Here is a 57,671-nt window from a genome sequence, read left to right as displayed (position 1 = left end):
TCAAGATTAAAACATTTTGTATCAGCAGAAGTTTTCTATTTAAATCAAACAGGAAAAGACATTTCAGGAAAATATTATGATGAAAATGATGTTTACTATTCTTTTAGTTCAGCAGATTATAAAAGAACCAAATATGGATTAAATATTAATTACAGTATTTTGCTTCATAAAGAGTCTTCATGGTTTGGCTTTATGCCTAAAATTGGTTTTGGCATCAGACAGAGGAATATTTCTTATACCAATATGACTGGAAAAGAAGAGGCAGATGCTCCTAGAGACGGTCTTCCTTTTGACTATCATTTAAATCAGCAGGGCTCTAATCTGCGTTTCAATTTTAATGTTGATATGAAATTCATTTTCAAATTTTAAAATATCCTTAAACTTTATGATTCTAAGCTAAAGATTTTAGATTAAATTCTCTTTTTTTACGAAATAAACTATCTTTGCAAACAAATTTTTAGGATGCTGTATACCATCATCAAAGCGCTGCACATTATTTTTATGGTAAGTTATTTTGCGGGAATTTTCTATCTCGTAAGAATCTTCGTTTACTATAAAGATACCGATGAGTTTTCGGAAGAAAAGAAGAAAATTTTGAGGGAACAATATACATTCATGGCAAGAAGGCTGTGGAATATTATCACCGTTCCAGCCGGTGTTATCATGGCAGTTTGCGGGCTGGTCATGATCATTTTAAATTCGGGATTGATGAAAATGGGTTGGTTTCATTTAAAACTAACTTTCCTGATCGGGCTTGCTATTTATCATTACTGGTGCTGGAAGAAAGTCCTGCAATTAAAGGCTTTGAATGGAAATACCTTGGGAATTGCCAATATAAAACTGAGACAGGCAAACGAAATTGCTACTTTCATTTTATTTCTGGTAGTCTTTACCGTGATACTGAAATCTATGGTAATTGATTACTGGTGGCAATTAATTTCAGGATTTTTCGTTCTTGTATTTCTGATCATGATGACTGTAAAACTTGTTAATAAGAATAAAAAAAAGAAATAATTGTAGAAGAGCAGAAAAAACTCTTTATACATCTTACTAAAAAACTATGATTGCAATTTTAAAGAAAGAACTTTGGAGTTACTTTGGAAACTGGAGTGCATGGGTAATTATTGCCGCTTTCAGTTTGATAGGAACTCTTTTCCTGTTCTTTTTCGACAACGATTCTAATATTTTTGAGATCGGGGCAGCATCGCTGCAAAGCTATTTTGTATTGGTTCCATGGCTGTTGATGTTTATCATTCCGGCTCTTTCCATGAAAACTTTTGCTGAAGAACAACAAACAGGTACGCTGAACTGGCTTTTTTCACAGCCGTTAAAAGTTTCTGAATTAGTAGCAGGAAAATTCCTTTCCGTATGGATCGTAGGTGTTTTATGCCTTATCCCATCACTTATTTACCTTTATACCGTATATGTTTTAGGAGTTCCGGCTGGCAATATCGATTTGGGAATGACTTTCGGAAGTTACATCGGGCTGATTATCTTAATCGCAGCGTTTTCAGGAGTGGGGATTTTAGCGTCTTCACTATCTCAGAACCAGATTATGGCTTATTTGTTAGGTGTTTTCATGTGCTTTATCATGTATTTCGGAATCGAGCAGCTGGCAAGCTATAAATTGTTGGGAGGCGCAGATTTTATCCTTCAGAATATTGGTTTCTATCAGCATTTCCTTGGCTTTACAAGAGGTCTTGTAGATCTGAAAGACGTTGCTTACTTTATTCTGGTAATCGGTGCTTCATTAGTATTGTCTAATCATTTTATTAACAAAAAGAAGTAGAATTATGAAGAAGATCAATGCTAAATCTCCACTTGGGATTTTCTTATTTGCTATCATTCCTTTAGTCATTATTCTTACCTATTCAGGGATTAGACTAGATTTAACAAAGGAAAAAAGATATACCCTTTCAGACAGTACTATTAAAGTATTGGAATCTGTTAAAAAACCTTTAACCGTAGAGGTTTACCTTGAAGGAGACTTTCCGGCAAGCTTTAAACAGCTTCAGGGAGAAACGAAGTTTATGCTGGAAGAATTCCGAAAAGTGAATCCAAAGATTGATTTTAAATTTATCGATCCGCTAAAGTCTAAAATATCCAATGATAGCCTGGCTGCAATGGGAATGCAACCTTCATACCTTCCGGATTCTAAAGATGGAAAGTTTACGCAGATTACCATTTTCCCATATGCGGTTATTAAATATGATAAAGCAGGAGTTTCTATTCCGTTAATTGTACAGCAGGCAGGTATTGATGCTGATCAGCAGCTTACAAGATCCATTGAAGGATTGGAATACAGTCTGGTTTCAAATATTAAAAATATTGCGGCAGATAAAAGAAAGAAAGTAGGAATTCTGGTAAATCAGGATGAATTGAGCCCGGATGAATTTCAGGGTTTTGTACAGCTGGCAATGGAAAACTACGATGCAGGTCCCGTTATTCCTAAAAATCAAACTGAGCTTACCCTTGAAGACCTTCCTTTATTGAAGCAGATGAGTGCTTTGGTCATTGCAAAACCGCGAAAAGCTTTTACCGATAATGAAAAAGTAATTCTTGATCAATATATCATGAATGGTGGGAAAACGCTTTGGATGATTGATGCCGTAAATTCCGAAATGGATACACTGACAAGGTCTAAAAAGGTAATGCCTTTCCCGATTGATATTAATATGACAGACTTTTTCTTCAATTATGGTTTAAGAATCAATACTGCTTTGGTAAAAGATGTAAAGAAATTTGCATTACTGAAGCTCGTAACGGGAGAGGTGAGCGGAAACCCGCAGTTTACAAGCCTTCCTTGGCCATATTATCCGCTGGGAATTGCTGAAGACAATAATCCGATTACAAAAAATATCAATCCTGTAAAATTTGAATTTCCTACTTCAATTGATACATTGGGAGGAAGAAAGAATATCAAAACAAAAGTTCTTTTTGAATCCAGTGAAAGAACATTATTGAAGCAGGTCCCAAATTATGTAGATCTTAAAGAAATTGCAAGTGTAGACAGCCTTGGACAAATGGAAAAACCAAGTACACCGAAGATCTTTGCCGTAGCATTGGAAGGGAAATTCAATTCTGCATATGCTTCAAGAATTGAAAGAAAATCTTACCCTGGCTTTAAAGCATCAAGCCCTGAAAATAAAATGATCGTTATTGCAGACGGAGACGTTGGAAGAAATAAAGTGATCAAAGGAAAACCACTTCCGCTGGGAGTTGATATGCTGACAAACGAGCAGTTCGGAAACGAGCAATTCCTTAGAAACGCACTGGATTATTTGTTGGACGACAGTAATCTGATGGAATTAAGAAACAGAAACATCGAAGAAAGACTTCTCGACAGACATAGAATAGAAGAAGAAAGAACAAATTGGCAATGGCTGAATTTATTACTGCCATTAGTATTAATTGGTCTTATCGGAGGACTGTTCTTCTGGTTGAGAAAGAAGAAATTTGGTTAAAATAAAAAAGCCCGGAAGATTTTTCTTCCGGGCTTTTTTATAGTTTATCAATCGTTAAAAGAATCAGTATTCTATTTACTTTTCAATTTCTTATTCTCTTCTTTCAATGTTACAATCTGCTCTTCCAAAACTTTAATGTAGCTTTGTAAATTCTCTACAATAGAATTGGGAATATTATAATATTGATTAAAATTATTATTTGCAGATTGATCGTTAAAAGTTAAATTATCATTATTAACCACACGTCCTGGTCTTTCCTCTTTGATCTCTTCTACAGGCACATTAAGCGCTTTTGCTAATTTTTCCCATTCATCATCAAAAATTCTTACTTCATCATTCTCTTTTCGGGAATAGTTTGAAACATCTGTTGAGATGATATTAGACATATATTCTTGTGTGTAGCCTCTTTGCTTTCTTAGATTTCTTAGCTTTTCCATAATGACCTATTTATTTGTGTCTTTATACAAATATAAAAAAAATGATAGAGAACTTTAAAATCTATTTATTGAATACATTTTATATTTCTCAATATATTCTAAAAGCATCAATTTCTGTCAAGATGAAAACTGAAGCTTAAGTGCTCTCATCAACAGTATAAATAATAACTTATATTGGACTTAAGTGTTATAAAAATTTTATGGTTATATAAAAAAAAGAGAAACCTTACAGCTTCTCTTTTATTACTTTATTCTTCTAATTATTTTTCAGTTTTATTGATTCTCCAGCACAGGGATAATATGCTCCCAGTTCAGTTGTTTCGCATAATCCAATGCTGTTTTTCCTGCTTTAGACTGAACACTTTTATCTGCTCCGGCTTCCAGGGCAACTTTTACAATCGTTAAGTTTCCTGCAATGGTTTCTCTGTGAAGCAAAGTAAGCCCATTCTCGTCACTATGTTTTAATTCATCAGGATTTTGTTGTAAAAACTCAAGGAATTTTTCCTTCATATTTACGCTCATCGGATGCTCAACGAGGTTTTCAGGTTCTTCAGACTGCTTGTTTACAATTTGAATATCATTGAAATCGCCAAAATCCAGCTGCCATGCATTATCATGATCTTTTCTTTCTGAAGCTGTCATATCTGAACGCATTTTCTGAATGGTAAATCCACCATAAGTTCTGGGAAGCGGTTCAGATGACGAAGAAAATAATTTTGAAAGCCCTTTAGGTTTTTGAACACTTGGAGTAATCGCAAAAAGCCAGTCGCTGATATTCGTAAGGGGAATTTCAATATAGTCTCCCATCTGTACATTTTTCAATGTATTGGGCTCGTTGATCAGGTAGCCTTTGATACTGTCTCCATCAAAAAAAACGTCATTGATCCACATATGCTCAACATCTAATTTTCCAGCTTCATTTTTCTCTGAAAAAGCTACTTTCACGCATGATACATTAAGCCCTGGGATAATTCTTCTGTATTCCCATGATTGTTCACGCCAAAAATATTTAAAAGTTTCCTGAGCTTTTTTAAATGCATTGATCATTTCCGGATCATTTCCATCAGCAAAAAAAATTGAGTTTTCTTCCATATAATAAATAAGTTTGATTGATGTAAGTCTTTACGACTCGTGGTCCTGATAAGCTTCCTTTGGTAGTAATACTGCCGTTTTATAATAGCTTATATCTACAGGGCATTGTTCCTGAAGTTCCTGAAAAGTTTCATACTCATAATGTGCCCAGTTTTGCTCATTATCAGGATCTGCAGTTTTAGCAATGGCAAGTTCCAGTTTTCCGTCCTCCTGGTAACTGCATTCTATGGCGGCATATTTTTCACCATTTTCATCAGTCGTATACCAGCACTTTACAGTTTTTTCAAGCTGTGGCTCTTGGGTTTCATTATCTATTACCTGTGAACAGATGAAATTTTCAGGATCATCAGTTTTAAAAACTGTTTTTGATATTAAAGGCAGTTCGTCAACAGATAATGAATAAAGTTTATTAGTGGAAATAATAAATCCATCGATGGATTCTCTTTTTTCAATATCAAAAAAATCGGATTTTTCCTTCAGATAATTAAGAATTTCTTCCTCATTATCGCCTTCACTTAAGAAGTAGTTGATGTTGTATATACTGTCATCATTGATGAATTCAATTTCTTTCAGTATATCAGAATCACTTTCATAATAATACAGATGATACTCATCTAATTTTACAGCATTGCTTTTGGAGATAACTTCTCCAAAAATGTTTTTGTACACTTTTCTCATTTTTAATCATGTTATTTAGTTTCATCTATTAGTTTAAGTGGTTAAGGCAAAGATAGTCTTTCTTTTTTATCTTAACCTAAAGTGTAAAACGGTATTTATTTCGTAAATATTTTATATGTCCTTTATAAAATCCTCATATTCATAATAAAATCTTTCAAAACCGTCCATCTTGTCCACAAAGAATTCAAAAATTTCCTGCCAGGTATTTTTGTTAAAAACTGAAACATTATGTTTTTCTACCCAAATACGGCTGATTATCTTACCATTTTCAAGGGTAAAGTACTCTTCCTTATGAAAATCACCAATAGAATCCTTTAAAATATCTTCCAGGGACCAGATCTTTTCATAATAAGCATTACGGAAAATTTCATCTTTCATTTCGATGTCTAGAGAAACTTCTGCTTTTTTGTTGTCTGCAGAGAATTTAAATGCCATATCCTTTACTTTGGTATCGTACAGGAGCCATTTTCTTGGAAACGATTTTCCAAAAGCTGTCCAAAATTCTTTTTTTAATTGCTGCGCTTCTTGTTTACTGAACATAGGGGCAAACATAATCATTTAATAGGAAAAAGGCAAAATTGTGGTAGATCAAAAAGTAAAAATGAATAGTGGTGAACAGGCAAATCTGCAATTTTACCTTTTACTTTAAACATATTAAACAATTTTCTTATTTTTGTCGTAATGCTTTCAAAAAAATCTCAATATGCGTTTAAGGCACTTTCATATCTTGTAGAAAAAAGAAATGAAGGTCCGGTTCTTATTTCCGAAATTGCGGAACATAAAAAAATACCTTTAAAGTTTTTAGAAAATATTCTGCTTGAACTGAAAAAAGCAGAGATCCTTGACAGTAAAAAAGGAAAGGGTGGAGGATATTTCCTCAGAGAGAATCCTGAAAATGTAAAACTTGCAAAAATTATCAGACTTGTGAATGGTCCCATTGCGATGCTTCCATGTGTAAGTCTTAATTTTTATGAAAAATGTGATGACTGCAATGAAGACCATTGTGGATTACACGATGTACTCATCGAAGTTCGGGATGCATCACTCAATATTTTGGAGAAGAAAACTTTAATGGATCTGGTCGACTGACCTGGTCCTTTTTTTTGAATTAATAGTCTACTTTTTTGGTAGGATAATATTTTTATTGGATATTTGTAAGATATCAAATGCCTAGACTATGATTTCAAAAGAAGATACATTGATAGCAAATCAAACTGCTGTAGGGAAGAGATGGAGACTTTCTGCTGTTCTTAATACTCATAAAAATAATATCCAAATTGTTCAATTGATAATTCTATAATATGGTTATTACACGAAAGGTTCAAATAAGGCTTAATGTATTTTTTGTTACACTCGGATTGCTTTTGCTTACATTTTTTTCGATGTATGAGTTGGGATATCTGGATGAGCTTTTGAATATTCTTGCGAAAGATAATTATATATTTTATTGGATGCTTTTGGTAGGCGTTTTTGCCGAGATTGTAGCCGGATCTATGGGAATGGGGTATGGTGTAATCTGTACAACTACACTTATGTTTCTTAATATCCCGCCGCATATTGTAAGTGCAAGTATTCATTCTGCAGAAAGCTTTACAACGGCAGCAGGAAGTGTAAGTCATATTAAGCTTAAGAATGTAAGCAAAAGTCTGGTAAAGAAACTTGCTGTTCCGGCTGTTATTGGTGCCATTATCGGTGCTGTGAGTCTTACTTATCTTGGAGAATATTATGCAAAGATTACCAAAACCATTATTGCTTTTTATACTTTATATCTCGGATTTCAGATACTTTCCAATGCTTTTAAGGAGAAACAAAGTAAGGCATTGAAGAGAAAAACCAATCTTACAAGGCTGGGAGTGATCGGAGGTTTTATAGACTCTTTTGCAGGAGGAGGCTGGGGACCGTTAGTAACCGGAACCTTGATTAAAAATGCTTTTACTCCAAGATTTGCTGTCGGAAGTTCTACAGTCGCAAAATTTATTCTGACGATTACAGCTGCGGTTACCTTCTTCTTTACCTTAGGAATCCAGCACTGGAATATCATTCTAGGGCTTCTGATCGGAGGTATTATTACAGCTCCGTTTTCAGCAATGCTTACCGCCAGACTTCCGGTGAAAAAAATGTTTCTGGTAATTGGAATTCTGGTGATTGTAATGAGTTCTATAACTATTTATAAATCAGTATTAAGTTAAAAATATATTGCATTATTGAAAAATAAACGGATCAAAAATATATTTGGTTTTGAAAATATTTTACTTTTACATCACTAAATATTAGAACATGAATTTACATATCATTGCACTTTTTAAGTTTAATGAAAACTATTTGATGGAAGCGGTAGAGCTTTTTCAAAACCTGGTAAAGGAAACGAGAAAAGAAGAAGGTTGTCTGCAATATGATCTTATTGAAGATAAAGATAACAAAGGCACTTTTTTTCTGATTGAACTTTGGGAAAGCGTTGATCATCATAACAGGCACAACGGACAGGACCATTTATTGGATTTCCGTAAAGATGCTTCTAAGATGATGGAAAGTACTGTGGAAGTATATAAAGGATTTAAGATCTACTAAAATAAAAAAGGCGGCTTCAGTGTTCTGAAGACCGCCTTTTATTAGAAAAAATAGAAAGTATTTAGAGTAAATATTATTTTACAATAAGTTTTTTCGTTTCTGTACTTCCGCCATAGGTAATTTTTACCATATAGTTTCCTGAAGGAAGGTGAGAAAGATTCATATCCTGTCTGTAAAATCCAGTTTGATTTGTTAATTCAGCAGTATGTACTTTTTTTCCGGTAAGATCATAGACCTCTACATTTCCTTTATTGCTTGCTTTTTCTTTAACATCGAATAAAATGGTTACCTTTTTATCAGCTGCCGTAGGGTTCGGATAAATTCCGAAAGAAGCTTTTTTACTTACTTCAGTGATTCCCAGAGATCCGGAAAGTTTTTTATATTTGAAGTACATATTTCCTGTCTGAGTGCCTTCATTGGAAACGAAATACATTCTGTAGTAGTCTGATCCTTGCTTAATATAATAAACTGCATCAGCATGTACACCGGAAGTAGGCTTCCATGAGTGCCCGATTGTTGTAATATTACTTGAGAATGTAGCCGGTATATTACCCGTTGCTATTGCCTGAGCTTCCGGTCTTACTTTGGCTACCGTGATATTTGGAGCTTGAATCACCCCAGACATTCTGTATTTCATGGTTTGCGGATTGCCCTGCTGATCAACATAAGGATAATCTGTAAAATATCTCGTAAACATTAAGTTCCAGGAATTCTTTGAAGGCTCCATGTTAGGAACTTTTTCTCCTGTATCAAATGAAAAATAATTGAAGAAAGAATCATCTGCGCCGTTTGGTAAGGTTCTGGTTTCCGTAGGTCCCCATGCTGTTCCGTTCCATTTAGAATATTTGAACGTATATCCTGCGAATGCATCTTCAATGGCAAATTTCACATAAGCACCAGACGCATATTTTAAAACGAAAATCGTCTTTCCGGTAATGTGATGGTTGACAGGGTTGTAAACTCCCCATCCTGTAGAAGGAATATTCGGATTAGATCCTGTAATAGGTCCCTGTTCAAGTGCTCCCTGACTCCAGTCAGTAGTTTGGTCAGGATTATAAAGAGGCTCACCCCATGAATCTTCATTGCTGATATTGATGTTATCCCATTCAGCTAAACTTGTAGCAGCTGTATAAACTTCAATATTTTTAGCATCATTGATTCTTGTTCCAACTGAATAAATAGAATTTCTGTAGAAAGCAATGTCCCATGTATTTGCAGGTTGAGAAATTATATTTCCGTCTGCAAAATTAAAGAATACACGATTCTGATATCCGTTCCCCATTGTCAAGTTTGCCTGTGTGTATCCTAGTGCATCTGTCTGTGCTAAAACCGTCTGCTGAACAGTAAAAGCCAATATAGAAGCCAATAATAGTTTTGTTTTCATAACTTATTTTTTAATTCATTATTTAGAATGATTCTACAAAAGTATATATTTATTTTTAATGATTCTAAATAAAAACATGATTTTTATCGTGTTTTACACTTAATAGTAAAAATGTATTGTAAAATAAAAGCCGGAAGAAATACATCTTCCGACTCTATAAATGTGAATAATAGTCTAATAAACCTTATTTTTTAATGAATTTTGATTGAATGGTTTTTCCATCAGCAGTTTCTATCACAATAAAATAAACACCAGTCTTCAGATTGCTGATATTGAATTTTTGTCCGTTTGGTTTACCTTCTATGATTTTCTGACCAGATGAAGCGTAGATTTTGACGTTTTTAAGATCTTTTTTCGATACAAATTCCAGAGAAGTATTATCTGAATTGACAACGAATTTAACCTCTTCTTTTGAAAATTTCTTATCATTTACTCCTAATGAAGCAGCTGTATCGTACACTACATCATCAATCTGGATGGCAGTATGAACAGAAGTAGGTGTAAATTTAAATACAATGTAAGAGGAAGAAGAAGCCGGAATGTTTACACTTATACTTTTAATCGCTCCAATAGTGGTTACAGTAGCTGGATCACCTACCGGCACAAATGTACCCATATCCGCAGGGTTAGAGGCAAGACCTACCTGAATAGTTCCCGTACCGGGAGATGGATCTACCAAAGTTGCATTGAATGTAACGGTCTTATCTCCCGATGGAGCCTGTATCTGAGGAGAGATTAAATATGATGACCCCGTAGGATTAGTCCCTGAATAAGACTGAACAGCTCTGTTGGCAGTTCCCGCCACTATCATTCTTGGCGGAACGGGTGGTGGTCCTGGTATCGTTACCATAGGAGCTGTTATTGCAGACCAGCCAAACTGTGGGAACGTAGTGTTTCCAATCGTAAAGTTATCAAAGTTTTCATGGATGGTAGGCACCTGAGCCTTAGCTGTAAAAGCGGTAAACATCAGAGTTCCTAAAAGTAATTTTAATTTCATAAGTCAATCTTTATTTAGAATTATTATACAAAAGTATATATTTATTTTTAATGATTCTAAATAAAAGTTTTATATTTGTCGAAATTTTTACCCTTATGAAGAAGAAAGTGCTTTCCATTCTTACATTATCCATTGCTTTTTGGATGAATGCACAAGAAAAGGATTCTCTTAATCAAAAGAAAATTGAAGAAGTTGTCATCACGGGGCAATACATGCAGCGATCCATCAACAAATCCATATATAAGGTTGAAGTAATAGATGCTGAACAGATCAAAAACATGGCGGCTACCAATGTGGCTGATGTTTTAAATCAAAGTCTTAACATTCAAATCACTCCGGATACACGTTCAGGAAACTCTACTGCCAATATGATGGGGCTGGATGGAAGCTATGTAAAAATCCTTATTGATAATATTCCCGTTGTAGGAGATACAGGTTTAGGAAGTAATATTGACCTTACCAAGTTATCCCTGAACAACATTGAAAGAATCGAGATTGTGAAGGGAAGCATGGGGGTAGAATATGGAAACGGTGCACTTGCCGGAGTTATCAATATTATTACCAAAAAGAGCAGTTCAAAAAAGATCAGTATCAGGGCTTCTTCTCAGGAAGAAACGGTGAGAAATAATTACGATATTAAAAAGAAAGGAAACGGAAGACATATCCAGAATGTTAACTTAGATTATAATATTGACAATAACTGGTTTGCGAATATCAACTTTAACCATAATCAGTTTATGGGCTATGAAGGAGATAAAAAAGGCTATAAATATTTTGAAAACGATCTGAAAAGAGGATACGAATGGAATCCTAAAGATCAATACGATGCCTCTGCCCTGATCCGATATACAAAGAACAAAACTTCTTTATACTATAAACTTTCTTACCTGAATGAGAAATTTAATTTCTATAATCCGGAAGTGAATGTAGATCCTCTGAATGATGGAAATGGCGGCGCTTTATACAGAAGTTATGACCGAGAATATAATACGAGCAGATGGATTCATCAGTTTAATATTCAGACCCATCTGGGGCATATCCAGTATATGGGAGATTTTTCTTACCAGACTCAGGATAGAAAGTTTCAGGATTATAATTATGATATTCCTAACAGATCGGTCTTAGATAAAGAAGAGGAGCGTTCTTACTATAAAACGAATGTCTTCTATTCAAGAGGGATGTTCAGTAATTTCCTTGATAGTAAAACCTTTGATTTTCAATTGGGATATGAATTAGATTATACGGATGGTTTTGCTTCATTAATTGCCGGAAAGTTTTTTGAGAAAGCCATCAACAGAACGTTATTTACCTACTCAAACTTTATTTCAGGAGAATGGAATATTTCTGATAAATTCTCAGTAAGACCCGGAGCCAGACTTTCAGTGAGTGAAAAATTCAATAATCAGTTTAATTATTCACTTTCTGCAAGATATAAAACGTCTGAAAATTCAAATTTAAGACTCGTTGCAGGTACCGCAAATCGTTTTCCTACTTACGAAGAGCTTTATACATTTTTTGTAAATCTAAATCATGACATTCAGGGAAATCCTGATCTGACCCCAGAGAAAGGTTTTTCTACAGGAGCATTCTGGGATCAGAGTTTCGTAACGGGTAATGATTGGAAGATCGCATATAGCGTAAGTGGTTTATACCTTGATGTGTGTGACAAAATTGAGATGATGCTTATAAAAGAGCCTTCTACTTACCAGTTCAGGAATATGGATAAATATAGAAATATGTTGTTCTCAGCCAATGTAGATTTTAAAAAAGATCAGTTTGGACTTTCCTTAAGAAGTGCTTTAGGAGGAACTTCTGTAGCCATGAAATCAATGTATCATACTTCACCTACCGATTATCAGTTCCAGTTTCAGGCAGGAGCAGCAGCCAACTATAAACTGAAAAATCCGGGAACTTCATTTGCCCTTTACTATAAATATACAGGACCAGGAAGGTTGTATGTTTTTGAAAATGAACAAAATGGATTTAAGCTTGGGAAAACAGACGGTTTCCATATGATGGATTTTATTGTAAGCCAGCCTTTCTGGAAAGATCATCTGGAACTTTCAGCCGGAGTTAAAAATATCTTTGATGTTACCAGTATCAATTCTACGGCTATGAAGGCAGATGCTCATGCTACTACTGCTCCTACAGGTGTCGTGAATTTATATTATGGCAGAAGTTACTTTGCCAGATTAACCTTTCAATTTTAAATAATAAATTACTATGAAGTATTTAAAAATATTCTCTATCCTTTCCGTAATGCTAGCTGCACAGTCTTGTGTTTCTGCTGACGAGGATAAAGTTCCGGCACCGCCTATCGCAGGTTCTTCAGTGGATGTTCCGGTAGGAGGAGCTACTGAACCGAATCAGGTCTGGATTGATCTGAGTGATATGGCGAAAGGTGAAAAGGAACCCAGAAAAACAGTTAATAGACGAACAGACTGGAGTCTTGGATTCTATACCGGTGAAGATTTCAGGGTAATCATCAACGGGTCTCTTGCCATGACAGTAATCAAAATACCTAATGCTACCGATATCAGTAAAGTAAAAGAATCCGATATTACCAATCTAAAGGAAATTGCCCAGGTAGGAACATTTGATGCTGAAAACATGAAGTATGTGGACAATCCGAATGGTAATTTCTTAACACAGACCACAGGAATTGATCCTATTAAAGAAAACGATGCGGATAATCCTGTGTATCTTGTCAATTTAGGAAGAGAAATTCCGGCTGTCTCCAATATCGGTCCAGGTTCAGTTTCCTTATCCGGAGATTTGATAGGATGGAAAAAAGTTCAGATTCTTAGGGCTGCCAACGGATACAAAATTCGTTATGGTGATGTAAAAAACGGAAGCAAAATTGAAGAATATATCATTGCCAAAGATCCAGAATATAATTTTGCCTTTTTCAATCTTAAAACAGGAATGCCTGCAAAGATCCATCCTAAGAAAAAAAGCTGGGATATTGGATTTACAACCTTTACCAATGAAGTATTTATGGGACCGGGAAATAGTGCAGGAAGTTATTTTTATGCAGATTTCGTAACCATTAATACGCTTGAAGGAGTAGGAGCATATCAGGTAAATGTTACCGGAAATCTTGAGCAGGCATATGCAGCATTTAAATTAAAGGATGTTGACCCAAACAAATTTATTTTCAATGATCACAGAGCTATCGGAGATAAATGGAGAACGACTACCGGAACGTCAGATAACCCTGTTCCGTTTGTATACTCAGATCGTTTCTTTATTCTGAAAGATACCAATGGCTTTTATTTTAAAGTGAAATTCCGTTCCATGAAAAGCAAAGCAGGAGAACGTGGTTTCACAAGCTTTGACTTCGATCCATTATAATAAATCAAATAATAGTATATCATGAAGAAATTTATCCTTGCAGCTTCTGTTCTTGTAGCAGTATACTCTTGCAAAAAAGAAGAAGGTGCGAAAAAAGAAAATACAACGGAAGCTACTTCTGATGCTCCGAAAACCAACAATAAAATAGTTTCCCTTAGTGGTGGAATTACTGAAATCGTAAGTGCTTTAGGTCACGAAAAAGAAATCGTGGGAACGGATGTTACCAGTACTTATCCTGAAAGCTTAAAATCAACAGCTAAAGATTTGGGACATGTAAGGTCTATGACTATTGAGCCGATTATGGCTGTAAGTCCCACCCTGATCCTTGCTTCAGATAAAGATATCAATCCTGAATTATTAGGGAAAATTAAAACCTCAGGGATTAAAGCAGAAATTTTCAAGCAGGAATATACCGTTGAAGGAACTAAAAAGCTGATTGAAGACGTTGCAAAAGCAGTAGGGAATACAGATTATCAAAAATTAAACGATAAAATAGACGCAGATCTTAAACAAGTACAGCCACTTGCTAAAAAACCGAAAGTATTGTTCATCTACGCAAGAGGAAATATGCTGATGGTTGCCGGTAAAAACACACCGATGGCTTCATTAATCAACCTTGCTGGAGGTGAAAATGCAGTGAATGATTTTGAAGATTTTAAACCATTGACTCCGGAAGCCGTTGTAAAAGCTAACCCAGATGTACTCTTTTTCTTTGAAACAGGATTACAGGGAGCAGGAGGAAACGAAGGCGCACTTAAAATGCCGGGTGTTTCCCAAACCAATGCCGGAAAAAATAAGAAGATCATCGCGATGGATGGAGGATTAGTGTCAGGTTTTGGACCGAGACTAGGAGAAGCAGCAGTAGGATTAAACAAACTTTTAATTGAAAACACAAAGTAAACTATACTTTTATCTTACCATAAGTGCCATATTGCTGGTTATTCTGGCTGTTGTGGCACTTTATATCGGCGTTTACGATTTTAATGGTGTCTCACCATTTACCGTATTAAGCCAATTTATAAAAGGTGACCCGAATTTATCGTTGAGTGACAAATATGTAATCTGGGACGTAAGAACCTCCAGAATTATCATGGCAATCCTGATAGGAAGTATGCTGGCTGTTTCAGGAACTACCTTACAAGGTTTATTTAAAAATCCTTTGGCAACGGGTGAAGCAATTGGGCTAACGTCGGGAGCTACACTTCTGGCAGCTTTTGCTATCGTTTTGGGAGGACACTTTAAGCAATATCTTCCCGAAATCGTGCAGTTTTCCTTAGTAGGAATCTCAGCTTTCATCGGAGCTTTACTTGCCATGATGCTGGTGTACAGAATTTCTACAAGCGCAGGAAAAACAAACGTTGTCATGATGCTGTTAAGCGGAGTAGCAATTACTTCCATAGGTTTCTCAATTACGGGATTCCTGATCTATATTTCAAAAGATGAGCAGTTGAGAGATCTGTCATTCTGGAATATGGGAAGCCTTGCAGCGGCAACCTGGACCAAGAATATTGTTTTGGTAGTGGTAATGATCATTTCTTACCTCGTTTTATTACCAAAAGGAAAAGCTTTGAATGCAATGATGCTAGGAGAAAGAGACGCACAGCACTTAGGAATCAATGTAGAAAGACTGAAAAAACAGATTGTGATTATCACTTCTCTGATGATAGGAACCTGTGTGGCATTTTCTGGGACTATAGGTTTTGTAGGGCTTATTGTACCTTACATTTTAAGACTTTTATTTAAGTCAAACTATGTTTTTATTTTGCCATTGTCTGCTATTTTAGGAAGCATTTTGCTTTTAATTGCAGATACCATCAGCAGGAGTATTGTAGCACCATCCGAACTGCCGATTGGTATTTTAACCTCACTGATCGGAGGACCTATTTTTATTGCTATTTTAATTAAATTTAAAAAATCTCTCTAATGATAAAAGCACATCAGATCAATTATCTTCACAGGAATTTTAAAATTCTTGACAGTGTAGATGTATCATTAGGCTATGGAGAATTTTTAGCAATTGTTGGTCCTAACGGAGCAGGAAAGTCCAGCCTTTTAAGTGTTCTTGCCAATGAAGTAAAAGAAGGAAAAACCAATATTTTATTTAAAGAAAAACCTATTGCAGATTGGGATGTAAAAGAATTGTCTCAGCACAAATCCAAATTTTCCCAACATAATTCTAATGAGATCCCTTTACAGGTAAAAGATGTAGTGATGATGGGAAGGTATCCTTATTTTGATGCTCAGCCGGGAAAGGAAGATTTTGAAGCCATGAATAATATGATGTATGAAACAGACGTTTTTCATTTGAAAGACAGAGATTATAACACATTATCAGGTGGAGAAAAGCAACGTGTTCATCTCTCAAGAGTAATGGCTCAGCTGCAAAATAATATTACGCATAAGCTGGTATTTTTGGATGAGCCATTAAACAATTTGGATGTAAAACACCAATATAAAGCATTGGAAATTATTAAAAATTTTACCCAAAAAGCCAATAGTGCGATTGTAGTTTTACATGATCTGAACCTTGCTGCTCAGTTTGCAGATAAGATACTCTTAATGAAATCAGGAAAGGTATCTGCCTATGGAACACCGGAAGAAGTTTTTACAGCCGAAACGATAAGTAAAGCCTACAATTTTCCATGTACCATTTGCGGACACCCTATTACCAATAACCCAATGATCATTTTTGGATAACCATGGAAAAAGAAGAACTAAAAATCCTTGCACAAAATCTTGCCAATCCCCAGGGAGAAAAAGGTATAGAAATCGGTGAAATGATGAATGCCACTAATATCGGCATGACATTAGAAAGTATCAGAACCCTTTTGGTAGAAGACGATGAAAAGATCCTTGAAATAGGACATGGAAATGCAGGACACGTACAGAATATTCTGAATCTTGCCCAAGGTCTGAAGTACACAGGAATCGATATTTCCGAAACCATGCATAAAGAAGCCAAAAAACTCAATAAAAAATTCGGAGATAATGCTGGCTTTGTACTGTATGAAGGGAAAAAGCTCCCGTTTGAGGATGAGACTTTTGATAAAATATTCACTGTAAATACGGTTTACTTCTGGGAAAATCCTGTAGAATTTTTAAATGAAATCTATAGAGTTTTAAAAGATAGCGGGACGTTCGTTCTTACTTTCGGGCAAAAAGATTTCATGGAGAAACTTCCGTTTACAGCCTATAATTTTACCCTGTACAACAATGATGAAATGGAACAACTTATTTCCCAAAGCTATTTTAAAAGAATGAAGGCTTCTGAAAAAGAAGAACAGATAAAAAGCAAAACAGGAAACGAAACAATACAAAGAATTTATACAATTTTAACCATAAAAAAATAAGATAATGAGCACATTAGTTAATGATTTAAAGGAGAAATGGGAAGCTCTGAAAGCAGAAAATCCACACATAAGAATAAGAAATGCTGCCGCACAATTAGGAGTAAGTGAAGCCGAATTATTAGTGACAAGCATAGGAGAAGAGGTAGTGGTTTTGAACCCTGATTTTCCCGGAATTCTTACTGAAGCAGAACAATTGGGAAAAGTAATGGCGCTTACCCGCAATGATGAATGTGTTCATGAAAGAAAAGGAATCTATCAGAACGGCGATTTCAGCAGCCCTCATGCTCAGCTTTTCGTTGGAGAAGATATTGATCTTAGAATCTTCCTTAACCACTGGAAATTCGCATTTGCAGTAATAGAAGGAGACAAAAAAAGTCTTCAGTTCTTCGGTAAAGACGGGTTGGCTTTGCATAAGATCTATTTAACAAAGAATAGTAACGACGATGCTTTCAGTGCAATTGTTGAGAAATTCAGAGCGGAAGATCAGAGTGAGGCTTTTACTTTTGAAGCTGTAGCTCCGAAGCAGGCTGAAAAACCAGATGCTGAAATAGATGTAGAAGGATTCAAAAAAGCATGGACTGAGTTAAAAGATACTCACGATTTCTTCATGATGACCAGAAAATTCGGTGTAAGCAGAACACAGTCTTTAAGATTGGCACCAGAAGGATTTACCAAGAAAATTGATAATTCCAAAGTGGTGAATATCCTTGAAGATGCTTCTGAAAAGAACACTCCGATCATGATTTTCGTCGGAAACAGAGGAATTATCCAGATTCATACTGGAAATGTAAAGAAAACACTTTGGCACCAGCAGTGGTTCAATGTAATGGATCCGGATTTCAACCTTCATCTGGATGTAACGAAAATTGCTGAAGCATGGATCGTTAAAAAACCAACAGAAGATGGAGAAGTTACAGCCGTTGAGGTATTCAACAAAGAAGGAGACTTTATTGTTCAGTTTTTCGGAAAAAGAAAGCCGGGAATTCCTGAACTTCAAGAATGGAAAGATCTTGTGGCAACACTTGATAATTAATAATTAGATGATTTGAATAAGACCGTTTTGTTTGTAAATTCAAAGCGGTCTTTTTTATGGAAAAAAGAGAAATGGTTATTGATGCCAGATATTTATGTAATTTGTGGTTAAATTAAATTGTAAGATATAAAATGAAGAATATTTTCATCGCGATATTGCTTGCAGGCTTCTGTTCTTTAAGTGCTCAGGACTTTAAAGCATATCAATTTTATGACAAAAAAGGAAAGGAAATAAAAACTGATAAATTAGTGAAGGAATTAGCGGACTACGACGTTGTTTTCTTCGGAGAAAATCATAACAGCTCTATCAATCACTGGCTTCAGCTTAAAATTACCGAAGCTTTATATGAAAAGAAAAACGGACAGCTTATTCTGGGAGCAGAAATGTTTGAAAGAGATAATCAGTCTCAGCTAAACCAATATTTAAGCGGAAAATTTGATGCAAAAACATTAAAAGATTCAGCCCGTTTATGGAATAATTATGCAACCGATTATAAACCTTTAGTAGATTTTGCTAAAAACAAAAAAATAAGCTTTATTGCAACCAATATTCCCAGAAGATATGCATCCCAGACAGCAAAAGAAGGTCTGGAATCTCTAAACAGATTAACTGAAAAGGAGAAAACCTATATTGCTAAGTTGCCCATCAAAGTAAGTCTGGATACTCCCGGATATAGAGAAATGAAAGCCATGATGGGAGATCATGCCGAAGGAACAAAAGTGATGAATTTCATCTCCGCACAAGCAACAAAAGATGCTACAATGGCAGAATCTATCCTGAAAAATATTCAACAGGGTAAAACTTTCATTCATTATAACGGAAACTATCACAGTAAAGAATTTGGCGGAACTTATTGGTACATCAAACAGAAAAATCCGAACCTGAAAATGGCTGTCATTTCTGTTTTTGAATCAGAAGATCCGGAACTGAAAGTACCTTTAAAAGATTATATTCCAACAGAATTTAATCTCATTATTCCGGCAGATATGACGAAGACTTTTTAATCATTATTATTTCTCACCAGATCATGTGAATTTCGCAGGATTTTTAATAGAATTTTTGTCATGCCGTAGAAATCCAGCCAAGCTGTTTTTATCCGGCTATGATCAGACTTTTGCAAAATAAATATTATCAAAATAATATAGAATTCGATATAAGCGGGCTTTAGCCCGCTTTTTATATTCAAAAAAGGAAACGGATTTAGCTAAAACTAAAAAAACGACATAATTCTCCATCTTTCTTCCACAATTTCTACCTTTGTACTACATTCAATCCAAATGAAAAAATTATCCATTCTATTTATACTTGTTGTTGGTTTATTTAATGCCCAAAAACTAACCTCCGGTGAATTATCAATCATTAATCAGGGTGATGTAAACACTGCGTTACCTATTTATCAGACTACAGATGATCATCAGCATAAAACATTGCTGAATCTTTCTTCAGAAATTAATCCTATAGATCCTCATACGGCAGTGCTGGTAAAAAGAATGAAAGAATCGCTTCTTTCCACAGATGGGGGAGTAGGAATAGCGGCGCCACAGGTGGGAATCAATAGAAAAGTAATCTGGGTACAGCGTTTTGATAAAGAAGGAACGCCTTTGGAATACTTTATTAATCCGGTGATTGTATGGAGATCTGATATACAGAATCTTGGTCCGGAAGGCGATCTTTCCATTCCGGATTTCAGAGACCAGTTTTACAGAAGTAAAGTCATTCAGCTGGAATATGTAGATTTAAAGGGTCAGAAGTACTCAGAAATTGTAGAGGGCTTCACAGCGGTTATTTTCCAGCACGAAATTGATCACCTTTTCGGAATTCTGATTTCCGATAAAAAACAAAAAGAGAAAAATGATTCTTATAAAAAAATAGATGCTTATCAAAAAAATGACTTGAATAAAAGATAAGCACTAGTCTCTTAAAACAAGATATTGTAGAAATTTGCGTTTTAGAAAACATTATAAAATACAAAATGATCTGTTTCGAATCCGAAACAGATCATTTCATAAATATGATTAAAAAAATTGGATTAACCGTTGTTTGTTACTGAAAGTTTTACTTCAATATTATTTCTTGTTGCATTAGAGTAAGGGCAGATCTGGTGAGCTTTCTCCGTTAAACTTTGTGCTTCTTCAAGAGAAACTCCCGGAATATTCACATCAAGCTCTACAGCTAATCCAAAGCCTCCGTTTTCAATTTGTCCAATGCTTACCTGAGCAGCAACTGTTGTTTCACCAGTTTGTACTTTTCCTAAACTGATTACTCTGTTCAATGCGCTGTCAAAACATGCAGAATATCCTGCAGCAAAAAGCATTTCCGGATTCGTGAATTCATCATTCGCTCCACCTAATGCTTTAGGCATTTTTACTTCAAGGTCCAAAACTCCGTTTTCACTTTTTACATGACCGTTTCTTCCTCCTGTAGCAGTAACTTTTGTTGTATATAAGATTTTCATTTATTTTTCGATTTTATTTAATATTTTAAGGACTGTTTCCTTTAATTCTAACAATTCCTCCGGTTGTATGCCTATTTTTTCCTGAATTTTCCCCGGAATTGCACATGCCTTTTTCTGCAGCTCCTTTCCGGCATCAGCTAGAAATACTTCAACCACTCTTTCGTCCTCTTTTTTACGTTTTCTTACTATAAAACCTTTGGTTTCAAGTCTTTTAAGAAGTGGAGTTAATGTTCCGCTATCCAGGAATAATTTTTCCCCGATGTGGCTTACCGTAAGTCCGTCACCATTCCATAATACCATCATTACAAGGTATTGAGGATAGGTAATGTCAAGCTCATCAAGAAAAGGACGGTAAAGCCCTGTGATTTCCTTGGCAATTACATATAATGGGAAACAGATTTGGTTTTCTAATTTTGGGGTATTTGAATTTTCCATAAGTTGAGGTACGAAAGATTCGTGAAGGTATTACTTTTTAATGATAAACTCGTCCATTGGAATACGAACTTTTTTCATAGAAGACAGCCAGTCATTAGCTTCATCACGATATCCAAGGTATAAAAGACTTACACTTTTTAATCCTAATTCTTTTAATCCAAGTACCTCGTCTACTACCGCATTACTGAAGCCTTCTGCCGGTGTGCTGTCAATTTTAAGTTCAGCTGCCTGTGCAAGGGCAATCCCTAAAGCTATATAAGTTTGACGTGCTGTATGAGCAAAATGTTCCTCAGGTGTTTGTGCTCCGTATATTTCTTTGATTTTATCAGTATAGCTGCTGAAACGCCCTCTTGGAAGATCTCTTACGTCAGTGTGATAATCATAAACTTTGTCTATTTTCTCATTAGAATAGCTATCCCAGGCTGCAAAAACCAAAACATGGGAAGAATCTCTCATCACTTCAGGATTTAGAGCTCCGGCAACCATTTTTTCTTTTAGCTCCTGATTTTCCACTACAATAACGCGGAAAGGCTGTAATCCTGATGAGGTAGGAGCAAGTCTTGTTGCTTCAAGGATCTTATTTAAATCTTCTGTTGATACTTTTTTTGTAGGATCATATGCTTTTACGGCATGTCTCCAGTTTAAGTTTTCTATTAATGACATTTTCTTTTTGGTTTTTAAATTAAACTATTTCCGTCATTTTTCTTGAATTTGATAATGCATAATAAAAATGACATTGCAAATATACATAAATTTATATTGTGTACAATTTAATTTTGAGAAATTTTATTTCCAGCAATTTTATTTTTCCTAAAAAAAGATGGGAAAAATTGTGAAAAAAATTAGCATTGATACCAAAAAATATCTGTAATATTGTTTTACAAAAAAATACAAACGATGCAAAAATTTAAAAACAAAACTGCCTTGATCACTGGCGGAACCAACGGAATGGGGTTTGCCACAGCCCAACGATTTATTGAAGAAGGCGGAACTGCAATTATTACGGGAAGAAGTGAAGAAACAGTGAATAAAGCCTTACAACAGCTAGGAGACAGAGCGTATGGCATAGTATCAGATTCAGGAAATATTAAAGATCTCATGAATCTACAACAAGAAGTTAAGAACTATACGGAAGAGATAGATTTGCTTTTTGCCAATGCAGGATACGCAAAATTTACCTCTATCGAAGAAGTTAAAGAAGATGAGTTTGATGAACTTTTTAATGTATTGGTGAAAGGACCTTTTTTTACTGTTCAACAAATATTGCCGTTAATGAAACGAGGAAGTTCAGTTATTTTCACTACCTCTGTGGTTACAGAATTTGCCAAACAGAATTTTTCGATATATTCTGCGGCAAAATCTGCTGTACAATCTTTCATTAAAACATTTGCATTAGAACTTACAGAAAAAGGCATCCGTGTAAATGCAGTAAGCCCCGGCGCTATTAAAACAAATACTTTTAGCAATACAGGCTTAACTACGGAACAAATTGAAAGTGCTGTTCAGGATATGATCCCGACAATACCTTTTAAAAGACAGGGTGAACCTATTGAAATTGCTAATGTTGTATTATTCCTGGCATCAGATGAAGCTTCTTATATTCACGGAGCGGAAATCAAAGTAGACGCAGGAATATCGGTGATAAGATAAGACGTTGATAGAAATTACTTCACCTCATTGATCTCTTTGATCATATTAGTCTTACTTTCAACCCCTATATTATAGGTTTTACCTTTCTTGAAGCTTAGATTTACCTTTTCCATCATGGTTTTATAATCCGGAGATTTTTTTGAAAGATAAAATACCTGTGCACTTATTCCAATAGCTACCCGTACCACTTCTTTCGGTTGATCAGGATCTTCAAGGATATTGTTGATGGTGGCATTATTATACCAGATGAGTTTCTGAGACTCAGAATGGGATGAACAGGATGTGATCATGGTAAACAGTATTAATAAATAAATCCAGGCTTTCATAATAGTAAATTATTAAGTAAAAAGCTCCTGCAATATATGAATAAATGCAGGAGCTATATAAAAAGTTAGTTAGAATCCACAATGTGCAGTACTAGGTACCGGCGCTGAACAGCCTGAAAGTGCTGAGAATGCCGTTAATGTACAGTTGGTATTTACCAGATTGTTATCATATAATAAAGATCCTGATGTACTTCTGTAATATACGTTTCCAGGTGTATTAGCATATGAAGAAACAGAAGTAGAACCGCAAGTAGAGTTGGTACATGCCGCTCTCCATGCTGTATCTGTGATGGGACCAGTAGAATTTAATGAAGGATCTATAATTCTTTTTTCCACAACTCCGGAAGCATTTTTAAAGCTTACCAGAATAGCAACGTGATAAACCCATGATACACAGCACGTACCGGTAGAAGCTCTTAAATTACCATATACGAATTGCTTTTCACATTCATATCCGGCATTGTTCAGGATTTGTCTCATTTTGTGCGCTCTTGCATAGCATCCGTCTACAGGATATCTGAAAGTGATGCAAGGCGAAGATGCTGTAGTAGTTCCACAAGATTGATTTTTAATTTGAGTGAATAAACTGTTTAAAGTTGCCAGATCAGGAATTACACTTGCCAGTCTGTTGGCAGCTCCTTTTTCAGTTTTTACCTCTTTTGTAAAGGTAGACTTAAAGAAACGAACATCTTCCATGGTAGGGCTTTCCACTTTTGCAATCTCATTGGAATTACCTTTAAGGGAAATACGAACAGGAGATTCATTTTTCACAGCCTCGCTGATCATGAAAATGTAGACTTCATTTTCCTTGGTATCTTTAATCATATAAGGCTGCGCTGAAAGAATAAATGAGACTTTAAACTTATCACCTTCTTTATCAATCCCTACCGGAACAGTTCTTCCAAAGTCTTTCATTACAATTTCCTTGGATTCGGAATTTACGACTTCCTGATTGGCGCTTGATTCTGAACAGGAATTAATAGATAGTACTGATACAAATACCATCAGGGATAGCAAAATTTTTTTCATAGTTTTTAATATTTTGGTGGTTAAAAATGTACACTAAATAACAAATTCTTATTCACTATTTAGTGATATTAAAATTATGAAAAAATAAAACATATGCAAGAAATTTTTACAAAAAAATATTAAACTGAATAAAATTGTGAAGTTTTATTTCAAATAAAAGGATATGATAGCTTTACAATACAGTAGCTTCAAACTATTATATATTTTTTATTCTGCCCCTTAATGAGTTATAATAATGCGATAAACCTAGTTTCCTAATATAAGTTTATCCTTGTACCTGTTGTACTTTGTATGGATTATGGATAAAAAAATGTCCCTATGCATCATTATTTCAGATCCATAGGGAAAGTATGTTTTGTTGGGGGTTATTTGTAGATCAGTTCAGCCTGGAAAACATCAGCAAAATGCTTTCTGATTTTAGCTTTTATATCTTCCATTTCTTCAGGAGTCAATTCTCTTTCAAGTTCTCTTTTTAAAGAAGTTACCTGCTTATCTTTGATCCCACATGGAATAATATATTCAAAATAACGCATATCGGTATTGATATTTAAAGCAAATCCGTGCAAAGTAACCCATCGGGAAGCTTTTACCCCCATTGCACAGATCTTTCTGGCATAAGGTTTACCTACATCCAGCCATACTCCTGTTTCACCCGGGGAACGTTCTCCTTTAAGACCATATTCACCAATTGTTCTGATGATAACCTCTTCCAGATTTCTCATATATAAATGAATGTCTGTAAAGAAATTTTCAAGATCAAGAACGGGATATCCTACGATCTGCCCAAAGCCGTGATAAGTAATATCTCCGCCGCGATTGGTTTTTACATAGGTAGCTTCAAGTTCTTTTAACTTATCAATCCCGGCAAGCATATTCTCTTCATGACCACTTTTTCCAAGAGTGTACACATGGGGGTGTTCTACAAAAAGAAGGTGGTTGGGAGTCGTAATATGCTCTTCTGCAGGTAAGTCTCTGTTTTTTATTTTGGTGTCAATAATATCCTTCATCAGTTTTTCCTGATAATCCCAAGCGGGCTGATATTCTTTGATTCCTAAATCTTCAAATTCTACTGCTTTATTTTGATTTGTATTCATTTCAATTTTTGATATACAAATTTAGTGAATTTTACCCTTTTATGGAATGGATAAAATCTATGGCATTTTTTTTCCAATCTTTATCCTGCAGAAGAACGTTCACAAAAGCAGTTCCAATGATTCCGCCGTCTGCTTTTTCAGTTACATTATCAAAATCATTCTTTGATTTGATCCCGAATCCTATCATGACAGGGTTTTTAAGAGGAAGATCTGCTAATCTGGACAGATAATTTTCGTTTTTTAAAACTGTATTTTCATTTCCGGTAGTAGAAGAGGAGCTTACTGCATAAAGGAAACCTGAGCTTAAAGAATCCAGATATTGTACCCTCTCATCCGAAGTTTCCGGAGTCACTAAAAATGTGAAATTAAGATGGTATTGTTTCAGGATATGCTGATAATTTTTCTTAAATTCAATAGGTGGAAGGTCAGGAAGAATTAAACCCGAAACACCACTTTCCGAACATTCTTTGCAGAATTTTTCAAATCCAAAACTCAATACCGGATTGATATATCCCATCAGGATAATAGGAATATTGATTTTATCCTTAATTGTTTTCAACTGTGAGAAAAGTTTTTCGATGGTCATTCCGTTCTGTAATGCCAGTTCGTGTGCTTTTTGAATCACAGGACCGTCTGCTACGGGATCAGAATAAGGCATTCCGATCTCAATCATATCTGCTCCGGACTCCTGAATCAGTTGTATAATGTCTGCAGTATCTTCCAGTTGTGGAATTCCTGCGGTGAAATATATGTTTAGTTTTTTCATTTTGTATTAAATTGATGATGCTAAAAATCGTTTATTGATACTTTTATAAATTTTTCAGGTAAGTTTCCATATCCTTGTCTCCACGACCACTCAAACAGATAACTACCACATCATTTTCATTGAATGTTTTTTTATCTAAAACAGCAAGTGCATGTGAACTTTCCAATGCAGGAATGATTCCTTCCAGTTTCGTTAATTCAAAAGCACATTTTAAAGCTTCATCATCATTAATACTGAAAAACTCAGCTCTTTTTTCCTGAAATAAATGAGCATGAAAAGGTCCGATTCCCGGGTAATCAAGTCCGGCAGAAATGGAATGGGGTTCAATGACCTGTCCGTCTTCAGTCTGCATCACAAGGCTTTTACTTCCGTGAAGAACACCTAATGTTCCTAAGAAGGTAGTAGCAGCAGACTTTCCTGAATCTACTCCTAAACCACCGGCTTCCGCAGCAATGATTTTTACATCTTTTTCTTCTACAAAATGATAAAATGTTCCGGCAGCATTGCTTCCTCCACCTACACAGGCAATTACATAATCAGGGTTTTCTCTCCCGATTTTCTCATTCAATTGCTCCTTGATTTCTTTTGAAATGACACTTTGAAATCGCGCCACAAGATCCGGGAATGGATGAGGTCCTACCACACTTCCAATCACATAATGAGTAGTAACCGGATTATTGATCCAATCTCTTAAAGCTTCATTCACCGCATCTTTTAATGTTTTTGAACCTGATGTAGCGGCAATGACTTGTGCCCCAAGCATTTTCATTCTTGCTACATTGGGAGCTTGCCTTTGGATATCAATTTCACCCATATAAACGATGCACTCAAGACCAAGTAAGGCGCATGCCGTCGCAGTGGCAACTCCATGCTGTCCGGCTCCGGTCTCAGCAATGATTCTTGTTTTCCCAAGACGTTTTGCCAGAAGAACCTGTCCCAAAGCATTATTGATTTTGTGAGCTCCGGTATGGTTCAGGTCTTCACGTTTTAAGTAGATCTGAGTATTGTATTTTTTACTTAGATTTTTAGCAAAATAGAGTGGAGTAGCTCTTCCTACATAGTTTTTCAGTAGATCCTGATATTCATTCTGAAAGTCTTCAGATTCTATAATTTCAAGATAGTTCTTTTGTAATTCTTCTACATTCGGATAAAGCATTTCGGGGATAAAAGCACCTCCAAATTCTCCATAATATCCGTGTTCATCAGGGTTTTTATAATTCATTTCTTTATTCTTTAGTAATTAAATAAGCGTTATTGTCTGTACTCAGCGTACTTAGTTGTTCTTTTTTCTCCTGAGAGATATGAAATAGTAAAATATCATCGTCTTCAGAATTGATCCATTCGGAGCCTGCATTTTCTTTGATAGACTTTGCCTTATCATATAATATTTCAATAGCACATTTCTCATAGAAAGGACGAAGGTCTTCATGACAAAAACCAATTGTTTCCATCTTTCGCTGAGTAACATTTTCTTTAAAATACTCTACCAGCTGAGCTCCAAATCCTTTTTTCTTCTGCGCAGCCAACAAACCTACAGCTTCTGCAAATGCATATTGTTTCCCCGAAATTTCCAGCGTAAAGTCAAAATTAAGACGAATAACAGCAAGAATTTTTTCATGAGCATCCACCAGAAAATGAAATTCGGAATCTTTGAAAAATGTTCGAAAAAAGGCAGTTTTCATCGTATTCCATGCAGAAATATCCCAAAGCTGAAGGATATGTTCTATTTCCTGTTCTGTTAATTCATTGGTTTGTTTTATCTGATATTTCATGATTTGTTATATAATAATCAAAGTTAGTAAAGAGTCCCAAAGGGACGATTTAATCTACAGGAAAGGATGGAATCCTTTTTTTCAATGTCATCAATGTCATCAATTTATCCATATATCAACGTATCAATAACGTATCAATAAATTCCATAATATCAATCCCATAAAAATTTTTCATCATAATCCATTTGATGTTTTTCCAGCATTCCAACAAATTCATTTTTAAAATCCTGTTTTTGATGATGTTGGCGTTGATTTTTAATATATTTTGTTACAATATAAACATCCTTTTCACCCACAGAAAACGCACCATAACCATCCTGCCAAAAGAAATTCTCATATTTCTTACCTTTCGTTTTGATCCATTTTGAAGAATGCGCCTTTATTTCCTGAACCAATTTCATTAATGCAATCTTCCTGGACAATCTGCAAAGAATATGAATATGATTGTCTGTTCCTCCGACCTGTAATGCATAGCTTTCAAAATCTTTACATAATGTGGCGATGTAGGCATACAATTCTTTTTCTATGTTTTCATCGATAAAATCATTCCTGTATTTTGTACTGAATACGATGTGGACGTAATTTTTGACTAATGATTGCGGCATGTTTTTGTGTTTTTTGGTGGTTTGTATTTATATTGTCACGAATGGTTTATCATTAATATTAATTGGAATGTTTCCAATTCTGGGTTAAATCGTCCCGTTGGGAATCATAGGGATGATTGTTTTGAATGTTTTTATTTTATCTATATTTTTATTGCCTGGATTTATTTCAAATTTTGAATTGATATCTAACACGAAAGGTTTTTGGCGTAATGATTCAATATTTTTAATGTTTTCTTCTGAAATGCCGCCACTCAGGAAATAGGGTAAAGGAATTTCAAATTCATTCAATACATCCCAGTTAAACTGTTGTCCAGTTCCGCCAAATGACTTGCTGTCTGTGTCAAATAAATAATAGTCAGTGGGTTGTGTGTTGTAGGTTGTTGTTTGGCTGAAAATCTGTTCTATTTTCTTTCTGTTTTCAATCATGTCATTCCCGATTCTGATAACCTTTATGATTTTAATATCAGAAGGTAATTTTTCTCTTAGATTATTCATGACGTTCTTATCTTCATCACCATGTAACTGAATAAAATTAAGGCTTGCTTTTGTAGCTATTTCTACAATTTTATCTACCGTTTCATTGACAAAAACTCCCACTTTTCCCTGATGGTCAATTCTTGAAATATCGTTAAGACTCAAATGGTTCAAAACATATCTCGGCGATTTTTCATAGAAGATAAAACCTAAAAAATCTACTTTCATGGAAATCAATTCCTGAATTTGTTCCGGATTTGTCAATCCACAGACTTTGAGTTGAGGAAAAGTACTGTTTGCTCGCTGTTGATTCATAGCTGTTGATTTTTAATAATTTCAGAGATCAATTTATTTTCAGATTGAGAAAGAAAACTCTTCAAACGCTTTTGCCGGGTTAGGATTTTTCATGAAATATTCTCCCATCAGGAAGCCGTCAAATCCTTTTTCTTTTAAAAAATTAAAGTCTTCAAGAGCATAAATTCCACTTTCTGCCACGGATAAAGTATCTTTTGGAAGCTGATCTTTCAATTGAACAGAATGCTGTAAATCAACTTTAAAATCTTTCAGGTTTCTATTATTTATTCCTACTAGATCAATTTCTGAATTATAATGTTTCAATTCTTCTTCCGTATGAATTTCCAATAAAACTTCCATATTCAGCTGATGGGCAAGTTCTGTAAATTCCTGAACCTGACTCGGAGAAAGGCAAGCTGCGATCAATAAAATAACATCAGCACCTATACTTTTAGCTTCATAAAACTGGTATTCATCAATCATAAAATCTTTTCTCAGAATCGGAATATTAATATGATTTCTTACCTTTAAAATATCTTCAAAACTTCCTCCGAAGAAATCTTTATCTGTCAGAATAGAAATTCCGCTGGCACCAAAACTTTCATAAGCTGATACGATTTCCAAAGGCTGTACCTTATTATTAATGATCCCTTTTGACGGAGATTGTCTCTTGAATTCCGCAATGATCCCGCTTCTATTCTTAATGGATTCCTTTAATGAATAGTTTTTCCTTCCAAAGAACTCGGAACTTTTCAATTGTTCAATAGAAGTATGAGACTTTGAAACCGCAATTTCTTCTCTTTTTCTTTCAATAATTTTATCTAGTATAGTCATTTTGTGTTGAGAATAATTAGATTACTGATTAATTAAAAGTTCAAAACTCATTAATGCTTTTCCGCTTTCAAGGCTTTCCTGAGCAAGAAGAAGGCAATTATCATAAGTCCCGAATTTATGGGTGTGATAAAGCGCAACAGCTGCATTGGCTAATACCACAGAATTCTGTTGTTCAGTTCCATTCCCTTTCAGAATATTCATAAAAATCTTTGCTGTTTCCTGAATGGTATCTCCGGCTTTAATATCTTCCAATCTCACCGGATTAAACCCAAGATCTTCCGCAGAGTGGATCTCTTCACCATTTTTCGTAATGATTTTACTGTCATGTGTTAAGCTAATTTCGTCATAACCATCCAGTCCGTGTACTAAGATAAATTCCTTTTCCTCTTTTTGAAGAAGGTACTGATAGATTCTGGCAATTTCAAGGTTATAAACTCCAATCATGGAATATTGAGGCTTTGCCGGGTTTACTAAGGGACCTAAAAGATTAAAGAACGTTCTTAATCCCAGTGATTTTCTCAATAATCCAACAGATTGAAGGGCAGGGTGGAAGTAGGGAGCATGGAGAAAGCAGATATTAGCTCTCTCAAGGTCCTCATTTAGTTCTTCTGAACTGTTCTTGAACTGATATCCAAGTTCTTCCAGCACATTGGATGAGCCAGTGGTCGTTGAAGCCCCGTAATTTCCATGTTTTGTCACCTTCTGCCCAGCTCCGGCAACCACAAAGCTTGCCAATGTTGATATATTGATTGTGTTTTTTCCATCTCCTCCCGTTCCTACGATATCAATAGCATCATTTGCATCAATATGTACAGGAACAGCCATTTGTAATAAGGCTTCTCTGAAACCTTCAAGTTCCTTCAAAGTAATATTTCGCATCAGAAAAACACTGATGAATGCCGTTACTTCCGCAGCATTGAATTTGTTCTGTGCAATTTCAATCATCATAGCCTTTGCTTCAGCCTTTGATAAAGTATTATGATTGAACAGATATTGCAGTATTTCTTTCATTTGGAACGGTTTTAATGATTTAAAAAATTTCGGATAATTACTTCTCCATCGGGAGTTAAGATACTTTCAGGATGAAACTGTACTCCGTGTACATCATATGTCTTGTGCTGTAAAGCCATGATCATTCCGTCTTTATCTACAGCCGTGATTTCCAGCTCTTCCGGGAAATTTTCCGGATTCACCGCCCAGCTGTGGTATCTTCCGACTTCTAATCCTGAAGCTAAGTTTTTGAAAAGTTTAGTATCTTCTTTTACTAAATCCGTTGTGGTTGCCACTCCATGAAATATTTCAGAAAGATTGATCAGATTTCCTCCGAATGCTTCTGCAATAGCCTGTTGCCCTAAACACACTCCTAAAATACTTTTGGTAGGAGCGTATTCTTTAATTAATTCTAATAAAATACCTGCTTCTTCAGGAATTCCAGGACCTGGTGAAAGAATAATTTTATCATATTGATCAACTTCTTCCAGCGTGATTTGATCATTTCTTATCACATCCACTTTTTGATTCAGTATTTTTTCAATAATCTGGACAAGATTATAGGTAAAGCTGTCATAGTTATCAAAAACCAGAACTTTAAGCTGCGATTGTTGAGAGGTTGTATTGTTAGTCATTTTTTTCTTTTTGTAAGTTTAATTTTGTGGCTGTTTTCTAATTTTCAACGATTTTCTCTGCTTTTTCAACTGCTTTTTTCAGAGCATTTAATTTATTGTTGACCTCTTGCAGCTCGTTTTCAGGAACCGATTTTGCAACAAGCCCGGCTCCAGCCTGATAATAAAGAGTATTATTTTTACTCAGGAATGTTCTGATCATAATTGCCTGGTTACACGTACCGTTTAATCCGACAATACCAATACAGCCGCCATAATATCCACGGGAGTCTTTTTCGTATTGATTGATCAGTTGAAGGGCTTTATGTTTAGGAGCTCCGCTTAAAGTTCCCTGCGGAAAAGTAGCAGAAATCATATCAAGAGGATTGATTTGTTCCGGAAGATCAGCGGTTACTTCACTTACCATGTGAATCACGTGAGAGAAAAGCTGTATTTCTTTAAGTTTGGTAACAGTAACGTTTTTTCCAAGTTTTCCAAGATCATTGCGGGCAAGGTCTACCAGCATGGTGTGCTCAGCATTTTCTTTCGGATCATTTTTTAAAACCTCAATAGCCTGAAGATCAGCTTCAAAATTTCCGGTTCTTTTGGAAGTTCCGGCAATAGGATGAATGATTGCCTTGTGATCTTTAATAATTAATTGACTTTCAGGGCTGGAACCGAATAATTTATAATTTCCATAATCAAAATAAAACAGATAAGGAGAAGGATTGATATTTCTCAACGCACGGTAAACATTAAATTCATCTCCTTTGAATTTCTGTTCAAATCTTCTACTCAATACAAGCTGAAATACATCACCCCTCATGCAGTGTTTCTGCGCTGTTTTTACCAGTTCAAGATAATCTTCATTGGTGATATTAGAAGTCTCTTCACCATTTTTTTCAAAAGGATAAACAGGCGTGTTTTGATTTTTGATGAGGTTTTCCAAAAGATTGACTTCGGATTTTATACCGCTCATTTGATTTTCAATAATGTACATCTCATCATTAAAATGATTGATCGCAATTACATATTGATATAATCTGTATCGAAGAATAGGAATTTCTACCTCAGGACTTTGTGCTTTTAAATTGACGTTCTCAAAAAACTGTACCGCTTCAAAGCTTGTATATCCGAAAAGACTTTGTGCCGTCTGTTCAATGGGATCATCAGTTTTTTCACAGTCGAAAATAGTACGGAAATCTTCAAAAATATCATTGATATTACGGTCTGTGATGAATTGTTTTACCGGTGCGGAATCCGGAAGTTTAATTTCATATTCTTTTAAGTTTTTTACCTCAATTCCTGCAACGGCATTAATGGCGATAAAGGAAAAGTTATTATCAATACTTTTTGAGTCTGAGCTTTCCAAAAGAATAGTGTCTCTGAACTTGTCTCTGATTTTCAGGTAAATATTCATCGGAGTATGAAGATCTCCAAGAGTTTTTTTCGAAACGGTTTTTATTTTGATTTTTTGAGTAAACATCTGCTGTTGTATTTTTTTGTAAGATTTTAGGAATAAAAAAAGGCTTCAACGGAATCCGTCAAAGCCTTGTATATTGTTTTGTTTATATCTGCTGTTGGTTTAATAACATGACAATAACTTCAGACCCGACGAAGAGTTTGAAAGCCACCACCAAATATTGTTGCTATTATTAAACATGGGACAAATGTAGAGATTTTTTTAATACGAAAAACAAAAAATTCAAAAAAATAAAAAATTAATATTGAGATAAATCACTTTAGCTGTTTCAGTTCTTGCTTGAGTTCTTCAATTTTTATTTTGGAATCTTTATCGTCATAGGAGTTGGTATAATCTTCTAAGGCTGAGATATATTCTTCGATAAATTCTTTGTTCGTTTTATCTGCTTCATATTTAATTCTAGCCGAATTTACAGGTGCTAGCTTTGAATATTGAAGTACTGCTTTCCCTTCATCAGATTGGTTATAAAGAATTACAATGTTTTTTTCATACCCGGGAATATATTTAACAGGAAAGGTCTGTTCCAACCGCGGAATTCTGATGGCGTTTTCAATAGGGTAGATAGAAGCCGTTGTAGTAGAGAAAAATGTTGAAATGTATTTTCCATCCTGCTTTTTGACGATAGCTTCATAATCATGGATGTACATTTCATTTAATGTAGAATTGGTTTCTACATCTGAGGTGATCACTGCGGTGCTTTCTATCCCGTATTTATTGAGGAACCAGGCGTTTAAAAACTGTCCGCCGAATCCATTTAAGATGGCTAAAGGAATGATGGGGATCAGGAACCATGCTTTCTTTGTTAAAGTTGAAAGTAACCCGAAAAACAAGATAAGAATAATCACAGTATAAAAACCATGATGGCTGGTGAAAAACAGAATTTTTGAAATTAAAACCATAGGTTAAATTTAGAAATATCACCTTATTAAACAGCTATAATTCCATTAAAATTACAAAAAAATATCTTTAAAGTGGGGATATATCATCGTTTTAAAAGCTTATTTTTTATACTTTTGTCTAAATTTTATAGAAAAAATGAAAAAAGTATTAGCAATCGCATTTATCGGAGGTTTATTATTAGCAAGCTGCTCAAAAAAAGCAGATCATTCATTACAAGATAGCAACACGATGCTTGAAGAGCCAGAAGCAACTACAGTTGTAGATTCTACTGCTAAAACTGCTGCTCCAGCTGCTGCAACTCCGGCTGCCCCTGCTCCTGAAGCTGCTAAAACAGATTCTACAGCGAAAAAATAATGAAAAATTTACTTTTGGCAGGAACATTGGGTCTTTTGATCTTTTCCTGTTCTAAAAAAGAAAATACGGCAGAAGTAGCATCTTCCGATGCTGCGCCTGTGTCAGCTCCGGCAAAATCCAATCTTTCGGGTGATCAGATCATGGAAACTTTGGATTGTTCGGGATGTCACGCTGTTAATGAGAGAATGATAGGACCTTCTTATAAGGAAATAGCAGGTAAATATTCTGAAAAAGATATTGAGCTGCTGGCTTCCAAGATTATAGAAGGCGGAAGTGGAGTTTGGGGAGGTGTCCCTATGGCTGCCCATCCACAAGTATCTAAAGAAGATGCTAAAAAAATGGTGGAATATATTTTAAGCCAGAAGAAATAAAACATGTCCACCGAAAAATCCAGTCTGCACACAAGAAATCTGCATCGTAATCCCTATGATTTTGATCAGCTCATTTCTTGTGTGCCAGAACTGAATCCCTATGTTTTTGTCAATACTTATAAGACAAGAACGATCAATTTCAGTATTCCACAAGCTGTTAAACTGCTTAATAAAGCCTTATTACAACACTTTTATAATATTAAAGGCTGGGATATTCCCGATACCAATCTTTGTCCTCCTATTCCTGGGAGAGCAGACTATATCCATTATATTGCCGATTTATTAGCCGAAGACCATGGAAAAATTCCGGAAGGAACTTCTGTAAAAGGTTTAGATATTGGAGTAGGAGCCAATCTTGTATATCCTTTAATAGCGCATCAATCCTATGGTTGGAAGATGCTTGGCACAGATATTAATGAAGATTCATTAAAAAATGCCCGCTATATTTTAGATCAGAATCCGGATCTAATTTCATCAATTGAATTGAAGTACCAACCTGATTCCAATTATATCTTCAAAAATATAATGAGCCCAGAGGATCAGTTTACATTTTCTATGTGTAATCCTCCTTTTCATGATTCAAAAGAGTCTATGATAAAAGGAAATATGAGGAAAAACAGGAATTTAAATAAATCGAAGAATCAGAAATCGTTGCTCAATTTTGGAGGTCAACAATCTGAATTATGGTGTGAAGGTGGTGAATTGAGGTTTATTACCAACATGATTAATGAGAGTGTGGACTATTCTTCACAGGTTCTTTGGTTTACGTGTCTGGTTTCTAAAAAGGATAATTTGCCTAAACTGACTTCACTTTTAAAAAAGGTAAAGGCAGAGTTCAAAATAGTTGACATGGCTCAGGGGCAGAAGGTGAGCAGAATGCTTGTTTGGACTTTTATTCCTCTACAGAATAGAAAAAATTGGATATAAATCTATAGTCAATGGTCAATTTTGTTACGCAATTCAATGGTGAATGATATTATATTTAATAATGATTATTGCTATTAATTCACAGCGGAGCAAATTGACAATTCACCATTCACTTTATTTTATACTACACTCATCATTTTCAATCCTTACTTTAGGCTCTACAATCCCCACTTTTTCCTGTTCGTAATCTTCATTTTAAAATTTCTGAAAAAATCAATTGACGGTCAGGTCAAAAATGACTAAATTTGTACGCTTTTAGAAAAATAAGAAATGCAATTATCAGAACAAGAAATCATTAGAAGAGAAAAGCTGAATAAGCTTACTGAAATGGGGATTAATGCGTTCCCTGCGGATGAGTATACAATTACAGATACTACAGAATCTATAAAACAGGACTTTTCTGAAAGTAAACAGGTGAAGATCGCTGGTAGATTGATGTCCCGCAGAATTCAAGGGAAGGCTTCTTTTGCAGAATTGCAGGATTCTAAAGGAAAAATTCAGGTTTACTTCAACAGAGACGAGATCTGTCCTGGAGATGACAAAGAATTATATAACGAAGTTTATAAGCATCTTTTAGATATCGGTGATATTATCGGTATTGAAGGAGAATTGTTTACTACTCAGGTAGGTGAGAAGACGGTTTTAGTAAAAAACTTTACGCTTCTTACCAAGGCTTTACGTCCTTTACCTCAGGCAAAAACAGACGAAAATGGTGTTGTACACGACGGATTTACAGATCCTGAGCTAAGATACAGACAACGTTATGTAGATTTAACGGTAAACCCGCAGGTAAAAGAAATTTTTGTGAAGAGAACAAAATTGTTCAATGCCATGAGAACTTTCTTCAACGATGCAGGATATTTTGAAGTGGAAACTCCTATTCTACAGTCGATTCCTGGGGGAGCAGCAGCTAAACCATTCATTACGCATCACAATGCTTTAGATATTCCATTATATTTAAGAATTGCTAACGAGTTATATCTGAAAAGATTGATCGTAGGTGGTTTTGACGGAGTATATGAGTTCTCTAAAAACTTCAGAAACGAAGGGATGGACAGAACGCACAACCCGGAATTTACAGCAATGGAAATCTATGTTGCTTACAAAGACTACAACTGGATGATGGATTTCACAGAGAAATTATTAGAATTCTGTGCGATTCAGGTAAATGGAACTACAACGGCTACTTTCGGGGAGCATGAAGTAGATTTCAAAGCGCCTTATCCAAGAGTTTCTATGACGGAAGCTATTTTGAAGTTTACAGGTTTCGATATTACCGGAAAAACGGAGAAAGAATTATTTGATTTCGCTAAATCTATCGGAATTGAAGTGAATGAAACGATGGGTAAAGGAAAATTAATTGATGAGATCTTCGGTGAGAAGTGTGAAGGAAACTTCATCCAGCCGACTTTCATTACTGATTATCCTGTTGAAATGTCTCCATTGACTAAGAAACACAGAAGCAAAGAAGGTTTAACTGAGCGTTTTGAATTGATGGTTTGTGGTAAAGAAATCGCAAATGCTTATTCAGAGCTTAATGACCCGATTGATCAGAGAGAGCGTTTTGAAGCTCAGATGGCTTTATCTGAAAGGGGGGATGACGAGGCAATGTTCATCGATCAGGACTTCTTAAGAGCGCTTGAATATGGTATGCCACCTACATCTGGATTAGGAATCGGTATGGACAGATTGATCATGTTCTTAACAAACAATGCTTCTATCCAGGAAGTATTATTCTTCCCTCAGATGAGACCGGAGAAAGCAGTTCCTCAAATTGAACTAGGAGAAGATGAGAAAGTAATCCTTGAAATCCTTAATTCTCAGGAAGAAGCGATGTCTTTAGCTGAAGTAAAGGAAAGAAGCCAGTTATCCGGTAAAAAATGGGATAAAGCTTCTAAGACTTTGACAAAAAATAATATTGTGAAAGTTGAGAAGATTGATGAGAATCTTTTGATGAAACTGGCATAGCGACTTCATTAGAGTAATAATATGTATAAAAGACTATTTCATTTTAGAAATAGTCTTTTGTTTTTTAGCTACGAAACACAAATCATTTCATTTGTGCATTTGTGGCTATTTATTAAGATTAATGAAATAAAGTTATAATACAATTTATATCTGATTCTTCTTCCATTTCCTTAGCTGCGTTCTAAAGTTTTTAAAAGGAGCAACCGTATTAATATGTATCCATTTCCAGACAGTCCATTTTGCAGGTGTAGTTGCCCATTTTCTCTGTTCAGGCCCAAACAGAATTTTATCATCAAGACTATCTATCCATTCTATAATTTCTTTGATCTGTTTTTGTAAAAGCTCTCTTTGCTCAGTTAAGCTGTAAGAACCATACTGATCATAAAAAGATTGATATAATCCTTTTAAATTATTCCATTTGTATTCAGGAGTAGGCGTTTTAACTTCAATTCCTTTTTTTTCGTCAGCTTCCCACTGAAGTAAGAGGCGGGTCCATCCGATCTGATACGATATATTTTGTGATGGTGTTTTGTCAACATCAGATTTCAATACATCTTTTTCTTCTTCTTTAATATCATTGAATTCCTGATCGTATAGGAAATGTCGTTTCTTAATCTCTTCGATCAATTCCGTCTTATCCTTATAATTTTGCATACTATTATTTTCTCAATTTGCTGAAAGAAGCCATCAGATAAAATAAAAACGGAAGAATAAACAGTGATCCCAACATCAATGCCCATCCCAAGGCTGAAATCGTTTTCTCAGGTGCCATATGCTCTAATAGTGATAAATGTTGCCCGTTTCCTAATAAAATAATATCCGGATTATGCTGATAGGTTGCTGCCACAAGGATCATTACGATTTGAAAACCGGCAAGAGCACGTACAGGAAGTAGCTTTTGTTTGTTCATTGCTCTAAAAATAAGAAGTAAAGCAATAGTAGCAAAAGCAATAGCCATAATTCCCAAAGGTTTTGAAAATACCCACATCAAAAGAGGAATATCTGAAATGTAAGCAGTTACAAATACAAGAATTCCTGTTACCACAACAAAAATCATCGTCTGTTTTGATTTTCTGATCATAAGTAATAACTCTTCTTTACCGCGGGTTTCTCTCAATGAGAAAATAGAGGCAAGGTAAGCACAAAGTGCTACTGTAAACAGACCTACAGAAACACCAAACCAATTCAGCCAACTGTAAATATATAGGTCTAAGAAGTTGTTTGCATCCGGATTAATGGAATGAGAAACCGTTGCCGCAGCTATTAATCCTAAGAAAAATGGCGTTAATAGACTTGCATAATAAAAGATCTGGGTATATAAAACCTGCCAGTTATCCTTTACAGCATCATAATGTCTGAATGTAAATGCAGTTCCTCTGGCAATGATTCCCAAAAGCATTAATACTAATGGAATATGCAGGTAAGTAGACATTGTTGTATATATTTCAGGAAACCCTACAAAAAGGATAACAATCGCAATGATAAGCCACATATGATTTGCCTCCCATACAGGCGCAATAGATTCATACATGATTTCATGGGTTTTATGACGGGCTTTTTTATTCGTGAAAAGCTCTACAATGCCGGCACCAAAGTCAGCGCCGCCCAGAATAACATAAAGACAGATGGAAAGCCAGAGAAAGCCTATAACAATGTAGATCATGATTTTTTGTTTTTATCGTTAAACTGAGCGTCTGTAGGGTCGTAAAGTTTTGGAACCATTTGGATTTGTCTTCTTAAAAGGAAAACGAGAATTAAGGATAAAGACACAAAGATCGCGGTGAAGAAATAGAAAGAATATTGTATTCCAGGCATTGGTGTTACAGCGTCTATGGTTCTCATGACGCCATAGATGATCCAGGGCTGTCTTCCGACTTCAGTCACAGTCCATCCTGCTTCCAATGCAATATAACCAAACGGAGTTGCGATTAAAAAAGTCTTTAATAACCAGTTTTTAGTCAGCCATTCCTTTTTAAAGAAGAAGGCATAAAGATATATTGCTCCGATACAGATCATCACTACACCAAAGAAAATCATTATCTGGAAAGCATAATGAGTTACAGCAATCGGAGGCCATTCGTCCTTTGGAAAATCTTTAAGCCCTTTTACTTCTGAATTGAAATCATTGCTTACAAGAAAACTTAATACTTTTGGAATTTTAACAGCATATTTTATCTCTTCTTTTTCTTCATCAGGAATTCCTCCGATAACGAATGAAGCTCCTTTTTCGGTTTCAAAATGAGCCTCCATTGCCGCTAATTTAATAGGTTGTCTTTCCGCTACAGATTTTGCCGCAATATCACCACTTAAAGGCGCTCCAAAAGCTCCGATAAGAGCGAAACCTACAGCAATTCTGAACGCTTTGGTATGGAATTCAACATTTCTTTTTCGCATGATCATAAAGGCATGAACACCCGCCACCGCAAATCCAGTTGCACAAAATGCAGCAACCGTCATATGAAGTGCCTGTGGAAACCACGCATCATTGAACATCGCTTTTATAGGATCTATATTAAGGTATTGTCCATTAATATAATCAAATCCGGTAGGAGAGTTCATCCAGGCATTGGCAGCTACCACCAGAATACCGGAGGCAAGTCCGCTTACTCCTACAAGAAATCCGCAGAACCAATGAAACCATTTATTAAACTTATCCCATCCATATAAAAAGAAACCAATAGCAATGGCTTCAATAAAAAAAGCAGTTCCTTCCAGTGAAAAGGGCATTCCGAAAATAGGACCTGCATGCTTCATAAATCCGGGCCATAAAAGTCCTAGTTCAAAAGAGAGCATTGTTCCGGAAACGGCGCCGGTAGCAAATAATATTGCCACTCCTTTACTCCATGCCTTTGTTAAGCCTTTATATACTTCATTATTGGTTTTTAGGTACTTCCAATGGGCAAAAGCCATCAAGAAAGGCATTACCATTCCCACACAGGAGAATATGATATGGAAGCCCAGAGAAAGCGCCATCTGGGCGCGGGCAGCTATAAAATCATCCATAATATCAACTTTTCAGTAAATAAATTTACGCATAAATTATTGATGTTGAGTATGATTTAAAACAGTAGAATTTGATAAAATAGAATTTAACTTTAGTCATTTTAAAAATGATTAAATATTTCTATAATAGAGGTGGAAATAGATAAAAGTAAATTCACAATGATTTAATTATCAGGAGTAAGAAAATATTTATATTTGCCAAAACTAATATTATGAAAACAAGAATTTTTTTTATGTTATTTCTATTTCCTTTAATGGTATTTAGTCAATATTATGTAGGTCGTGAACAAGCTTATCCTATCTCAGAATTTTATTATACTTTAAATTTTAAAGGAGTAATGGGAGCAGATGGAAGTACATATATGTTTTATGGACCTTCCAATTTGAAGAAAACTACAATTGCAGGGACTCCTTTTCCTGGTTTTGGAACTAACGGGGTCATAAGTAATGTACTTTCGATAACTAATATTACAAATTCAATATCAGTTAATGATCAGTATATTTACCTTTCATCAAATAATAACATTGCAAGATATGACCTGGGGGGTACACCAGATTTATCGTTTGGAGTGAATGGTGTTGTCTCATTTCCCCAAGATGTATATAATATAAATGTAAATCCTGATTCTTCCTTACTTTTTTCTACTAATGGGGAAATAAGAAAACTTCTTTCTAATGGTCAGATAGATAATTCATTTGTTATTACTTCAAATCAGAGATTTGAAGTAGGTGGAAATAATATTTATATTTTTAATTATTATTATAGTAGTAGTGGAAATCCTAGTCCTACTTTTGGTTATACAATTACCAAATATGATTTTAACGGAATTCAGGATACCCAGTATGGAAACGCCGGAATTCTGGATGTATCTAATTTTACATTTGTCTTAGATCATACGTCTGGTAAACTTTATGTACAGCCACCTACAGGTAATATTACAAGATATACATCTGCCGGGGTAGTAGATGATACTTTTGGAATTGCTGGTACTGCTCAAGGAAATTTTCCGCTTGGTGCTAAAAGAGTTGTTTCAGATTCAAATAATAATATACTCTTTTTTGGAGGTGGACAAGCCTATGGTTATAATAGCACAAACATTTTTAGATTAAAAAATAATGGTGAAGCAGATAATACATTTAATAATGGAAGTTATAAATATGTTTCTTCAGATGCTATTATTACAGATGTTAGACTCATAGATGATAATACATATATGTGTCTGGATAGTAAGAGGTATAGTTTAAATAGTACTACTTACAGAGCCAATAAATATATAAGAACTACAAATCTTTCAGAGCTTGCATTAAGCACTAAAGATATAAATAATACAAATAGAGATGATATTCAGGTATATCCCAATCCAGCAACAGATTTTATTACGATAAAGAATACGGGTACAGAAAAGATTTCTAAAGTGAGTATTTTTGCGATGACAGGAGAATTGGTATTGTCTGGAACTGAAACAAAAATTGATGTAAGGAATCTTTCGGCTGGAAATTATATGATAGAGATAATATCTGATAAAAATAAGTATGTAAATAAGTTTATTAAGAAGTAGCCTTAGCCAAAAACAATATAATATCTGAGTGATAAACTTAAATATAAAAAACAGACTCCAGTCTGTTTTTTTTGTTTTTAACTTTCATATTGGATGTACTAATTTAGCTTCCAGTTAAAGTTAAGCATAAAACCTTAATTTTAACCTATGAAACGAGAGAGAGAAATCTACGATCCTGCTTTTAAAACCAAGCTGTTCAGCTAAAACAGCAAATTTCTTCAATATATTTTTCATCAAAACAGCGCTATGAAAGCCCTAGCATTACGTTTGAATTAAATTCGCTGGGTTACAAAATATCCCGAGTTACGGTGGTTAAATATATAAGAGAGCTTGGTTTACAAAGTAAATTAAGCAAGAAATTTAAAGTTACTAAAACTCTAACCACAATTATTTGGTGGTAGATAATGTATTGGAAAGGAATTTTATTGCTGAAAAACCTGCGCAAGTTTGGGTTTCTGATATTACCTACATTCAAACAAAAGAAGGATTTTTGTACTTAACAACAGTGATTGATTTATATGATCGGAAAATTATTGGATTGAGTTTGAGCAAAGGATGAGTACTAAGAAAATAATCCTTGCAGCTTAGAAAATGACTGTAAGAAATAGGAAAATAGGGGAAATCTAATTTTTCATAGCGACAGAGGCGTTCAATTTTCAAATCTTTGAAAACAGAACTGATTATGGAAACAAGCTTATTACAAAAGAAAAATGGAGGTGGAAATATATAAAAAGTATATTCATAATGATTTAATTATCAGGAGTAAGGAAATATTTATATTTGCCAAAACTAATATTATGAAAACAAGAATTTTTTTATGTTATTTCTATTTCCTTTAATGGTATTTAGGCAATACTATGTAGGACGTGCAAAAGGCTTTACTCCAATTCAGTTTGATAGACTTGCCTATTTCAGAACAAAAGTAAATGCAGATGGCAGTATGTATATTTATTGGACTAATAAAATGAATAAGCTTCTACCTAATGGAATGATTGATTCTAGTTTTGGTATAAATGGAACAGTGAATGTAGGTGTTTACAGTTCTTACGGAACTGATATTCTTGCTAATGATCAAGGAATATATTTTTTTTAAATAATAAGATAGTAAAATATAATTTTGCAGGTGCGCTTGATATATCATATGGTGTGAATGGAGTTGTTACATTTTCCCAAAATGTTTCTGCTGTATTCTTAAATTCTGACTCCACTTTATATTTTTCAAGTAATAATAAAATACAAAAACTGCTTTCTGATGGACAAATCGATAATTCAGTTAATATTAATGTACATGCGGATAAATTCTATTTTGTAAATAATAATTTTTATGTATTTCGTACTCAATATCCTGCTGTATATGTAACAAAATATAGTTTAGATGGAGTACAGGATCTTACCTATGGAAATATGGGAATCTTAGAAGAATCTGGAAATTATAAGATAGACCCTTCTTCAGGTAATATTTATGTATTTTTACCAACGGCTATAAAAAGATATACTTCTGCAGGAGTACTTGATCCTAGTTTTGGTATCGGAGGTACTGTTCTGGGAAGTTTTCCCCAAGGTGTTAAAAGTATTAGTGTAGATTCAAATAATAATATTCTATTTTTCGGAGGTGGACAGGGGTATGGATATAATCAGGCTATAATCTATAGATTGAAAAATAATGGAGAAGAGGATAATACCTTCAATAATGGAAGCTATAAGTATAATATTTCACAGGGTATGATATCTAAAGCTCATTTACTGGATTACAATACTTACATATGTATGGATGATACAAGAGCTAGATTGTCTGCTTCTTTGGATGGCACAAAGAAATATATAAGAATACAGGATACATCATTGATTATAGATAATGCTTTAAATGTAAATGATGTAAATAATAGTAACGTAGATAAATTTAAGGTATATCCCAACCCAACTACTGATGATATCCATATAGAAGTAGAAAATAATGAAAAGATTAATAAGGTTAATATTTATACTATCACCGGAGATTTTATATTATCTGATAATAAAGCAGAAATGAATGTTAAACATCTGGTATCAGGTAACTACGTAATTGAAATTATTACTGATAATAAAATTTATAAGGCTAAATTTATTAAAAAATAAAATTTAAATATGCTAATTTATGAAAACAAAAAAACAGACTACAGTCTGTTTTTTTGTTTTTAACTCCACATTTTTTTGACATTTTTTAACTTTCATACCTCGAAAAAAATCACGATATTTGTAAGTCTTTGCATATAGCAAGATTTTTAATATTTAATATGAGTCAAAAACAATATACAGCTAGTAGTATTCAGGCATTGGAAGGAATGGAGCACGTACGTATGCGCCCTTCAATGTACATTGGTGATGTAGGATTAAGAGGTCTCCATCATTTGGTTTATGAAGTAGTAGATAACTCTATCGATGAAGCTTTAGCAGGATTCTGCGACACGATCTTTGTTGCCATTAAAGAAGGAAACGGAATCGAGGTGAGCGATAACGGTAGAGGTATTCCGGTTGACTTCCACGAAAAAGAACAAAAATCTGCTCTTGAAGTTGTAATGACGAAAATTGGAGCCGGAGGTAAGTTTGATAAAGATTCTTATAAAGTTTCTGGGGGGCTTCACGGAGTAGGGGTATCGTGTGTAAACGCACTTTCCAACGAAATGATCACTACTGTTTACAGAGACGGAAACGTTTACCAGCAGATATATTCAAAAGGAAAAGCTCAAACTGGAGTTGAAGAGATCGGAAACAGTGATAAAAGAGGTACAAAACAGTTCTTCCAGCCGGATGATACTATTTTTACTGAATTAGTATACAACTACGATACATTAGCAAGCCGTCTAAGAGAGCTTTCTTACCTTAATAAAGGAATTACCATTACTCTTACCGACGAGAGAGAGAAATTGGAAGACGGATCTTTCAGAACAGAAGTTTTCCATTCTGAAGGCGGATTAAAAGAATTCGTTGCTTATATCGACGGAAACCGTGAATCTATTATGGAGCACGTGATTTTCATGGAAGGAGAAAGAGATAATATCCCTGTAGAAGTAGCAATGCGTTACAATACTTCCTTTAATGAGAATCTTCACTCTTACGTAAACAACATCAATACTCACGAAGGAGGTACTCACTTAGCAGGTTTCAGACGTGCTTTAACGAGAACGCTTAAGAAATATGCTGATGATCTTGGTATTCCACAAAAGGAAAAAGTAGAAATTACAGGAGATGATTTCCGTGAAGGATTAACAGCTGTGATCTCTGTAAAAGTAATGGAACCTCAGTTTGAAGGACAGACCAAAACAAAATTAGGTAACTCTGAAGTTTCCGGTGCTGTAGATAAAATTGTAGGGGAAATGTTAACAAACTTCCTTGAAGAAAACCCGAATGAAGCCAAACAAATCGTTCAGAAAGTTGTTTTAGCAGCTAAAGCAAGACAGGCAGCTAAAAAAGCAAGAGAAATGGTTCAGAGAAAATCTCCAATGGGAGGTTCCGGACTTCCAGGGAAACTGTCTGACTGTTCATCAAAAGACCCGGCAGAATCTGAAATCTTCCTTGTGGAGGGAGATTCCGCAGGTGGAACAGCTAAACAAGGACGTGACAGACACTTCCAGGCTATTCTTCCATTAAGAGGTAAAATTCTGAACGTAGAGAAATCTATGCTTCACAAAGTATATGATAACGAAGAGATCAGAAATATATATACTGCTCTTGGAGTTTCTGTAGGAACAGAAGAAGACAGTAAAGCCTTAAACATGGCTAAGCTAAGATATCATAAGATTGTGATCATGACCGATGCCGATATCGACGGATCTCACATTTCAACTCTTATTCTTACCTTCTTCTTCAGATATATGAAGGAACTTATTGAGAACGGATATATTTATATCGCTCAACCCCCTTTATATCTATTGAAGAGAGGTAACAAGAAAGTATATGCTTACAACGAAAAAGAGCGTGAGGAATTTACTTTAGAAATGTCTCCGGACGGTAAAGGTGTTGAAGTACAACGTTATAAAGGTCTTGGAGAGATGAACCCAGAGCAGCTTTGGGAAACCACTCTTAATCCTGAGCACAGAATCTTAAAACAGGTAACTATTGATAATGCTGTAGAAGCTGACAGTGTTTTCTCAATGTTAATGGGTGATGAGGTTCCGCCAAGAAGAGAATTTATCGAGAAAAATGCAAAATATGCAAAAATTGATGCATAATCATTTTTAAAAATATGTGAAAAGCTCCTGATTATTCAGGAGCTTTTTTTTATATTTGAGTTAACCAATAAAAAATAATACTATGTTAACTCTTTTACAAACAGACCCTTATGAGGGAGTGGATGCTGTTTCCGGTGCAGCAGCTGCAGGACTAGGTATCGGATCAATGTTCATGAGCCTTTTGGTCTATCTTTTCTATGGCTACTGCATGTACAAAATCTTTAAAAAAGCAGGGAGAGAAGATGCGTGGGCAGCTTTTGTTCCTATTTATAATGCTATCGTTTTGCTGGATATCGTAAAGAAACCGATATGGTGGATTATTTTATGCTGTATCCCGCTGATTAATATCTATGCTTTCTGGGTGATAGATGATAGATTAGCTAAAGGCTTTGCCAAGGAAACGCCAATTTACACTATTTTACTGTTCTTTTTTGGCTTCATTTTTATTCCGGTTTTAGGACTTGGTAGCGATACTTATGACAGTAAGAGAATCCCCAACGATTAATAAAAATTGACAATATAAAGACCTCAGCAATGGGGTCTTTTTTATGCTTAAATATAATTGACTGATTGTCGAATTTATTTGACGTTCATCTATAATTATTTCTACATGTATTGAAATATTTGAATCTCTATTTATGCTAATTTTGAACTGCAGATAATAAAAGTGACACTCATGTTACAGAATGCAACATTCTTTGTTGAAAAAATTCTCAACCTGGAATGTTTTCATTCAGCCACTCTTCTATAATTTGTTTTGTAGAAGAGTTTCATAACTTATACTAGGGTAGATTTAGGATAGTACTTTTTCCAAGTATTATGAGAGACTCCACTTTTGTGGGGTCTTTTGTATATCTGATTATTAAATTTAATATATTGATTTTCAAATATATAATTGTTTATTATTGTAGTTTGATATATTTTTTTAAGTTATTTTTAACAGTTATTAAGATTTTATTATTTTTGTGTAATTTAATAACCATGATGAAAATAATAATTCTTGGAGCCTTATCTGCTGCTTCATTGTACTTTGCACAAAGCTATCCTGTTGCATCTATTCCCGAAAATTTAAAGAAAAACGCCAATATAGTTATCCGAAAAGACTTTACTACCGTTCAGATCAATAAAATTGATGAGATAAAATATCAATACAATACAGTAACCACCGTATTAAATAAAGATGGAAATGAGAAAGCTGTGGCTTATATTCCTTATGACAAAGCAACAAGCATTTCAGATATCAGGGTTACTATTTATGATGAATCAGGTAAAAAAATAAAAAGCTACTCCAAATCTGATTTCAGCGACTTTGCGAATAACAGACAAGGTGTATTTTATTCTGATAACAGGGTAATGGTTTTTTCTTATACGCCTGTTCAATATCCTTACACCATAGATTTTTCATATCAATCGGAAAATAAGAATACTATTTTTATTCCGGATTTTGTCCCGTTTTATTCTACCAATACTTCTTTGGAAGAAGGGCAGATGAAGATCATTAATACTTCAGGGATTGATCTGCGCACGAAAATCTATCCATCAAAATATAATTATACTTCAGTGACTGAAGCAGCTAATGGAAATGAGAAAATATATACCTATAAAAATGTTCCAGCCATTGATGATGCTTTATTAATTCCACAGCCTCTTAAGATTTTGCCCAGTGTAAGTTTTGCTCTTACAAAATTCAATCTTGCCGGAAGACAGGGAACATTGAACAGTTGGACAGATTTCGGAAGCTGGTATTACAGCAATTTAGTAGAACCGGTAGCTGTTTCTACACCCGTGATTAAAGCAGAGGTTGCAGCATTACAACTTCAGGGTTCCGTAGAAGAGAAAGTGAAGAAGATCTATCAATACATGCAGGATAAAACCAGGTATATTTATGTAGGACTTGGAATTGGAGGCTGGCTTCCGATGATGCCGGAAGAAGTACATAAAAAAGGATATGGTGACTGTAAAGGGCTTACCAATTATATGAAAACACTGCTGAACGAAGCTGGAATACCTTCTTATTACTGTGTGATCAATTCAGGTTTTTCTTCATTATCTTTTGATCCTGATTTCCCTAAAATGGGAGGAAACCACGCTATTTTGATGGTTCCTACAGAAAATGGCAATATCTGGCTTGAAAATACTTCACAGCAAACAGCATTTAATCATTTGGGATATAACACTACAGACCGAAATGTACTTTCTGTAAAGAAAACGGGAATAGAATTGATCAATACTCCTTCATATCCGGCTGATAAAAATAAGGAAAAACAAAAACTAACTATAAAAATAGCTGAAGATAACAGCATTACAGGGGAAGGAAACTTTTTTTATACCGGAAACCAGTATGATGATAATCTGAGATTTGTAAACCTTAATCCTAAAGAGAAAAATGATGCCTTGAAAAGTAGATTTGATGTTTTAAACTTTGAAAAAGTTGAAATGAAGAACTTTGTCAATGATAAAGATAAAGCAGTCATTACTTTTGATATAGATTTTAAGACCAATAATTACTCCAAAAATGCGGGAAGCAGTCTTATTTTCAGAGCCGTTCCTATTTTCTCGGACAACGTTTACAAAACAGAAGAAAACCGTGAACTTCCTTTTGAGATCAGACAGTCTTTTGAAGATGAATATGAAATAGGATTTACCCTTCCTAAAGGATATAAAATAGATGAAACTCCCGCTGATATTGCCATCAGTTCCGAGTTTGGACACTATAAACTCAGTTTTATTAAAAATGGTGAAGATCTGAGGGTAATGCGAAAAATTCAGGTCAACAAAGGAATCTATCCAAAGGAAAAATACAATGAATATATTTCTTTCAGGAAGAAAATAGTAAACATGGATAACTCGAAAGTACTTGTTACAAAAATATAAATATGAAAAAAATAATACTAATAATCATTTGTTCTGCAAATATCATGATGATAAAGGCACAGAAACATGAGTTTTTGAATCCTCCTAAATTCTCTGATGCAGATCTTTCCAAGCCAAAATCTTTACTTGATGAGAATGCTCCGGCAGAAATTCTGTATAAATCTGTACATTTTATGATTGATACCTCTACGGGAAGTATGCATAAAAAGTACTTTTACAGAGTCAAAATTTATGATAAGGATAAAGCCGAAGACTGGCTGAATCTTGAAGTTCCTTTATACCAGATGAACGGTGACAAAGAATCTTTAGGAAAGTTCAAAGCTTTTACTTACAATCTTGAAAACGGAAATGTAGTTCCGGTAAAAGTAGAGAAAAGTTCACAATATAAAAGTAAAGAAAGTAAATATGTACAAGTGACTAAATTCGCATTTCCTAACGTAAAGAACGGTTCTGTACTGGAGTATCAGTATGATGTGGTATCACCGTTTTTATTTATTATTCCTGAAGTTTTGGTTGAAACAGACACTCCGTCCATCTATACGGAATATGTTTTGGATGCGCCGCTTAGTATTGCTTACAATATCAATTATACGGGCGAGCTTGCTCCAAAGTACAGAGTCATTGAAGAGCAGAATATCTACGGTTCTCAGTACAAAACGTTTAGATTCGGGTATGATAATGTGAAAGGCTTTAAAACTGAAAAGTTTATAAGAAACGATAATAATTTCAGGACCAAAATAAGTGCCGAGCTGAATTCTACCAACTTCAGTCAGCTTAAGCTTTACTCCTCCTCATGGGATCAGATCAGTAAAAGACTTTACGAAAATGAAGATTTTGGAGGTGAATTGAAGAAAACTAAGCTTGCAAAAGAAAATATGCCGGCTGGTTTAATGGATATGAAAACGGATACTGAAAAAGCCGACGCTATTTTTTCCTACGTTCAAAAAACATTTACCTGGAATAAAGATAAAGGAGTATATACCGAAAACGGAATCAAAAAGCTACTGGAAACCAAGACAGGAAATGCCGCGGAGATCAATCTGTTTCTTATCATGCTTTTCCGCGAAGCCGGAATTAAAGCAGATCCTTTGATGATTTCTACGGTAGAAAACGGATTGATCAATCTTGTGTCTCCCAATGTTTCCAACATGAATTTTGTACTTGCATCTGTAGAAATAGACAAGCATTTTCATATTTATGATGCTACTTCCAAACAGTCTTCTATGGATGAACTTCCTTTAAGACACTGGAATCAGTATGGAATTTTATTGACGAAAAATAAAGCCGTGCAGATTCAGATGACGAATATGAAGCCAAGTAATACCTATCTTACCGTTGATGCAAAAATCAATGATGACTGCAGTATTTCCGGGTCTTATTCTGATAAAGATACGGGAGCTTTTGCAATGTATGTGAAAGATAATTACGATGAAAATGCTGAGAAATATAAAAAACAGTACAAAGAAAATTTCTCAATAGATTTCACGGGCATTGATTCAAAAGTATTGGATAACGGAGAATTTGAAAGTACAATGAAATTCTCTTCCAATAATTTAATTGATAAAATAGGAAAGAAGATGATCATCAATCCGATGCTGTTTTTAAGTAAAACATCCAATGAATTTGATCAGACAGAAACCCGAAAATATCCCATTGATTTTGGTGCTCCAACAACTAAGATTAAAAAAGTAACGCTTGAGATTCCTGAAGGCTATACTATCGAGGAAATGCCTAAGAACAAAAAGATTGTTACAGAAGATAAAGAGATAGAATACAGCTATATCATTGAACAAAAAGGAAATAAGCTGGAAGTAACTACCACTACAAAAATTTCCAGTGCAGATTATCCTAAAGACTATTATCCGGCATTCAAACAAATTTGGGGCGTTGCTTCAAAACATGAAAACCAGGTAATCAGCTTGATTAAGAAATCTTAATAGGTAAGCTAAGTAAAATAAATCGGAATAATTTTCTTAAAACCATTCATTTTTGAATGGTTTTTGCATTCAATACTCCAAATTATGATTATGAAAAACACCATTGCCATTTTAGCACTTTCTTCATTCTTTATTTTTTCTGCCTGTAAGAAAAAGGATGTAGCTGAAACTTCTACAGAAAAAACGGAAAATCAAAAATCTGATGAATTCGTTGTAGATTCCGTTAAGACAGAAGGTTCTTCAAAGATTAGCGATTCATTATCTGTTGTTTTCAGTTCCAGACTCCTAGTATTTCCGGGTTTAAAAGATAAAGCATTGCTGGATAGTATTTATTTTAATCAAAAGGGGCTGAATGATTTCTCTAAAACCGGACTGCAAAAATACCTGGAAGAAGAGAAAAATAAATATTTCACTTCTATGAAAAAAGATGATGAATTATATTCGGATCTTGGTCATTCTCAGGAATGGTTTTCACATTCTGACATGAAATTGAAATCCAATAGCAATGATTATATCCATATTCAGTATTCAGGAGAAGCATACATTGGAGGGGCTCATGGAGAATATGGATTTTCAGAAAGGGTTTTTGATCTTAAAAAGAAAAGAAAACTGGAGCTAAAAGATATTACTACAATGCCAAACAACAAGCTTGAAGCATTGTTAATGAAAAATATAGATAAAACGAAAGGCAATGCATCCGGTGCAGAAGGAGAAGTAAAAAATTCAGAAATGTTGTTGGTTGATAAAATTCCGGCTACAGAAAATTTCTATTTTGATAATAAAAATCTGTATTTTCATTACAGCCCCTATGAAATCACTGCTTTTGCAGCAGGCGATATCGTTATTCCTGTTTCGTGGGAAGAGCTGAAAGGAACTTTAAATGCAGAATTTAAAGAAAGAATGAAAATTAAGTAAATTAATGCTTCCGGGTTCAGGAAGCATTTTCTATTTTTGCGGTAATGGAAAAAGTAGCTTTTATCATCAATCCTTTTTCGGCAAAAAAGAATTATCAGCCGTTTTTGAACGAACTTAAAAATAAGGTTGGCAATCCTCTTTATTATGTCTCCGAATCTATCCCGGGAACAGACGAATTCATCAAAAACCATTTTGATGATGTAGATATTTTTGTAGCAATTGGTGGTGACGGTACAATTTCTACCGTGGCAAAGAATCTGATTTCTACAGATAAAATTCTGGCTATTTTCCCAGCCGGTTCCGGAAATGGATTTTCCAATGAGACGCGTTTTAGTAAGAATTTAGATGAGCTTTTAGAAAAAATAAAGGCAAAACAATCCAGAAAAATAGATACTTTTACTGTCAATAACAGGCTTTCCATCAACGTTTCAGGAACAGGTTTCGACGGAAAAGTGGTGAAGGAATTTGAGAAAACAAGCCGTGGTTTCAAAAATTATATCAAAGTTTCCCTAAAGACATTCTTTAACTATAAACCTATCAAGGTAACTTTTCTTGAAGAAAAATACCAGCAATACAATGGCAGATATTTGATGCTGAATGTTGCCAATACCCGCCAGTTCGGAAATAACGCTTACATTGCCCCAAAAGCAAGTAAAAGCGATGGATTGGTAGATATGGTTTTGGTTAAAAAATTTCCTTTGACCTATTCCGCTTTGTTTGCTTTCAGAATGTTTACCAAAAGATTAAAGGATGATGATTATGTTACTTATCTTCCGGTTTCTGAAATTTCATTCAAAGTAAATACAAAAAACTGGCATCTTGATGGTGAATTTAATAAGATTGAATCACCTGTTCATGTGAAAGTACAGCCTGCAAGCCTGAATATTTTAGTGTAAGGTTCATATTTTGAAGCTATTGAAGATGTTTTTATATTCACTAGCTATACAAAATTGACTATTCGTTCATCTTTTATTTGAAATTATCTTTCCAGTTCCTTTTCAATCTTATGTGGATTGTTCAGGCAATATTGTAATTGTTCCTTATCCAGTTGCTTCTCCCAGTTTGCCACTACGACAGTTGCTACAGAGTTTCCAATAACGTTTGTTAATGCGCGGCATTCACTCATAAACTTGTCAATTCCAAGAATTAAAGTCATTCCCGCAATTGGAATTTCCGGAACTACAGCCAATGTTGCTGCTAATGTCACAAATCCGGCACCGGTAACGCCAGCCGCACCTTTTGAACTTAACATAGCTACCAGCAGAAGCATTAGTTGCTTTTCAATAGGAAGATGAATATTCAGTGCCTGAGCGATAAACAGAGAAGCAAGCGTCATATAAATATTCGTTCCATCAAGATTGAAAGAATAGCCTGTAGGAACTACGAGACCTACAATTGCCCGTGAGCAGCCTGCTTTTTCCATTTTTTCCATGATTCCCGGAAGAGCAGATTCCGAAGAACTTGTTCCCAAAACTAAAAGAAGCTCTTCTTTCAGATAAAATAAAAGTTTAAAAATATTGAAACCATTGTACCAAGCCACTGCTCCCAATACCAAAATCACAAAGAGAATGGACGTAATATAGAATGTAGCAACCAGGAATATAAGATTCAGAATAGAATGAAGTCCGTATTTTCCGATGGTAAATGCCATAGCCCCAAAAGCACCTATGGGAGCAAGCTTCATTAAAATATGAACAATTTTAAATATCGGAGCTGACAAATCCTGAAGAAAATCAGTTACTTTCTGACTTTTTTCTTTTGTTAATACCAATGCAACTCCCATTAAAATAGCAACAAGAAGAACCTGAAGAATATTTTCACCTACCAATGGACTAAACAGGGTTTCGGGAATGATATTCATGATAAATCCTGTGAGAGTGGATTCATGAGCTTTCTGCTGATATTCTGATACATTTCCGGAAAGGGTTGCCGGATCAATATTCAGACCATGCCCAGGTTGTAGAAGATTCCCAACTATAAGACCAATGATAAGAGCGAGAGTGGAGAAGGTAAAAAAGTAAATCATTGCTTTTATGGCAATTCTTCCCACCTTTTTAAGGTCTGTCATATGGGCAATTCCTAAAGTAAGGGTAATAAAAATCACCGGAGCGATGATCATCTTTACCAATTTGATAAAACCATCTCCTAAAGGTTTCATTTTTTCTCCCAGTTCAGGATAGAAGTTTCCTAGTAAAACACCGGCAGTGATTGCGATAATTACCTGAAAATAAAGCTGATTGTATATAGATTTTGCTTTCAATGAACAGTCGTTTTGTTTTTTTAAAGGCGAAAATTAATAAATTTCAAATAAAAAACTGACAAAAGTCATGAAATTGATCTGTTTAAGTTGAATAGCATATAAAAACTTCGGCTTCATTCCAGAGACATCTTTGTCTGCAAAATGAAGCCGAAGCTTATGATGTAATGAAAAAAGTATAATCATTATTCTACTGCTACAGAATCGTCACCGCGACCATCCGCTACAGCATGAATGTTTCCATTTTCATCAAGAACAATAATTTCTGTTTTCCCAATTTGTTTTACTTTCTCAATGGTGTAATTTTTCTTTTCCAGTTCAGCAATTGTACTTTCAGGGAAGTTGTTTTCTACTTTTATAGTTTCCGGCAGCCATTGATGATGGAACTTAGGAGCGTTAACTGAAATATTAGCATTCAGTTTAAAATCTACCACATTTACAATAGATTGATAAACAGATGTCGGAATAGTGGTTCCTCCCGGTGTACCTACAACCATATAAGGCTTCCCGTTTTTAAGAAGAATTGTGGGAGTCATGGAGGAAAGCATTCTTTTATTAGGCTGAATAGAGTTTGCTTCTCCGCCTACTGCTCCAAACATATTCGGAACACCTGGTTTGATGGAGAAATCATCCATTTCATTATTTAAAAAGAACCCTGCACCCGTTACTAAAACTTTACTTCCGTAATAACCATTCAGAGTAGTGGTTACTGAAGCGGCATTTCCATCCTTATCAAGGACAGATATGTGGGTGGTTTGTGTTGATTCCTTAGGCTGGGCAATGATTTTTCCTACTTCTGAACTCGGTGTTGCCTTATCAAAACTGAAGCTTTTCCATCTGTTTTTTAAATATTCATCGGAAATAAGGTAAGGTGTTTTATCTTCGATGAAATCCGGATCACCCATGTATTCTGCACGGTCAGCAAAGGCTCTTCTTTCTGCTTCCGCCATGATCTGAACAGCTTTTGTAGAGTTCTGCTGGTATTTTTCGAGATTTTCAAAGCTTGCCATTCTCAACATCTGTGCAAGAAGAAGTCCTCCGCTGGATGGTAAAGGCATTGAAACGACATTATTTCCTTTATAATCAAATTCCAAAGCTTTTCTTTCTGCCACTTTATAGTTTTTAAGATCTTCAAGGGTGATGATTCCGTTTCCTCTTTTCATTTCGGCAATCAGGAGATCGGCTGTTTTCCCTTCATAAAATCCTTTTGCTCCAAGCTTTTGAATTAATTTTAAAGTTTCTGCCAGGTCTTTCTGAATTAAAAGATCGCCTGCTTTCCAAGGGATATCTTTTACAAATATGGTAGCAGATTTATTATGTTTTTTAAAATGCTCTCTGTTGTTATTCAGCATGTCAGCTTCCTGTTCTGTAATAGCAAATCCCTGCTCTGCAAGATCAATAGCCGGTTGAATGATCTTCTCCATCGGAAGTTTGCAGTACTTTAAAGTAGCGAAAAAACCGGCTACACTTCCGGGAATTCCTACAGCAAGTCTGCCATTCTGAGATAAATCTGTGTCTGCTTTTCCTTTTTTATCCAGATACATATCTCTGGATGCTTTTTTAGGAGCTGTTTCCCTATAGTCCAGCGTAAATTTTTCACCATTGTTTTTTACTCCCACCAAAAATCCGCCGCCACCAATATTTCCTGCCTGAGGATAGACAACAGCCAGTGCGTATTGAGTTGCTGTAATGGCATCATAAGCGTTTCCTCCCATTCTCAGGATCTTTGCGCCTGCTTCACTTGCCAGCGGATGAGCAGATACCACTACGCCTTTATTCTTCACCTTTACTTCCTTTACAATATTGATGTCTGTAAATTGAGCCCAGCTTAATTGACTGGTTATTAGAATTGACGCGATTAAAATCTTCTTCATATGATTGTTTTTCTTATAACAAAAATATAGAAATTTTTCGGTAAAAATTGTTGAAGATTTTGAATTTTGTTTTTGAGCTGGAGATACAATTTGGGAGCTATTTTTTCTTTTTTATGGTTTCAACTGATATAAATTATACGTCAAATTTTGAGGTTTTCCGGATATACTTTTGTGTAAAGTGATTGATAATGATATAAATAAATTGATTATTAAAAATACAAGTATTAAATCATTTTTATGTGATTTGTTTATTGGAATAAATACATTTACATCGATTAAAAGAATCATTATTGAATTAAAAACACAAAAACACAAGGATGAATAAAATCTATCTTGGTGCATATACATTATGTACGGTCTTAACTGTGTCTGCACAAGAGGTACTTTGGCAAAAAGATATCAAATCCTCTACTCAGGATTTCTTAAGTCAGGTGACCACAACTATCGATCAGCAATATCTTATCACGGGAAGTGCTATTCAGTCAGGAAGCGGCAAGCTGGAGACTGGAAGTAAGCAGAATAACGGCTATGATTTCCATGTGATTAAATTGAATCAGCAGGGAGAACAGGTATGGGAAAAGTATTTCTCAGGACAAAACCACGATTATTTATCAGCAACAGTAACAACGCAGGATGGAGGATTCTTACTTGCAGGAACTTCGTATTCAGGAAAAGGGCTGGATAAAAAGGAGGAAGCAAAAGGCGGTTCGGATATCTGGCTGATCAGAATCAATGAATTTGGAGATGAATTATGGCAGAAAACCTTTGGAAGCTCTTCCGATGAAGAAGCTAGAGCGGTTATCCAAACTATGGATCAGGGCTTTATTGTTGCTGGAAATATCCAAAACTCAGTGAAAGGTTATGGTTCTAAAGATGTTTTAATCATTAAACTGGATAAGGACGGTAAAGAAATCTCACAAATTATCCTTGGCGGAAAAGGTCTGGATGAAGTAGAGAAAATGATTCCTACCAAAGATGGCGGAGCTTTACTGGGAATCTACTCACGAAGCGGAAATAATGGTCATAAAAAAACAGAAAATTACGGAGAGGGTGACTATTGGATCGTAAAATTGGATAAAAATGGAAAAGTAGAATGGGAAAAGAACTATGGTGGAAAAGAAGATGATCACCTCAGAACCCTTGCTTTAACTTCCAATGGTTATGTTATCGGTGGAGAATCCAGATCTGATCGCTCAGGAAACAAAACAGTAGGAATTGAAGAAGGAACAGATCTTTGGCTAATTGCATTGAATGAGAGAGGAGACGAGCAGTGGCAAAAATCCTACAACTTTAAAAACAGAGATGTTTTGATGGGAATGAGCGTCATTCATTCATCAGATGATAAGTCT

Annotated in this window: 59 protein-coding genes and 1 pseudogene (1 of these 60 running past the window's edge); 33 read left to right on the top strand and 27 right to left on the bottom strand. The window is 34.9% G+C overall.

Going from position 1 to position 57,671, the window contains the following annotated elements; genetic code table 11:
- The 4 genes from AC5YGG_RS03485 to gldG all read left to right on the top strand — a co-directional run.
- Window positions 1–369, top strand: partial view of a hypothetical protein gene (locus AC5YGG_RS03485; RefSeq protein ID WP_496143044.1) — the 3' portion only. Its footprint begins 282 nt before the window's first position; 369 of the gene's 651 nt are visible here — the last part of the coding sequence; its start codon lies off the left edge, out of view; it ends in the stop codon at window positions 367–369.
- A 93-nt stretch (window positions 370–462) separates the two neighbouring features.
- Window positions 463–1,014: a CopD family protein gene (locus AC5YGG_RS03480; protein WP_496143043.1), complete on the top strand. Its 552-nt coding sequence runs from the start codon at window positions 463–465 to the stop codon at window positions 1,012–1,014.
- A 46-nt stretch (window positions 1,015–1,060) separates the two neighbouring features.
- Entirely contained in the window at window positions 1,061–1,789 is a 729-nt protein-coding gene (locus tag AC5YGG_RS03475) for an ABC transporter permease (protein WP_496143042.1), read from the top strand.
- Between the two features lie 4 nt (window positions 1,790–1,793).
- Window positions 1,794–3,464 (top strand): gliding motility-associated ABC transporter substrate-binding protein GldG, encoded by a 1,671-nt coding sequence (gene gldG / locus AC5YGG_RS03470; protein WP_496143041.1) that lies wholly within the window; start codon window positions 1,794–1,796, stop codon window positions 3,462–3,464.
- A gap of 71 nt (window positions 3,465–3,535) precedes the next feature.
- On the opposite strand, the gene AC5YGG_RS03465 is transcribed toward gldG, so the two are convergent.
- The 4 genes from AC5YGG_RS03465 to AC5YGG_RS03450 form a co-directional block, all read right to left on the bottom strand.
- A complete protein-coding gene (locus AC5YGG_RS03465; RefSeq protein WP_496143040.1) occupies window positions 3,536–3,901 on the bottom strand; it encodes a helix-turn-helix domain-containing protein in 366 nt (121 codons plus the stop codon).
- A gap of 273 nt (window positions 3,902–4,174) precedes the next feature.
- The gene (locus tag AC5YGG_RS03460) at window positions 4,175–4,993 is read right to left on the bottom strand and encodes a YegJ family protein (RefSeq protein WP_496143039.1); all 819 of its coding nucleotides are present in this window, start codon (window positions 4,991–4,993) and stop codon (window positions 4,175–4,177) included.
- Window positions 4,994–5,023: 30 nt separating this feature from the next.
- Complete coding sequence (locus AC5YGG_RS03455; protein WP_496143038.1) at window positions 5,024–5,671, bottom strand: hypothetical protein; 648 nt, start codon at window positions 5,669–5,671, stop codon at window positions 5,024–5,026.
- A 111-nt stretch (window positions 5,672–5,782) separates the two neighbouring features.
- Complete coding sequence (locus AC5YGG_RS03450; RefSeq protein WP_496143037.1) at window positions 5,783–6,211, bottom strand: DUF4268 domain-containing protein; 429 nt, start codon at window positions 6,209–6,211, stop codon at window positions 5,783–5,785.
- Between the two features lie 141 nt (window positions 6,212–6,352).
- Here AC5YGG_RS03450 and AC5YGG_RS03445 point away from each other — a divergent pair, with 141 nt between their 5' ends.
- From AC5YGG_RS03445 to AC5YGG_RS03435, 3 genes are all read left to right on the top strand, one after another.
- Window positions 6,353–6,760: an RrF2 family transcriptional regulator gene (locus AC5YGG_RS03445; RefSeq protein WP_076553966.1), complete on the top strand. Its 408-nt coding sequence runs from the start codon at window positions 6,353–6,355 to the stop codon at window positions 6,758–6,760.
- 212 nt (window positions 6,761–6,972) lie between these two features.
- The gene (locus AC5YGG_RS03440) at window positions 6,973–7,860 is read left to right on the top strand and encodes a sulfite exporter TauE/SafE family protein (RefSeq protein ID WP_496143036.1); all 888 of its coding nucleotides are present in this window, start codon (window positions 6,973–6,975) and stop codon (window positions 7,858–7,860) included.
- An 88-nt stretch (window positions 7,861–7,948) separates the two neighbouring features.
- Window positions 7,949–8,239, top strand: a complete 291-nt coding sequence (locus tag AC5YGG_RS03435; RefSeq protein ID WP_065393818.1) for a putative quinol monooxygenase — start codon at window positions 7,949–7,951, stop codon at window positions 8,237–8,239.
- A gap of 73 nt (window positions 8,240–8,312) precedes the next feature.
- On the opposite strand, the gene AC5YGG_RS03430 is transcribed toward AC5YGG_RS03435, so the two are convergent.
- Window positions 8,313–9,623, bottom strand: a complete 1,311-nt coding sequence (locus tag AC5YGG_RS03430) for a T9SS type A sorting domain-containing protein (RefSeq protein WP_496143035.1) — start codon at window positions 9,621–9,623, stop codon at window positions 8,313–8,315.
- 184 nt (window positions 9,624–9,807) lie between these two features.
- Window positions 9,808–10,620 (bottom strand): choice-of-anchor J domain-containing protein, encoded by an 813-nt coding sequence (locus AC5YGG_RS03425; RefSeq protein ID WP_496143033.1) that lies wholly within the window; start codon window positions 10,618–10,620, stop codon window positions 9,808–9,810.
- 95 nt (window positions 10,621–10,715) lie between these two features.
- Here AC5YGG_RS03425 and AC5YGG_RS03420 point away from each other — a divergent pair, with 95 nt between their 5' ends.
- The 9 genes from AC5YGG_RS03420 (at window position 10,716) to AC5YGG_RS03380 (ending at window position 20,264) form a co-directional block, all read left to right on the top strand.
- Entirely contained in the window at window positions 10,716–12,830 is a 2,115-nt protein-coding gene (locus AC5YGG_RS03420; protein WP_496143032.1) for a TonB-dependent receptor plug domain-containing protein, read from the top strand.
- Between the two features lie 13 nt (window positions 12,831–12,843).
- The gene (locus AC5YGG_RS03415) at window positions 12,844–13,974 is read left to right on the top strand and encodes an HmuY family protein (RefSeq protein WP_496143031.1); all 1,131 of its coding nucleotides are present in this window, start codon (window positions 12,844–12,846) and stop codon (window positions 13,972–13,974) included.
- 21 nt (window positions 13,975–13,995) lie between these two features.
- Entirely contained in the window at window positions 13,996–14,874 is an 879-nt protein-coding gene (locus tag AC5YGG_RS03410) for a heme/hemin ABC transporter substrate-binding protein (protein WP_496143029.1), read from the top strand.
- Window positions 14,858–15,898: a FecCD family ABC transporter permease gene (locus tag AC5YGG_RS03405; protein ID WP_496143028.1), complete on the top strand. Its 1,041-nt coding sequence runs from the start codon at window positions 14,858–14,860 to the stop codon at window positions 15,896–15,898. The genes AC5YGG_RS03410 and AC5YGG_RS03405 overlap by 17 nt, the downstream gene beginning before the upstream one ends.
- On the top strand, window positions 15,898–16,671 hold the full coding sequence (locus AC5YGG_RS03400; RefSeq protein ID WP_496143027.1) for a heme ABC transporter ATP-binding protein: 774 nt from the start codon (window positions 15,898–15,900) through the stop codon (window positions 16,669–16,671). Before AC5YGG_RS03405 ends, AC5YGG_RS03400 begins: the two co-directional genes overlap by 1 nt.
- A 2-nt stretch (window positions 16,672–16,673) precedes the next feature.
- Window positions 16,674–17,324 carry a class I SAM-dependent methyltransferase gene (locus tag AC5YGG_RS03395; RefSeq protein ID WP_496143026.1) on the top strand — a complete coding sequence of 217 codons (651 nt, stop codon included), beginning with the start codon at window positions 16,674–16,676 and terminating at the stop codon, window positions 17,322–17,324.
- A gap of 4 nt (window positions 17,325–17,328) precedes the next feature.
- Window positions 17,329–18,357, top strand: coding sequence for a hemin-degrading factor (locus tag AC5YGG_RS03390; protein ID WP_496143025.1), 1,029 nt, complete (start codon window positions 17,329–17,331; stop codon window positions 18,355–18,357).
- 131 nt (window positions 18,358–18,488) lie between these two features.
- Complete coding sequence (locus tag AC5YGG_RS03385; protein WP_496143024.1) at window positions 18,489–19,361, top strand: ChaN family lipoprotein; 873 nt, start codon at window positions 18,489–18,491, stop codon at window positions 19,359–19,361.
- Window positions 19,362–19,634: 273 nt separating this feature from the next.
- Window positions 19,635–20,264: a peptide deformylase gene (locus tag AC5YGG_RS03380; protein WP_496143023.1), complete on the top strand. Its 630-nt coding sequence runs from the start codon at window positions 19,635–19,637 to the stop codon at window positions 20,262–20,264.
- Between the two features lie 122 nt (window positions 20,265–20,386).
- Here the strand turns inward: AC5YGG_RS03380 and AC5YGG_RS03375 are convergent, their stop codons facing one another.
- The 3 genes from AC5YGG_RS03375 to AC5YGG_RS03365 are packed head-to-tail and all read right to left on the bottom strand — an operon-like array spanning window position 20,387 to window position 21,910.
- Window positions 20,387–20,812, bottom strand: a complete 426-nt coding sequence (locus AC5YGG_RS03375; RefSeq protein WP_496143022.1) for an organic hydroperoxide resistance protein — start codon at window positions 20,810–20,812, stop codon at window positions 20,387–20,389.
- Entirely contained in the window at window positions 20,813–21,247 is a 435-nt protein-coding gene (locus AC5YGG_RS03370; RefSeq protein WP_496143021.1) for a MarR family winged helix-turn-helix transcriptional regulator, read from the bottom strand.
- A gap of 30 nt (window positions 21,248–21,277) precedes the next feature.
- Window positions 21,278–21,910, bottom strand: coding sequence for an NAD(P)H-dependent oxidoreductase (locus AC5YGG_RS03365; protein WP_496143020.1), 633 nt, complete (start codon window positions 21,908–21,910; stop codon window positions 21,278–21,280).
- A 234-nt stretch (window positions 21,911–22,144) separates the two neighbouring features.
- Between AC5YGG_RS03365 and AC5YGG_RS03360 the strand changes: the two genes are divergently transcribed.
- Window positions 22,145–22,897: an SDR family oxidoreductase gene (locus tag AC5YGG_RS03360; RefSeq protein WP_496143019.1), complete on the top strand. Its 753-nt coding sequence runs from the start codon at window positions 22,145–22,147 to the stop codon at window positions 22,895–22,897.
- 14 nt (window positions 22,898–22,911) lie between these two features.
- Here the strand turns inward: AC5YGG_RS03360 and AC5YGG_RS03355 are convergent, their stop codons facing one another.
- The 13 genes from AC5YGG_RS03355 to AC5YGG_RS03295 all read right to left on the bottom strand — a co-directional run bounded on the left by AC5YGG_RS03355 (window position 22,912) and on the right by AC5YGG_RS03295 (window position 34,074).
- Window positions 22,912–23,223 (bottom strand): hypothetical protein, encoded by a 312-nt coding sequence (locus AC5YGG_RS03355; RefSeq protein WP_496143018.1) that lies wholly within the window; start codon window positions 23,221–23,223, stop codon window positions 22,912–22,914.
- 69 nt (window positions 23,224–23,292) lie between these two features.
- Window positions 23,293–24,252, bottom strand: a complete 960-nt coding sequence (locus tag AC5YGG_RS03350; protein ID WP_496143017.1) for a protein-glutamine glutaminase — start codon at window positions 24,250–24,252, stop codon at window positions 23,293–23,295.
- Window positions 24,253–24,617: 365 nt separating this feature from the next.
- Window positions 24,618–25,346 carry a lipoyl(octanoyl) transferase LipB gene (lipB, locus tag AC5YGG_RS03345; protein ID WP_076553947.1) on the bottom strand — a complete coding sequence of 243 codons (729 nt, stop codon included), beginning with the start codon at window positions 25,344–25,346 and terminating at the stop codon, window positions 24,618–24,620.
- Window positions 25,347–25,377: 31 nt separating this feature from the next.
- Window positions 25,378–26,112 carry a tryptophan synthase subunit alpha gene (gene trpA, locus AC5YGG_RS03340; protein ID WP_496143016.1) on the bottom strand — a complete coding sequence of 245 codons (735 nt, stop codon included), beginning with the start codon at window positions 26,110–26,112 and terminating at the stop codon, window positions 25,378–25,380.
- 43 nt (window positions 26,113–26,155) lie between these two features.
- Entirely contained in the window at window positions 26,156–27,334 is a 1,179-nt protein-coding gene (trpB, locus tag AC5YGG_RS03335; protein WP_496143015.1) for a tryptophan synthase subunit beta, read from the bottom strand.
- 4 nt (window positions 27,335–27,338) lie between these two features.
- On the bottom strand, window positions 27,339–27,884 hold the full coding sequence (locus tag AC5YGG_RS03330) for a GNAT family N-acetyltransferase (protein WP_496143014.1): 546 nt from the start codon (window positions 27,882–27,884) through the stop codon (window positions 27,339–27,341).
- Between the two features lie 152 nt (window positions 27,885–28,036).
- Window positions 28,037–28,489, bottom strand: coding sequence for an IS200/IS605 family transposase (gene tnpA, locus AC5YGG_RS03325; protein WP_496143013.1), 453 nt, complete (start codon window positions 28,487–28,489; stop codon window positions 28,037–28,039).
- Between the two features lie 84 nt (window positions 28,490–28,573).
- The gene (locus AC5YGG_RS03320) at window positions 28,574–29,278 is read right to left on the bottom strand and encodes a phosphoribosylanthranilate isomerase (RefSeq protein ID WP_496143012.1); all 705 of its coding nucleotides are present in this window, start codon (window positions 29,276–29,278) and stop codon (window positions 28,574–28,576) included.
- A 39-nt stretch (window positions 29,279–29,317) separates the two neighbouring features.
- On the bottom strand, window positions 29,318–30,091 hold the full coding sequence (gene trpC, locus AC5YGG_RS03315) for an indole-3-glycerol phosphate synthase TrpC (RefSeq protein ID WP_496143011.1): 774 nt from the start codon (window positions 30,089–30,091) through the stop codon (window positions 29,318–29,320).
- Between the two features lie 21 nt (window positions 30,092–30,112).
- Entirely contained in the window at window positions 30,113–31,102 is a 990-nt protein-coding gene (gene trpD, locus AC5YGG_RS03310) for an anthranilate phosphoribosyltransferase (protein WP_496143010.1), read from the bottom strand.
- Between the two features lie 11 nt (window positions 31,103–31,113).
- The gene (locus tag AC5YGG_RS03305) at window positions 31,114–31,716 is read right to left on the bottom strand and encodes an anthranilate synthase component II (protein WP_496143008.1); all 603 of its coding nucleotides are present in this window, start codon (window positions 31,714–31,716) and stop codon (window positions 31,114–31,116) included.
- A gap of 37 nt (window positions 31,717–31,753) precedes the next feature.
- Entirely contained in the window at window positions 31,754–33,178 is a 1,425-nt protein-coding gene (locus AC5YGG_RS03300; protein WP_496143007.1) for an anthranilate synthase component I family protein, read from the bottom strand.
- A gap of 251 nt (window positions 33,179–33,429) precedes the next feature.
- Complete coding sequence (locus AC5YGG_RS03295; protein ID WP_496143006.1) at window positions 33,430–34,074, bottom strand: hypothetical protein; 645 nt, start codon at window positions 34,072–34,074, stop codon at window positions 33,430–33,432.
- A gap of 136 nt (window positions 34,075–34,210) precedes the next feature.
- On the opposite strand from AC5YGG_RS03295, the gene AC5YGG_RS03290 reads away from it, so the two are divergent.
- From AC5YGG_RS03290 to lysS, 4 genes are all read left to right on the top strand, one after another.
- Window positions 34,211–34,429, top strand: coding sequence for a hypothetical protein (locus tag AC5YGG_RS03290; RefSeq protein ID WP_105703150.1), 219 nt, complete (start codon window positions 34,211–34,213; stop codon window positions 34,427–34,429).
- On the top strand, window positions 34,429–34,800 hold the full coding sequence (locus AC5YGG_RS03285; protein ID WP_496143005.1) for a c-type cytochrome: 372 nt from the start codon (window positions 34,429–34,431) through the stop codon (window positions 34,798–34,800). The genes AC5YGG_RS03290 and AC5YGG_RS03285 overlap by 1 nt, the downstream gene beginning before the upstream one ends.
- 3 nt (window positions 34,801–34,803) lie before the next feature.
- Window positions 34,804–35,727, top strand: coding sequence for a 23S rRNA (adenine(1618)-N(6))-methyltransferase RlmF (gene rlmF, locus AC5YGG_RS03280; RefSeq protein ID WP_496143004.1), 924 nt, complete (start codon window positions 34,804–34,806; stop codon window positions 35,725–35,727).
- A gap of 270 nt (window positions 35,728–35,997) precedes the next feature.
- Window positions 35,998–37,695: a lysine--tRNA ligase gene (gene lysS / locus AC5YGG_RS03275; RefSeq protein ID WP_496143003.1), complete on the top strand. Its 1,698-nt coding sequence runs from the start codon at window positions 35,998–36,000 to the stop codon at window positions 37,693–37,695.
- 144 nt (window positions 37,696–37,839) lie between these two features.
- Here lysS and AC5YGG_RS03270 read toward each other — a convergent pair whose 3' ends face one another.
- Genes AC5YGG_RS03270 through AC5YGG_RS03260 form a run of 3 tightly spaced genes read right to left on the bottom strand, consistent with a single transcriptional unit; the run spans window position 37,840 to window position 40,698 of the window.
- Window positions 37,840–38,349, bottom strand: a complete 510-nt coding sequence (locus AC5YGG_RS03270) for a ClbS/DfsB family four-helix bundle protein (protein WP_496143002.1) — start codon at window positions 38,347–38,349, stop codon at window positions 37,840–37,842.
- A gap of 4 nt (window positions 38,350–38,353) precedes the next feature.
- Window positions 38,354–39,358, bottom strand: a complete 1,005-nt coding sequence (locus AC5YGG_RS03265; RefSeq protein WP_496143001.1) for a cytochrome d ubiquinol oxidase subunit II — start codon at window positions 39,356–39,358, stop codon at window positions 38,354–38,356.
- On the bottom strand, window positions 39,355–40,698 hold the full coding sequence (locus AC5YGG_RS03260; protein WP_496143000.1) for a cytochrome ubiquinol oxidase subunit I: 1,344 nt from the start codon (window positions 40,696–40,698) through the stop codon (window positions 39,355–39,357). The genes AC5YGG_RS03265 and AC5YGG_RS03260 overlap by 4 nt, the downstream gene beginning before the upstream one ends.
- Window positions 40,699–40,910: 212 nt before the next feature.
- Between AC5YGG_RS03260 and AC5YGG_RS03255 the strand changes: the two genes are divergently transcribed.
- The 11 genes and pseudogenes from AC5YGG_RS03255 to AC5YGG_RS03205 all read left to right on the top strand — a co-directional run bounded on the left by AC5YGG_RS03255 (window position 40,911) and on the right by AC5YGG_RS03205 (window position 53,087).
- A complete protein-coding gene (locus AC5YGG_RS03255; RefSeq protein ID WP_496142999.1) occupies window positions 40,911–42,257 on the top strand; it encodes a T9SS type A sorting domain-containing protein in 1,347 nt (448 codons plus the stop codon).
- A 209-nt stretch (window positions 42,258–42,466) separates the two neighbouring features.
- Window positions 42,467–42,658 (top strand): annotated as a pseudogene (locus tag AC5YGG_RS03250) (IS3 family transposase); the annotation flags it as partial.
- Entirely contained in the window at window positions 42,652–42,816 is a 165-nt protein-coding gene (locus tag AC5YGG_RS03245; protein ID WP_496143432.1) for a DDE-type integrase/transposase/recombinase, read from the top strand. The pseudogene AC5YGG_RS03250 and the gene AC5YGG_RS03245, both read left to right, overlap by 7 nt.
- Before the next feature lie 258 nt (window positions 42,817–43,074).
- A complete protein-coding gene (locus AC5YGG_RS03240; RefSeq protein WP_496142998.1) occupies window positions 43,075–43,350 on the top strand; it encodes a hypothetical protein in 276 nt (91 codons plus the stop codon).
- A gap of 53 nt (window positions 43,351–43,403) precedes the next feature.
- Window positions 43,404–44,372, top strand: coding sequence for a T9SS type A sorting domain-containing protein (locus tag AC5YGG_RS03235; RefSeq protein ID WP_496142997.1), 969 nt, complete (start codon window positions 43,404–43,406; stop codon window positions 44,370–44,372).
- 158 nt (window positions 44,373–44,530) lie between these two features.
- A complete protein-coding gene (gene gyrB / locus AC5YGG_RS03230) occupies window positions 44,531–46,465 on the top strand; it encodes a DNA topoisomerase (ATP-hydrolyzing) subunit B (protein ID WP_496142996.1) in 1,935 nt (644 codons plus the stop codon).
- Between the two features lie 82 nt (window positions 46,466–46,547).
- Window positions 46,548–46,970 carry a DUF5684 domain-containing protein gene (locus AC5YGG_RS03225; RefSeq protein ID WP_496142995.1) on the top strand — a complete coding sequence of 141 codons (423 nt, stop codon included), beginning with the start codon at window positions 46,548–46,550 and terminating at the stop codon, window positions 46,968–46,970.
- A gap of 476 nt (window positions 46,971–47,446) precedes the next feature.
- On the top strand, window positions 47,447–49,339 hold the full coding sequence (locus AC5YGG_RS03220; RefSeq protein WP_496142994.1) for a DUF3857 domain-containing transglutaminase family protein: 1,893 nt from the start codon (window positions 47,447–47,449) through the stop codon (window positions 49,337–49,339).
- A gap of 2 nt (window positions 49,340–49,341) precedes the next feature.
- On the top strand, window positions 49,342–51,276 hold the full coding sequence (locus AC5YGG_RS03215; protein WP_496142993.1) for a transglutaminase-like domain-containing protein: 1,935 nt from the start codon (window positions 49,342–49,344) through the stop codon (window positions 51,274–51,276).
- Window positions 51,277–51,366: 90 nt separating this feature from the next.
- Window positions 51,367–52,191, top strand: a complete 825-nt coding sequence (locus AC5YGG_RS03210; protein WP_496142992.1) for a DUF3298 and DUF4163 domain-containing protein — start codon at window positions 51,367–51,369, stop codon at window positions 52,189–52,191.
- 44 nt (window positions 52,192–52,235) lie between these two features.
- Window positions 52,236–53,087, top strand: coding sequence for a diacylglycerol/lipid kinase family protein (locus AC5YGG_RS03205; protein ID WP_496142991.1), 852 nt, complete (start codon window positions 52,236–52,238; stop codon window positions 53,085–53,087).
- Between the two features lie 83 nt (window positions 53,088–53,170).
- On the opposite strand, the gene AC5YGG_RS03200 is transcribed toward AC5YGG_RS03205, so the two are convergent.
- On the bottom strand, window positions 53,171–54,451 hold the full coding sequence (locus tag AC5YGG_RS03200) for a dicarboxylate/amino acid:cation symporter (protein WP_496142990.1): 1,281 nt from the start codon (window positions 54,449–54,451) through the stop codon (window positions 53,171–53,173).
- Between the two features lie 182 nt (window positions 54,452–54,633).
- A complete protein-coding gene (gene ggt / locus AC5YGG_RS03195; RefSeq protein ID WP_496142989.1) occupies window positions 54,634–56,322 on the bottom strand; it encodes a gamma-glutamyltransferase in 1,689 nt (562 codons plus the stop codon).
- A 317-nt stretch (window positions 56,323–56,639) separates the two neighbouring features.
- On the opposite strand from ggt, the gene AC5YGG_RS03190 reads away from it, so the two are divergent.
- The coding region (locus AC5YGG_RS03190) for a T9SS type A sorting domain-containing protein (protein ID WP_496142988.1) at window positions 56,640–57,671 on the top strand (1,032 nt) is incomplete at its 3' end.

The sequence above is a fragment of the Chryseobacterium sp. CS2K3 genome (genome assembly GCF_059515185.1).
Note: the sequence above shows the minus strand (reverse complement) of the source record. Positions and strands in the feature narration are given on the sequence as shown.

What these genes read in the sequence shown, in the direction of transcription:
- AC5YGG_RS03480 (WP_496143043.1), top strand. Translation starts at nt 463, where the DNA reads ATGCTGTATACCATCATCAAAGCGCTGCACATTATTTTTATGGTAAGT.
- AC5YGG_RS03475 (WP_496143042.1), top strand. Translation starts at nt 1,061, where the DNA reads ATGATTGCAATTTTAAAGAAAGAACTTTGGAGTTACTTTGGAAACTGG.
- gldG (WP_496143041.1), top strand. Translation starts at nt 1,794, where the DNA reads ATGAAGAAGATCAATGCTAAATCTCCACTTGGGATTTTCTTATTTGCT.
- AC5YGG_RS03465 (WP_496143040.1), bottom strand. Translation starts at nt 3,901, where the DNA reads ATGGAAAAGCTAAGAAATCTAAGAAAGCAAAGAGGCTACACACAAGAA.
- AC5YGG_RS03460 (WP_496143039.1), bottom strand. Translation starts at nt 4,993, where the DNA reads ATGGAAGAAAACTCAATTTTTTTTGCTGATGGAAATGATCCGGAAATG.
- AC5YGG_RS03455 (WP_496143038.1), bottom strand. Translation starts at nt 5,671, where the DNA reads ATGAGAAAAGTGTACAAAAACATTTTTGGAGAAGTTATCTCCAAAAGC.
- AC5YGG_RS03450 (WP_496143037.1), bottom strand. Translation starts at nt 6,211, where the DNA reads ATGTTCAGTAAACAAGAAGCGCAGCAATTAAAAAAAGAATTTTGGACA.
- AC5YGG_RS03445 (WP_076553966.1), top strand. Translation starts at nt 6,353, where the DNA reads ATGCTTTCAAAAAAATCTCAATATGCGTTTAAGGCACTTTCATATCTT.
- AC5YGG_RS03440 (WP_496143036.1), top strand. Translation starts at nt 6,973, where the DNA reads ATGGTTATTACACGAAAGGTTCAAATAAGGCTTAATGTATTTTTTGTT.
- AC5YGG_RS03435 (WP_065393818.1), top strand. Translation starts at nt 7,949, where the DNA reads ATGAATTTACATATCATTGCACTTTTTAAGTTTAATGAAAACTATTTG.
- AC5YGG_RS03430 (WP_496143035.1), bottom strand. Translation starts at nt 9,623, where the DNA reads ATGAAAACAAAACTATTATTGGCTTCTATATTGGCTTTTACTGTTCAG.
- AC5YGG_RS03425 (WP_496143033.1), bottom strand. Translation starts at nt 10,620, where the DNA reads ATGAAATTAAAATTACTTTTAGGAACTCTGATGTTTACCGCTTTTACA.
- AC5YGG_RS03420 (WP_496143032.1), top strand. Translation starts at nt 10,716, where the DNA reads ATGAAGAAGAAAGTGCTTTCCATTCTTACATTATCCATTGCTTTTTGG.
- AC5YGG_RS03415 (WP_496143031.1), top strand. Translation starts at nt 12,844, where the DNA reads ATGAAGTATTTAAAAATATTCTCTATCCTTTCCGTAATGCTAGCTGCA.
- AC5YGG_RS03410 (WP_496143029.1), top strand. Translation starts at nt 13,996, where the DNA reads ATGAAGAAATTTATCCTTGCAGCTTCTGTTCTTGTAGCAGTATACTCT.
- AC5YGG_RS03400 (WP_496143027.1), top strand. Translation starts at nt 15,898, where the DNA reads ATGATAAAAGCACATCAGATCAATTATCTTCACAGGAATTTTAAAATT.
- AC5YGG_RS03395 (WP_496143026.1), top strand. Translation starts at nt 16,674, where the DNA reads ATGGAAAAAGAAGAACTAAAAATCCTTGCACAAAATCTTGCCAATCCC.
- AC5YGG_RS03390 (WP_496143025.1), top strand. Translation starts at nt 17,329, where the DNA reads ATGAGCACATTAGTTAATGATTTAAAGGAGAAATGGGAAGCTCTGAAA.
- AC5YGG_RS03385 (WP_496143024.1), top strand. Translation starts at nt 18,489, where the DNA reads ATGAAGAATATTTTCATCGCGATATTGCTTGCAGGCTTCTGTTCTTTA.
- AC5YGG_RS03380 (WP_496143023.1), top strand. Translation starts at nt 19,635, where the DNA reads ATGAAAAAATTATCCATTCTATTTATACTTGTTGTTGGTTTATTTAAT.
- AC5YGG_RS03375 (WP_496143022.1), bottom strand. Translation starts at nt 20,812, where the DNA reads ATGAAAATCTTATATACAACAAAAGTTACTGCTACAGGAGGAAGAAAC.
- AC5YGG_RS03370 (WP_496143021.1), bottom strand. Translation starts at nt 21,247, where the DNA reads ATGGAAAATTCAAATACCCCAAAATTAGAAAACCAAATCTGTTTCCCA.
- AC5YGG_RS03365 (WP_496143020.1), bottom strand. Translation starts at nt 21,910, where the DNA reads ATGTCATTAATAGAAAACTTAAACTGGAGACATGCCGTAAAAGCATAT.
- AC5YGG_RS03360 (WP_496143019.1), top strand. Translation starts at nt 22,145, where the DNA reads ATGCAAAAATTTAAAAACAAAACTGCCTTGATCACTGGCGGAACCAAC.
- AC5YGG_RS03355 (WP_496143018.1), bottom strand. Translation starts at nt 23,223, where the DNA reads ATGAAAGCCTGGATTTATTTATTAATACTGTTTACCATGATCACATCC.
- AC5YGG_RS03350 (WP_496143017.1), bottom strand. Translation starts at nt 24,252, where the DNA reads ATGAAAAAAATTTTGCTATCCCTGATGGTATTTGTATCAGTACTATCT.
- lipB (WP_076553947.1), bottom strand. Translation starts at nt 25,346, where the DNA reads ATGAATACAAATCAAAATAAAGCAGTAGAATTTGAAGATTTAGGAATC.
- trpA (WP_496143016.1), bottom strand. Translation starts at nt 26,112, where the DNA reads ATGAAAAAACTAAACATATATTTCACCGCAGGAATTCCACAACTGGAA.
- trpB (WP_496143015.1), bottom strand. Translation starts at nt 27,334, where the DNA reads ATGAATTATAAAAACCCTGATGAACACGGATATTATGGAGAATTTGGA.
- AC5YGG_RS03330 (WP_496143014.1), bottom strand. Translation starts at nt 27,884, where the DNA reads ATGAAATATCAGATAAAACAAACCAATGAATTAACAGAACAGGAAATA.
- tnpA (WP_496143013.1), bottom strand. Translation starts at nt 28,489, where the DNA reads ATGCCGCAATCATTAGTCAAAAATTACGTCCACATCGTATTCAGTACA.
- AC5YGG_RS03320 (WP_496143012.1), bottom strand. Translation starts at nt 29,278, where the DNA reads ATGAATCAACAGCGAGCAAACAGTACTTTTCCTCAACTCAAAGTCTGT.
- trpC (WP_496143011.1), bottom strand. Translation starts at nt 30,091, where the DNA reads ATGACTATACTAGATAAAATTATTGAAAGAAAAAGAGAAGAAATTGCG.
- trpD (WP_496143010.1), bottom strand. Translation starts at nt 31,102, where the DNA reads ATGAAAGAAATACTGCAATATCTGTTCAATCATAATACTTTATCAAAG.
- AC5YGG_RS03305 (WP_496143008.1), bottom strand. Translation starts at nt 31,716, where the DNA reads ATGACTAACAATACAACCTCTCAACAATCGCAGCTTAAAGTTCTGGTT.
- AC5YGG_RS03300 (WP_496143007.1), bottom strand. Translation starts at nt 33,178, where the DNA reads ATGTTTACTCAAAAAATCAAAATAAAAACCGTTTCGAAAAAAACTCTT.
- AC5YGG_RS03295 (WP_496143006.1), bottom strand. Translation starts at nt 34,074, where the DNA reads ATGGTTTTAATTTCAAAAATTCTGTTTTTCACCAGCCATCATGGTTTT.
- AC5YGG_RS03290 (WP_105703150.1), top strand. Translation starts at nt 34,211, where the DNA reads ATGAAAAAAGTATTAGCAATCGCATTTATCGGAGGTTTATTATTAGCA.
- AC5YGG_RS03285 (WP_496143005.1), top strand. Translation starts at nt 34,429, where the DNA reads ATGAAAAATTTACTTTTGGCAGGAACATTGGGTCTTTTGATCTTTTCC.
- rlmF (WP_496143004.1), top strand. Translation starts at nt 34,804, where the DNA reads ATGTCCACCGAAAAATCCAGTCTGCACACAAGAAATCTGCATCGTAAT.
- lysS (WP_496143003.1), top strand. Translation starts at nt 35,998, where the DNA reads ATGCAATTATCAGAACAAGAAATCATTAGAAGAGAAAAGCTGAATAAG.
- AC5YGG_RS03270 (WP_496143002.1), bottom strand. Translation starts at nt 38,349, where the DNA reads ATGCAAAATTATAAGGATAAGACGGAATTGATCGAAGAGATTAAGAAA.
- AC5YGG_RS03265 (WP_496143001.1), bottom strand. Translation starts at nt 39,358, where the DNA reads ATGATCTACATTGTTATAGGCTTTCTCTGGCTTTCCATCTGTCTTTAT.
- AC5YGG_RS03260 (WP_496143000.1), bottom strand. Translation starts at nt 40,698, where the DNA reads ATGGATGATTTTATAGCTGCCCGCGCCCAGATGGCGCTTTCTCTGGGC.
- AC5YGG_RS03255 (WP_496142999.1), top strand. Translation starts at nt 40,911, where the DNA reads ATGAAAACAAGAATTTTTTTTATGTTATTTCTATTTCCTTTAATGGTA.
- AC5YGG_RS03240 (WP_496142998.1), top strand. Translation starts at nt 43,075, where the DNA reads ATGTTATTTCTATTTCCTTTAATGGTATTTAGGCAATACTATGTAGGA.
- gyrB (WP_496142996.1), top strand. Translation starts at nt 44,531, where the DNA reads ATGAGTCAAAAACAATATACAGCTAGTAGTATTCAGGCATTGGAAGGA.
- AC5YGG_RS03225 (WP_496142995.1), top strand. Translation starts at nt 46,548, where the DNA reads ATGTTAACTCTTTTACAAACAGACCCTTATGAGGGAGTGGATGCTGTT.
- AC5YGG_RS03220 (WP_496142994.1), top strand. Translation starts at nt 47,447, where the DNA reads ATGATGAAAATAATAATTCTTGGAGCCTTATCTGCTGCTTCATTGTAC.
- AC5YGG_RS03215 (WP_496142993.1), top strand. Translation starts at nt 49,342, where the DNA reads ATGAAAAAAATAATACTAATAATCATTTGTTCTGCAAATATCATGATG.
- AC5YGG_RS03210 (WP_496142992.1), top strand. Translation starts at nt 51,367, where the DNA reads ATGAAAAACACCATTGCCATTTTAGCACTTTCTTCATTCTTTATTTTT.
- AC5YGG_RS03205 (WP_496142991.1), top strand. Translation starts at nt 52,236, where the DNA reads ATGGAAAAAGTAGCTTTTATCATCAATCCTTTTTCGGCAAAAAAGAAT.
- ggt (WP_496142989.1), bottom strand. Translation starts at nt 56,322, where the DNA reads ATGAAGAAGATTTTAATCGCGTCAATTCTAATAACCAGTCAATTAAGC.